The organism is Amphritea sp. GJ51-11 (assembly GCF_055808735.1).
On record NZ_CM147881.1, the window covers coordinates 3,254,956 to 3,312,626 of the forward strand.

The window sequence follows — 57,671 nt, forward strand, 5'->3', positions numbered from 1 at the left end:
TCCAATCGGTGATCTGGGAGATTAATCCCTTCGACCAATGGGGTGTAGAATTGGGTAAACAGGTCGCAACATCCTTGCTGGATCAGCTCGCTGACACCTCATCGACTAACACCGATAGCTCTACCCAAGGCTTGATCCGCTTTGTCCAGCAACAGCGTCAGGAGGCTAATTCATGAATGTAAAAGTGTATGGAGCTGATCTAACGGCTTGGGTAGCCGCCGCCTGTTTAGCGAGAGCGGGCAACCATGTACGCATCGAAGGGCCAGATACGCAACTGCATAAAGCCCTACACGATATCTCCGCCCTACGTGATGAACCCGGGTTGCTTGATCAGATTGAGCTACAAATGCAAGCCGGTCGACTCCAACGGACAAGTTCAAGCGATGATAAAATTAATATTCACTGGTTAGCACTCGAGCACAATGAGTTTGCAACCGCCGAACAAATTATTCAAAACCTAGCCAGCGCTGTCCCCGAAAATCTGCTGATCATAAACCAGTGTAATTTTGGTGTGGGAGCAACGGATAAGCTGCAATGCCATCTCAATGAAAGCGCTAACCAGGTGGTTGTTTATATCCCCAACAACCTCCAGGAAGGTAAGGCACTTCAAGGGTTCAGCCAACCCAAACGTATTACGATTGGCAGTCAGAATGACTGGGCGACAACCATGACCCGGTCACTGATTCGCCCCTTCCTGCAAAATATTAGTCATCTATTGCTCATGACTAGCCGGGAGGCCGAATTCGCCAAGCTAGCGATCACCGGCATGCTAGCCATTCGTATAGGTTATATCAATGAACTGGCCAACCTTGCAGATCAGATGGGCGTGGATATTGATATTATTCGCGAAGGCATGGGAACCGACCCTCGGGTTGGCAGCCACTACTTAGATCCAGGTTGTGGCTTTGGTGGGCAGAACTTCAACCAGAATATCGCCCGCTTTTCCGATATTTTTGAAAAACGCGGACAAAACTCGCTGTTAAAGACCGTTATCTCTGAGAATGAAATCCAAAAAGAGCTACTCTTTAAAAAGCTCTGGCAACATTACCAATGCGATCTTGCCGATAAAACCGTTGCCATATGGGGCGCCTCATTCAAACCGGGGACTGCCAATATTGATAATGCCCCTAGCCTAAAAATCATTGATGCATTATTAGCACAGGGTGTACATGTTAAAGTGCATGATCCTGAAGCATTAGGCAATCTACAGAAACACTATGCCGCAGAACCCCTCATCAGCGTCTGTGAGGATGCCTATGAGGCGACTCAAGCAGTGGATGCCCTACTGCTCGTCACTGAATGGCCCGAATACTGGTCACCAGATTATGAGCAACTGCTTCAATCTATGCGTCAACCACTCATCATAGATGGACGTAATATCTTTGATAAAGCCGCCCTAGAACTATACGGTTTCACCTATATTGGTATAGGCCGATAATGCTTAGAAAAACTATTTTCTGCCTATGCGCCGCCGCATTGCTGTATGGCTTATTTCGCCAAACACCGCCTCCATCGCTATTTAATCAATCGGATAAATTTGGTCATCTCGCAGGGTTTGCCGCAATGACCCTAGTCGGTCTCTGGGCCGTTTCGCGCCGCTTTGTGGGGATGTTTATTATCTGCCTACTTACTCTTGCTTGCAGCGCCGAATTTATTCAGCAATGGCTGCTAGCGCATCGACATTTTTCACTGTATGACATGTATGCCAATCTAACAGGTATCGCCATTATCTTTATGCCCTGGCTTGCTTGGCGCATCGGACAATATTTTTATTCAAATTCCTCACATTTATAGCCTTCAGGGAAACGCCATGAGCAAACTAGCCTGTTTTAAAGCCTACGATATCCGCGGTCAGCTTGGCACTCAGCTGGATGAAGACCTTACTTACCGTATTGGCCGTGCCTATGCTGAGTTTTTAAAGCCCAAAACCGTCGTGGTAGGCGGTGATATGCGCCTGTCCACCGAGTCACTCAAACAGGCGTTAACTAATGGCCTGAGAGATTCCGGTGTCGATGTTCTGGATATTGGTCTATGCGGCACTGAAGAGATCTATTTCGCTACGTCTCATCTTGATACCGACGGAGGTATCGTTGTCACAGCCAGTCATAATCCAGAAGATTACAATGGCATGAAACTGGTTCGTAAAGGCTCACGCCCCATCAGTGGTGACACCGGACTCAATGATATCGAACAGATGGCCCGCGAAAACAACTTCAAAGCACCTAATGAAGCCAATCGCGGCAGCTATGCACAGGTCGATACGTTGGCAGCCTATGTTGAACACTTAGAGGGATATATTGACCTGCAAGACCTTAAGCCGCTGAAACTCGTCGTCAATGCGGGTAACGGGGTCGCAGGACATGTCATCGATGCGTTAGAAACCCAATTTAAAGCGACTTCAGTACCGGTCGAGTTTATCAAAATACACCACCAGCCTGATGGTACTTTCCCCAATGGCATCCCGAATCCCATTCTGGAAGAGAATCGTGCCGATACCATCGCCGCCGTATTAGAACACAAAGCAGATATGGGCATTGCTTGGGATGGCGACTTCGATCGCTGCTTCCTGTTTGATGAAAATGGCCGCTTTATTGAAGGCTACTACATCGTTGGATTGCTAGCAGAAGCGTTCTTGGCCAAAAACCCCGGTGCTGCGATCATCCACGATCCTCGCCTAACCTGGAATACCCTGGATATTGTCGAAGCAAGCCAAGGCCGAGCGATTCAAAGCAAAACCGGACATGCCTTTATTAAAGAACGTATGCGTGAAGAAGATGCGGTTTATGGCGGCGAAATGAGCGCCCACCACTACTTCCGTGATTTCTTCTATTGCGATAGCGGAATGGTACCTTGGTTACTGGTTGCAGAACTGATTAGCAAAAAATGCCAGACGCTGTCTCAACTCGTTGACGACCGTATTACTAAATATCCATCCCCTGGTGAGATCAATAGTAAGTTAGACGACCCTAAAGCGGCTATTGAACGGGTGCTAGCGAGCTATAAAGACAACGCTGTCGCCATCGATTATACCGACGGGATCAGCCTTGATATGGGTAACTGGCGTTTCAACCTGCGCTCATCCAATACTGAGCCGGTCGTCCGTTTGAATGTCGAAACCCGCGGTGACGAAGCCCTGATGAAAGCGAAAACAGACGAGTTACTTAGTTTGCTCAGAGCATAAAGATACCCATAGAGAACAATGCCCTCATCACGAACAATCGCCGTGAGGGCACGGCTCCTACAAAAACGTCATATCCCGTGCGCTCAAAATAATCGCCGGATTGCACAATAATCCGCTAATGCACCATACCTGTAGCGAGCGACGCCCTCGTCCCGATTAAATTACAATAACCAAACACCTTCGCCGTGAGGGCACGGCTCCTACAAAAACGTCATATCCCGTGCGCTCAAAATAATCGCCGGATAACACAATAATCTGCTAATACATCATACCCTGTAGCGAGCGACGCCCTTGTCGCGATTTAACCAACATAATCGCCGTGAGGGCACGGCTCCTACAAATATACCCACCCGTCATGATCAAACCACAACCTAAGCAATCGGCTTAATTATATCCACACGGCATCCCACAAAGCATATTCCCTAATATTCCTGACTAGCCCCGCCCTAACTGGATTCATTACTATATAACGGGCAATACCTATTAAATCGTCTTCCCGCCTCACTGCATGATCATGAAACCCTTTCTGCCAAATAATACCTGACACTCCTAACGATCGTTTAATCTCTCTCGAAGACAACGATTTAACCGTTTTCAACGTATCGCTCAAAGATTTTGTTTTAAGCTGAAGCAACCAATGAACATGATCAGGCATTACAACAAAAGCTAATGTATCGGTAAATTCTGATTCGTTACGAAAAACGTCTACGACCTGACGACCTAAAGCAAAATCATTGAAAATAGGTTTTCTTGCGAAGGTTACGAACGTAACCAAATATATACGACCGTACTCTGAATAACGCCCCTTACGCAGCCCTGATGAATTCCCTTTCATCTTTTCACCTTACAACAAAACGCTATAACAAACACATCGCCGTGAGGGCATGGCTCCTACAAAAATGTTATATCCCGTGCGATCAAAATAATCGCCGGATAACACAATAATCTGATAATACACCATACCCTGTAGCGAGCGACGCCCTCGTCGCGATAATCCCCACGAACCAAACACATCGCCGTGAGGGCACGGCTCCTACAAAAGCATCATACCCAGTTCGATCAAAATAATCGGCGGATAGCACAATAATCTGATAATACACCATACCCTGTAGCGAGCGACGCCCCCGTCGCGATAATCCCCACGAACCAAACAATCGTCGTGGGGGGCACGGCTTCTACAAAAGCACCATCACCGTCTCGATTAAAGCAAAAAAATCAGCACCTCTACAAAGTCACGTAGAAACCCGTACAAATAATTATGATCTATCTATATCCATCCGGGTTTTTTGATTGCCAACGCCAGTGATCTTCCACCATACGCTGTAAATCATATTTAGCCTTCCAACCGAGCGCCTTTTCACTAAACTCAGGATCCGCATAACACTCAGCAATATCCCCAGACCTACGCTCAACGATTTGATACGGTATATCCCTAGCAGAAGCGTCTGCAAATGCATTCACCACTTGTAAAACGGAATAACCGTTACCCGTGCCAAGATTATAAGCCTTACAACCATGCTCACTCGTCAAAGCATTAAGCGCGCACAAATGGCCCGCAGCAAGGTCTTCTACGTGGATATAGTCACGCACCCCGGTGCCATCGATAGTCGGATAGTCTCCGCCAAACACACTAAGTTTTTCCCGTTTTTTAACGGCTACTTGAGCAACAAATGGCATTAAATTATTAGGAATACCCTGTGGATCTTCACCAATCAGACCACTTTCATGGGCACCTACAGGATTGAAATAGCGCAACAACGAAATTTGCCACTGCGCATCAGACGTCGCTAAATCATTGAGAACGGTCTCAATCATTAATTTTGATTGGCCATAGGGGTTCGTCGCTGAGGTCGGAAAATTCTCACGAATAGGAACACTAGCGGGATCACCATACACCGTAGCCGATGAGCTAAAGACAATACGCTTACAACCATGATCAGCCATAACGTCGAACAGCGTAAGCGATCCCTCAACATTGTTCTTATAATAAAGCAGCGGTTTTTCTACCGACTCACCCACCGCTTTCAAACCCGCAAAATGAATAACCGATTCAATCGTATAATCAGCAAATAACGCATCAAGCGTTGCACGATCACGGATATCTCCTTCAACAAACGCTGGACGCCTACCGGTTATGGTTTCAATCCGGTTAAACACTTCCGGGTGGCTATTACATAGGTTGTCATAAACGACGACTTCATAGCCAGCATTAAGCAGCATAACCACCGTATGAGAGCCAATATATCCTGCCCCACCTGTTACCAGAATTGCCATATCAATATCCTATCAATTTCATTTAAGGGGAAAAAACATCGCGATCAAACCACAACAAAACAATCGCCGTGGGGGCACGGCTCCTACAAAAATATCATATCCCGCGCGATCAAAATAATCGACGGATAGCACAATAATCCGCTAATGCACCATATCCCGTGCGATCAAAATAATCGACGGATGGCACAATAATCCGCTAATGCTCCATACCTGTAGCGAGCGACGCCCTCGTCGCGATTCAATTACAATAACCAAACATCTTCGCCGTGAGGGCACGGCTCCTACAAAAATACCATACCCCGTGCGATCAAAATGATCGGCGGATGGCGCAATAATCCGCTAATGCACCATACCTGTAGCGAGCGACGCCCTCGTCGCGATTAAATTACAATAACCAAACATCTTCGCCGTGAGGGCACGGCTCCTACAAAAATACCATACCCCGTGCGATCAACATGATCGGCGGATTGCACAATAATCTGGTAATACATCATACCCTGTAGCGAGCGACGCCCTCGTCGCGATTTAACCAACATAATCGCCGTGAGGGCACGGCTCCTACAAAAATGTCATATCCCGTGCGATCAAAATGATCGGCGGATTGCACAATAATCTGGTAATACATCATACCCTGTAGCGAGCGACGCCCTCGTCGCGATTTAACCAACATAATCGCCGTGAGGGCACAGCTCCTACCAAAATACCATACCCCGTGCGATCAAAATGATCGGCGGATAGCACAATAATCCGCTAATGCACCATACCTGTAGCGAGCGACGCCCTCGTCGCGATTAAATTACAATAACCAAACACCTTCGCCGTGAGGGCACGGCTCCTACAAAAACGTCATATCCCGTGCGCTCAAAATAATCGGCGGATGGCACAATAATCCGCTAATACATCATACCCTGTAGCGAGCGACGCCCTCGTCGCGATAATCCCCACGAACCAAACAATCGCCGTGAGGGCACGGCTCCTACAAAAATACCATATCCCGTGCGATCAAAATGATCGGTGGATTGCACAATAATCCGCTAATACACCATATCCCGCGCGATCAAAATAATCGACGGATGGCACAATAATCCGCTAACGCACCATACCCCGTGCGATCAAAATAATCGACGGATAGCACAATAATCCGCTAATGCACCATATCCCGTGCGATCAAAATAATCGACGGATGGCACAATAATCCGCTAATGCTCCCTACCCTGTAGCGAGCGACGCCCTCGTCGCGATTAAATTACAATAACCAAACATCTTCGCCGTGAGGGCACGGTTCCTACAAAAATACCATACCCCGTGCGATCAAAATGACCGGCGGATTGCACAATAATCCGCTAATGCACCATACCCTGTAGCGAGCGACGCCCTCGTCGCGATTTAACCAACATAATCGCCGTGAGGGCACGGCTCCTACAAAAATACCATATCCCGTGCGATCAAAATAATCGACGGATTGCACAATAATCCGATAATGCACCATATCCCGTGCGATCAAAATGATCGGCGGATGGCGCAATAATCCGCTAATGCACCATACCTGTAGCGAGCGACGCCCTCGTCGCGATTAAATTACAATAACCAAACATCTTCGCCGTGAGGGTACGGCTTCTACACAGAGGGAAGGAAACCTATGCCCACTTATCAGAACGATCTGCGCAGACAATAAAAAAGGGATTCAACAGGGTTTCTGGTCGGGTATTGTATAACAACGGTGTCAATTCAGGATATTGCAGTACCTTACCTCCCGCGGCAGTCACAACCGCATGGGCTGCGGCGGTATCCCACTCACTGGTCAGCCCCAAACGCGGATACAGGTCAGCAGCACCCTCAGCCACTAAACACAGCTTCAACGAACTGCCCATCGATACCACTTCGGTCTCTGGCAGCCCTTTAACAAAGGCTTTAAATTCATCACTCTGATGCGAACGGCTACCCACAACACGCCAAACGCTTCCCTCGTTAGGAAGGCTAGAGACGGTAATCGGCGCTACTTGGCCGCTCTCCTCTTTAAATGCCCCCTCGGCATCACCCCAATAGGTAACACCGAGTGCAGGCGCATAAACCACGCCAAAAACAGCCACACCTTTATCAATCAAAGCAATATTGACCGTGAACTCACCATTTTTCTTAATAAACTCTTTGGTGCCATCCAGCGGATCGATCAACCAATACGTCTGCCACGACATACGATCCTGATGCTCATCAGCACCCGACTCCTCAGATAAAACGGGGATCTCAGGGGTCAGTTGTTTCAAACCATCAACAATACAATGATGAGAGGCTAGATCAGCTTCAGTCAGCGGGCTAGCATCAGTCTTTTCAGAGATTTCAAAATCCCGTTGATAGATTTCCATAATCGCAGTGCCGGCTTGTTTAGCCAAGGCGATAATATCCTGATTGTTAAACATGGCGTCCATCTCTCTTTAAAATTGTTAAGCTTTCAAATAATCAGTTGAAACGAGGCTTTTGACTAAAACGGCCAGACTAGCGGAATCAATGTCAATGACACCACCGCCGCCGTGATACTCAACGGTATACCCAAGCGCGCGTAATCGGTAAATTGGTATCCTCCTGGGCCGTATACCATCAGGTTAGTTTGATAACCCAGCGGGGTTATAAAACTGGCAGACGCGGCAAACATCACCGCTACCACAAAGGGCATATAACTTACCCCCAGTTGATTGGCTAGTGCCATGGCCACCGGAAACATCAATACCGCCGCCGCATTATTAGTAATCAACTCAGTGAACAAAACTGTAATCAAGTACATCAATATCAGTGCTTGCCAAGGCGTAATCCCATCAAAAAACAACAACCCCTCTGCTATCATACGAGCATTACCGGTTTTTACCATGGCCGCGCCGAGAGCAAATGATGAAGCGATAACAATCAATACCGAAAGGTCAACGTTGCGGCGTGCTCGCGATACCGACACACAGCGACTTGCCAGCATGACGCCTGCGGCTAAAATAGATGCTTCTAAAATTGAGAGTAAGCCCACCGCGCTAACCAACACCATCATCAACAATGTGCCGATAGCAAAGGGAGCCTTAGCAAAATCGGGCGGCGTCGATTCGTTCAAAGCACTGACTAACAGAAAATCTCTACGCGAGCGATACTGACTCACGAAGTCATCGCTAGCCTCCATCAACAGAGTATCACCCACCTGTAAACGAACGTCACCAATCTTACCGTCTAGCCGCTGCCCTTGGCGACACACCGATAAAATAGCCGCCCGAAAACGCCCCCTAAAACGTGATTCTCTAATCGTTTGTCCAAGGCCAAAAAACTCGGGCCCTATAACCGCTTCAACCAGACACCGCTCTTGAATGGCGATATCCAACTTTTCAAAATCATCATGGCGCGGAACAAGCCCTCGCACCCCACGTAACTCATGAGCGCTCTCAGGGGCGCCGATAAACACCAAAACATCATCGGCCTCTAGCACCACATCGGGGGAAACAGCCGTCAACAGAAGTCCCCGCCGTTTGATATCAACAAGATAGCCGTAGGTCAGCTGTCTTAAACCCGCCTGAGCAACGGTTTTTCCAACAATAGGCCCACTAGGGCTAACAACCAACTCAACAACATACTCTCGGGCGGTTTCAAGTTGTTCAACCACACCTTTACGATCCGGCAATAACAGCGGAGCTAACAAGACAATCAACCCGCCAGCTAAAATAAGCACTGGAACGCCAACCCAAGCGAGATCAAACATTCCCAGCGCCACACCTGTCTCAGCCTGCAATAAACCATCGACAACGAGGTTCGTACTGGTGCCGATAAGCGTACAGGTGCCACCAAGAATAGCCGCATAACTCAGTGGCAGCAAAAGCTTAGAAACGGGAATTTTGATTCGTCGCGCCCAATCCTGTACAGCAGGAATAAACATAGCAACGACCGCGGTGTTATTCATAAAGGCACTTAACAAGGAGGACGGTAAAATTACTCGCAACAACGATTGTTTTTCACTTTCCGGCAAGCCGAGTAATAACTGACCGATCCAGCGGACAGCGCCCGTCTCTTTAAGACCTGCGGCAATAACATAGAAAGCAGCAATAGTGATCACACCAGGGTTAGAGAAACCGACCAAGGCTTCAGCAGGGGTCAGCACCTTGGCGATAATCAAAGTCCCCATAGCGGCCATTAAAACCATATCCGCCGCTATACGGCTAAATACCAATAACAAAAGCACCGATCCAAGAAGAACCAGTGTTAATACGGCTGAAAAATCCATATTCCGACTTTTAAGTTGGTGTCATGCTGGTTATTCAACGTATTTGGCTGACTAAGGTCATGCATACGGACCAACAACCAGACTAGGACACATTATGTTTAACAAAGAATGATTGTCAGCATACCGCCAATTTTGTATGATCTCAATTCTAACTCAGGAATATTCATCATGAATGGCAAGAAACTTTCTCCAATAGCGCTAAACAAGCTTAGAAAAGAAGCCGTACAGCTGCGTCTTAGCGGAGAAACACTTGCCTCTATTAAACAGAAAACGGGCCTGTCAAACCCCACCATTATATCTGCCTATAAATGTTTTACAGAAGGTGGATGGGAAGCAGTGAATACCGGTAAGCGAGGACGACGTAAGGTTATTTTACCGTCTGGACCGGGCTCTCCCGATGAATGTCTGAAATTCATGCTAACCAACTCACCAGAGAATAATCATCTCTGGGATAGTCAGGCCGTTCAAGCTTGGTTCAGTCATCAGCAACAATCGATTTCAGCCAAAACGGTCAGCCGTCACCTAAAAGCTTGGGGAATATCCGCACCGCCGACCGATAAAATCGATTCGGCGCAAGCTTGGCTCAGCTTATACCATCCTGAATTCAACAACGGTGAACATCAGCCCTATAGTGATGCCATTGATACTCGCCGTTTGAACACTGAACACTGCGCAGATGCCGCTAATCAACAAAGCATTCAAAGTAAAACCCAAAAAGCTAAAGCAAGACCCCGCAAAGTATTAAAGGGCGGCATTGGCACACTATCTCTATCTCCGGAACAAAAAGAAGCGGGATTGAGCGGCTATTTTATCTACGCGCAAGATTTTAGAGGCAAGCTATACTGGCTAATGACCGATAGCAAACCGGACAGCGAAACAATTGTTTGTTTTCTAAAACGCCTCAGTGCTCAGGTCACATCAGATCTAATACTGTCGTTCCATAGCGTTCCACTAGACAACTTTACCGATATTCAACAATGGCTAAGCAGTCAGTCACAAATCACACTAATAACCTACACAACATCAAAAAAGCGCAGCACGCTGTCGGGCTCTAAGTCTTCAGTTGCTGAAAATGAAACTACTCAGTCATATGTGAGGACCACGATGGCATTAACACACCTACAGAGACTGGAAGCGGAAAGCATTCAAATAATGCGCGAAGTCGTTTCCAAAGCAGATAACCCGGTCATGCTTTACTCCATCGGTAAAGACAGTGCCGTGATGCTTCATCTGGCGATGAAAGCGTTTCACCCGTCTAAACCACCATTTCCGCTGTTACATGTTGATACTGGCTGGAAATTCCGCGAGATGTATACCTTCAGAGATGAACTGGTAAAAAATCTCGGTGTCGAGCTGATCACCTATATGAACCCAGAAGGGGTCGAGAAAGGCATCAACCCATTCACCCATGGGTCAGCGCTACATACCGATATCATGAAGACAGAAGGCCTAAAACAGGCGCTGAATAAATTCAAATTTGATGTTGCCTTCGGTGGCGCACGCCGTGACGAAGAGAAATCTCGCGCTAAGGAACGAATCTTCTCTTTCCGCACCGCCGATCACCGCTGGGACCCAAAAAACCAACGTCCTGAACTGTGGAAAAACTACAACGCCAATAAACGCCCTGGCGAATCCATTCGGGTATTTCCACTGTCTAACTGGACAGAATTGGATATCTGGCAGTATATCTACCTAGAGCAAATCCCCATTGTGCCACTCTATCTGTCAGCTGAACGCCCAGTGGTTGAGCGTGACGGTACACTTATTATGGTTGATGATGAGCGTATGCCATTACAACCAAACGAAGTACCGATGATGAAGAGTGTGCGTTTCAGAACGCTCGGCTGCTACCCACTCACTGGCGCAGTAGAATCTGAAGCCGACACCCTACCAGCGATCATCCAAGAGATGCTGCTGACCAAAACATCTGAACGTCAGGGACGCATGATCGATCACGATAGCGCTGCATCCATGGAGAAGAAAAAACAGGAGGGTTACTTCTAATGGCACATTCATCAGACATGATATCCGACGATATCGTCCAATACCTGAAAGATCACGAACAAAAAAGCCTACTGCGTTTTATCACCTGCGGTAGCGTTGACGACGGTAAAAGCACATTAATCGGGCGTCTATTATTTGAATCAAAGCTATTATTTGAAGATCAATTAGCGGCGGTTGAAGCGGAATCAAAAAAATTCGGTACCCAAGGCGACAATATTGACTTCGCTCTACTGGTTGATGGCTTAGCCGCTGAACGTGAACAGGGCATCACCATCGATGTCGCTTACCGCTTCTTCTCTACGGATAAACGTAAATTTATCGTGGCCGATACACCGGGGCATGAGCAATACACCCGCAACATGGTTACAGGTGCATCCACCGCCGATGTTGCTATTCTGATGGTTGATGCGCGCCGCGGTATCCTAACCCAGACACGCCGTCATAGTTATCTCGCCTCTCTGATCGGCATCCCACATGTTGTCGTTGCGATCAACAAGATGGATCTGGTCGATTATTCCGAGAAAACTTACAACCAGATTAAAGAAGACTATCTTGAATTTGCTGAGCAGATCGGCATCAAACAGATTACCTTCATCCCAATGTCTGCATTGGCTGGTGACAACATTACCGAACCAAGCAGCAACATGACTTGGTATCACGGCACAACACTGATGGGCTACTTGGAAACCGTACAGGTTGACGACGAGCTAATGCAAAAAGAACCATTCCGCATGGCCGTTCAATGGGTTAACCGGCCCAACCTTGATTTCCGAGGTTTTGCCGGTCAACTAGCGAGCGGTGTAGTCAAGCCAGGCGATCGAATTCGCGCGCTACCTTCAGGTAAAGAGAGCACCATCGCCACTATCTCAACCTATGATGGCGACCTACCTCAAGCCGTAGCTGGACAGTCGGTCACACTGACACTGAACGATGAGATCGATATCTCCCGTGGAGACATGATCACCTCAGCGTCAGAGCCCGCGTCTATTGGTAAGCAGTTCGAGACCACAGTTATTTGGATGCACGAAGAACCTCTGATGCCTGGCCGGACTTATCTGATGCAGATTGGTACCAAAACCGTTACAGCCTCTATCACTGACATCAAGCATCAAGTTAACGTCAATACGATGGAACACCTAGCCGCTAAAAAGCTCGAGCTGAACGGCATCGGTGAATGTAACATCAGTCTCGATCAGGATATCGCTTTTGATTCATACAAAGCGAACCGGGATACGGGCAGCTTCATCTTGATTGATCGGATGACCAACAACACCGTTGGTGCGGGTCTGATCAACTTTGCACTGCGTCGCAGCACCAATATCACTGTGCAGCACACTGAAGTGAATAAAGAGGTCCGCGCTGCCTTGAAAACCCAAAAACCTGGGGTTATCTGGCTGACCGGTCTATCGGGTTCTGGTAAATCAACCATCGCTGATTTAGTCGAGCAAAAATTATTGGCTTCTGGACATCATACCTACCTGTTGGATGGCGACAATGTCCGTCATGGCCTCAACAACGACCTTGGCTTTACCGATCAAGATCGGGTTGAAAACATCCGCCGAATTGCCGAAGTTGCTAAACTGATGGTCGATGCTGGCCTTATCGTACTGACCTCCTTTATCTCCCCTTTCCAGGCGGAAAGAAAGATGGCCAGAGATATGTTGGCTGAGGGTGAGTTCTTAGAGATCTATATCAACACCCCGCTAGAAGTTGCTGAAGATCGTGATGTTAAAGGCCTTTATAAGAAAGCACGTCGTGGAGAGCTGAAAAACTTCACCGGCATTGACTCACCTTATGAAGCCCCAGAGCAGCCTGATCTTAACTTGAAAACAATAGAGATGACGCCTGAAGAAGCGGCGGACAAAGTCATCGAATTGCTTAAACAGAAACAGATGATTTAAAAACAGGGGTCCGAGATCCGATCACTTCGTTTGTCCAAAAGGGGCGGTTTAACAGACCGCTTCGGTTGCCCGATGAGAGCCGAACACTACGTTTGTCCGAGGCCCGAAAAACATACCTTTCTGGCTTCGGACCTCGACCTTCACCCCCTAGCCTTCTTAATCAATCCCGTCAGCATTTTTTGAATATCACTAAGCTCATCACGCCAGTGATTACCATCTTCAGAGGAGATATAACCTATTTTTTGGCCTATATAGACCTGCGTTTTTAACTCGCCGGCAGAGCCTCTCGCATAGTAATAAAATTGCTGTTTCTCCTTAACAGAGCCTCGCTCAAAACCTTCAGCTATATTACTAGGAATCGATAAACCACTTCGCGTGATCTGATCTTTAAAACCATAATCACGACAATTTTCCATCGCCTTATAAACATCACAACTTAAGCGACACGAACGTTTCCATACATCTAAATTTTCAAAGCCCATCACAACCTCCATGTTGAAGAGCCGATCACTTCGTTTGTCCGAACGCTTCGCTAGCCCGAATGCTTCACTAGCCCGAATGCTTCGCTAGTCCGAGCAAAGCCGATTACGCTCTTTCGGACCTCAGACATCGGATGACTGACCTCAGCCCTTATATACCCATAACCGGTTTCAGGTTGAGTAGGCACAATACCAAAGGTAACCAGCGCACCTTCTTTCGCTAAAGGCTCGGCCTTGGCGATCGCATCACGAAAAGCCACTTCTTTCTCAATCACATGATCCGCCGCCAACACTAACAGACACTCACCTCCCTGCCCTTTGCTGACCGCTTGCAACGCTGCCAATGCAATAGCCGGAGCCGTATTACGACCAACAGGTTCAAGGAAGATAGAACAAGATTGATTCAGAACACGCATCTGCTCTGCCGCCAAAAACCGATGCTCTTCATTACAGATCAAGTTAACTTGTTCGACAGAGCCTAAGCGGCTAACCGTCTCTTGCAACATAGACAGATCACTGTGAAGGGGTAAGAACTGTTTAGGATACTGGGTACGGGAAAGGGGCCAAAGACGGGTACCGGAACCGCCAGCCATAATGACAGGGATCATACAGAATATCCTGCTTAATTATAATAAATAAAGGTAATATAGAAACACTAGAAGCAATAAACATCAACAATTTCGAAATAAAAGATAACAACCTAAATATTTCTATTGCTTTTTTTCAAGAAACTTAAAATTCTTTTTTTTGCATCAGGGTCAGAAAAAAACCTAAATAAATTATACACAGAAAAAACAATACTTGTTTTTATAAAAAACAAAAAACCAAAAATAGAACATCGCCCTCTTCTAAAAGGGTATTTCAAAAAACACAAATTACTGTGTGTAAATTTATTTATGATCAACACTTCTAAATCATCTAAATACATTTTAGAACTTGATATACTGCTTGAGTTATTTCTTTTAAAATCAATATTTTTTACATCAACGGAAAAACCAAATGATAGTAATTTCAAGGCAACTTTGGAATTATTTTCCCCACATAGCTCTTCATACTTGATCAATAAAAAATTATCTTTATATGAATTTCTTTTATAACATTCGACAGCCTTATTCCAATACTGAGAATAGATAAGGACATGATACCTTCGTTTATCATGCCCTTTAAAATCAGCAAATTTGAAAGACCTTATTGTATCAAAAGGATTTCTAATCAAATAAATAAACTTAGTTTCAATATTTAGATGTTCTAAAACATCCTGATGCAAAAAATTTTGCGGAGTTTTATCAACTAAAACCTTACAAGCCAATGCATTATATACAGATGAATAATAAAAGGAAACATAATCAGAAAAATTCAAACCGGAAGGTGGTATATTCCCTCTAAACAAAAAGCTAATTCTTGCCAAAAAAACCAAATCAAAATCAAGCTGCCCCTCAAATTCATTATTAACAAAAGCTCTCTCATTGAAGAAAAAATCAAGATAATCCGCTAAAAAAACATGTGATTGATCTATATTCATTTTATAAATATCATACGCAACGAACAACTTTTGCATAAAATAAAAATCATTGAGTGAAACAACATCAGTATCTGTATTCAAAAAACTAGATAATAGTGTAGAACCACTTCGAGGTAAGCCAACAACAAATACTATCATTTTCTCAACCAATCAATAACAAAGAACAATTTAAAAAGAGTAATAAAACACTGGAGATAGCGTTTAGTAAGACGCTTTGGCTCAGAAGCCCATCTGTAAAGCCACTCCAGCTTACATTTCCTCATCAGAAGTGGGGCTCTTTTTTTGTTCCTGCATAAAATTCCAAAGTAGCACCTAAACAAAGAAAGCTAATTTCTGGAAACTTCTCATGAAGGTTGAATGCGACAGCCTCCTGTTTAGGTGCACCTAAACATAAAAAGACAATATTTATATTATTTTCTGTAATCATATCATAGAAACTTTCTGTGTTATTTTTTTTATCAACCACACCAGTAAAGCTAGATGCCAGCTTTATATTAGGAGACTCTAATGCCAACCGTTCTTTAGTTTTCCCAATTGTATACTCATCAGTACCAATAACCATTAGATTGCAATGTTTAAAAGCAGGTAAAAAATCAGATATAGCTGCCAGAACTTGAGGGCCAAGTTCACTACCAGGTATTACCTCCTTAATTGGTTTATCAAGTTTAAAATAACTTGCTAACTTAATGGGAAAGCCGTCGGCAACAGTTAAATTTGATTTCTGATAATAACCAAGAAGAGAGTCACCACGAATCAACTGCGAAATGTGATCTAAATTAGGAGTAACAACAAAAAAACCATTTTTCTTCTTTCCTAAAATATTAGATATAACAGACTCAGCAATAATATTAACCGCATAACTCGAAGTAACATCATCTAGTAACAAAGGACCAATTTTAACCTTATCTCGACTCATAATAACTTATCACATTTTTGAGCATTGATTGACTTGAAAAATTATTTTTTTGCGATTCAGAGCTTTCGAGGGACAATTTTTTCATGAGCATATGATCAGAAATCAGCATATCTAATTTCAAAGCTAAGTCTTCATAATTCCCTGATTGGAAAAGGATACCATTAACACCATCATTAATTACTTCAGGGACACCATCAGTATTACTTGCAATTATTGCTAGTCCAGCAGACATTGCCTCAAGCAGTACCATTGGCAACCCTTCACCATACAAGGACGGTAGACAAAAAACAGAACAACCGGTAAAACTTTTAATAATATCACGTTGAAAACCATGGAATATCACATTTTCCACTAAATCTAAATCGCGAATATAGCTTTGAATTATATTCGAATATGTAACATCGAAAAATACTCCAAAAACATGCAACCTAATTTTGTCTTTATTAGATGAAATACTTATGGCTTTAAGTAAAACCTCCAACCCCTTTCTTTCTCTAATCAAACCAGCAAACGCAATATTACAATATGGATCGCAACTTAAATCAGACTTTATTCGACTTATACAAACACCATTATGAACAACCTTAACATTTTTAAACTTCATCAAATAAGGTGTTTTATTTTTTACTGAAGAAGAAACACAAATAACCTTATCTTTATTTTTATTCAAAAAAATTTTTCTAAAAGATATTTCACAAAATTTTTTAATTTATTTGGCGTATCCTCTAGAACAGGACTATGGACATGATATACAACATCTCCATTAAAACCATTTAAAAAAACTGAAAACTTTGTCATTAACAATGTCATTGGTGTATGACAATGCATTATATCAGGCTTGATTTCTTTAACGAAAGACCGCAATCTATTTAACTTTACAAAGCCCAACTGAAAAGATTTTACACTTTGAGCAAACTCACTTTTCTCAATGAAAACACCTTTTTTGTAACATATAATGTAAACATCATAGTCTAATGAAGATAAGCCTCCAACTAAATAATCTTGAACTCTTTCTGCGCCCGCATAGACCTCTCCATTAACAACTTGAAAAACAACTTTTTTCTCATAACTAATCATAACCAAAATAGGAAGTATTAACAGAAACATATTCCCACTAAAAACAGGATTGGTAAACCCTTCCAAAAGCAAGAACAAAAAAACAAGAACAATGTATTTACTAGGATTTACAACATAAACCATAGAAAAAAACTTAACAATACTAATAACGTAAAATAAAAGTCCGAAATATCCAGATTCTGCTAGTATCATCGCCCAAAAAGTATCAGTAATATAACCTTTATCAGTTACTAACCACCAAATATTAGACATACCTAAATCATAGTATGCTTCAGAATTAAAAGAGTTATTTGAACCATACGTAGCAAGTCCGGATCCAAAAGGAAAATGTAAATCAGCTAAAACTAGTGCTCCCTTATACAAAACAGCTCTAACGACTGAGGCCCCATCGAAGTGAGTATTACTTGACACTACAATAACAACTATAATTAGAGCCGCAGATACCAAAGCAGAAAACAAAATATTATATTTAAAAATATTCAATCTAAAATGCCATATAAATAAAGCAAATAAAAATGAAAAAAACAAGAAAACAAGTTCACCTCGCTGTCCTGATAGAAACAACAGAACAACACTTAAAATTGCAAATAACAAAGAAAATTTCAATTGCTTCCTGTACCTAATAAAAAACACAAAAGAAATAGATGAAAAAAGACCGAGAGGGGTTGGATGAAAAAAAACACCCGTTAGTCTTTTATAATCAGTACCAGCTATAACGGTATTTAAAGAGACATTACTCATCATTATCGATATAACTTGAGGAATGAAAAATTGAAATAAACATAATATCAAGCTCACAACCAAGAGAAACTTTATCATCAACTCAAGAAATCGCACCATGTGTTTCATATCAACTTTAAATACCAGCGTATATACCACTCCTACAAGCAACGGTACTTTAAGGTGTACAATAAACTGTCTAAAAATATCAAGCAGACCTACTTCATAATAAAAACTTTTCATTGATGAAATAATAGCGAAACAAATAAAAACAAAATAGTAAAAATAAAAACCATACAAATTCTTTAGTTGATATGCTTTACCAGAAACAAAAAGAAACAATATGATAAAAAATTCAATAGCACCAACCCCAAATCCCAAGAAGGATTTAGAAATTAAAAGAGCCAAAAGAACCAAAACTGAAACTTTGAATAATGATAACCATTTTAAGTAAAAATTATTATCATTATTCACTTTCATTTACCTTTATAACTTTAGCTGGAATTCCAACTACAACTGAATTTTTCGGTACATTACTCAGAACCACAGAGTTAGCTCCGATTATAACATTATCACCAATAATAACCCCCCTAATATTTTAGCTCCCGTTGATATGTAAACATTGTTTCCTACGACTGGAGCCCCAGGTAAAGCATTTCCTTTGCCACCTAGAGTTACACATGTGCCTATAACACAATTTTCTCCAATAATGGCATCTGGATGGACCACAACCGACATCCCTCTATGACTACAATATGTCCCTTTTCCTATACTACAAGAGCCCGGCAAATAACAGCCAAAGAAAATATACGTAACCATGTCGACTAACTTTGATAGAAGTTTAAAACCGACTGAATAAGTTTTATTAGACAGTCGATAAAAAGTAACAGCATTTATATACATATACATTTACCCAAACTAAAAAAACATATAAAAATAAATTAGAAAAACCAGCATAAAACACTAACTACACAATTTTGAAAAAAATAAAATCACTATTCCCTAACATTAATCTATAGACATACAATAAAATCAATATCTTCGAAATATTATTTTTAAAAAAACCTTTAAAAACACAAGAATATCCCTTAACTGTCCATAATCACAATAAACACGCTTTATTTCCTTAATGAAAAAACCAAAATTACGCTCTTCATAAACAAACCTCAAAAGATCAAGATCTTGTTTTAATCGCAAATATCTATAATCATTTTTACTTAAAAAACTTGCAAATAGAATTTCTTTTTTATGTTTCATCTTAAAGCCAACTTTGGACTTAGATGAACTAGATATTCTCTCACCACCATGTAAATTACACTTATATAGAGACTCATATATTTCACCACAAAATTCATATTCAGATAGTAATTTTAGCATTAAAATATGATCTTGAAATCTGGGAGTGTCATCAAAACCTTTAACAGCGTGCAGGCATTCCTTTTTAACCATTATCATTGGAGTAAGAGCATTTCCTTTTAGTAAAAAAGTTTTAAGATCCCTTGCAATTGGAACTTCTCTTCTAGCTAATTTTCTACCATTGAAATCAAAACAATCAGCGGCGCATGCTGATATAAAAAGTGAATTAGAAAACATAAATTCTATTTGCGTTAAAATTTTATTTGGATAATACTCATCATCATCATCCAGAAAAGTCACATAATCACCACCTGCCTCTTCTATACCTGTATTTCGTGCAATACTTCCTCCCCCATTAAAGGACCTTTGGATATACCTAACACGTTTATCTTTAATATAATTACTTATAATTTTTGCTGTTTTTAATCTATCAGCAGAATCTGGCTCATTATCGTCCACTACGATAATCTCATAATGATTATAGGTTTGATTTAAAACACTATCTATTGCTCTACCCAATTTATCAGGCCTACCGTAAGTCGGCATTATAACACTTACAAAAGGATCATTTTTCATAATCATCAATATTATATTTTCATGTAAATACTATTTAAAGAAATAGTTAATCTATTTAGTATAGAAAACTACGATTAAGAGGTCACAAAATACTCAGCCCCTCTCTTTAGAATAAAAAAGCACAAGATGACACCTTTTTTGATAATTTTAACCACTAAACAAGCTTATTTATTGGATTTTTGAAGGATTAATCCCTTACTGTTCGTATCATTTGATAAATTTTAAACACGTTGGTTAAGGCAAACAACATCGCCAGTTTATTGTCGTTTTTGCCAGTCCTCTATAGATTACTTTCCTAAAACCAAACTGACGCTTTATGATCCGAAACGGGTGCTCTACTTTTGCTCGGATACTGGCTTTGAGGTATTCCGTTCGGATGGGTTGCTTGTTTATTCTCGGGTGTTTCTTGAGAAGACGTACTTTACTTGGCATTTCTGCAATCAACCAATCTGCTTTGATATCTCTGAGCTCTTCTCGTTTTTGTGCGCCTCGATAACCAGAATCCGCTGAGATAAAGGTTTCCTCACCATGAAGCAAATTTTCTGTTTCTGTGATGTCATGTACGTTGGCGGCTGTTGTGCTTAGGCTATGCGTCAGTCCGGTTCTCGCGTCCACGCCAATATGAGCTTTTAGACCAAAAAACCATTGCTTTCCTTTTTGGGTTTGGTGCATCTCGGGATCGCGTGCTTTCGCTTTATTCTTGGTTGAGCTGGCGGCTTCAATGATGGTGGCGTCGACAATCGTGCCTTCTTTTAAGTAAATCCCTGCGCTGGACAACCATTTATTGACCTCTTTAAACAGCTGACGGGAGAGCTTATGTTTTTCCAGCAAGTGCCTAAAATTCATAATAGTAGTGTGGTCAGGGATAGCGATGTCCAGCGACAATCCAGCAAAAAGGCGCATCGACGTGATTTCATAAAGCGCATCCTCCATGGCAGGGTCGCTCATGTTGTACCAATGTTGCATGCAGTGAATGCGAAACATGGTGGACAATGGATACGGTCTTCTTCCTTTTCCGGCTTTTGGGTAGAAAGGTTCAATCACCGATTCAAGCTGGTCCCACGGCATCAGTTCGTCCATTCGAGTCAAGAAAATTTCTTTGCGTGTTTTACGACGCTTATTGTTGAATTCACTGTCGGCAAAAGTAAGTTGATGTGACATGGTCAAGCTCGAAGGTTAAAAATTAATTGTCTCATGAGAAGGACTTATTCGCATATTCCTTAACCATCTCTTACCATTCAACTATGAGTGTTGCATTTATTATATGTATCCTCGATACACCTTATTTATTTTTTCGAATAACCTAGCTTTTCCAAATAAAAATCACATTGATCATTAATCACCTTAATATTATTGCCAAAATAATCATTATAATTAGTTATTTTCTTACCCTTAGATTGGTATTGAATATTAACTTTTTCTGAAATATCTGAAACCACATCAAAACATAATTTAGCAGATAATAAATCAATGGTCTCTTTTTTAGCAGAGACGAAATCTTCATATTTAATTAATATAAAATCTTCAGAATTATTAAAATAAATTTCGGCTGACAACTTCCAACGAAACGCAAGTGAATCAACATATGATTTTGGCCAATGCCCTAACCAAGAAGAGTCTAAGTTTATTTGCCACGCAGGTGATTTTTTCAACTCAGGCCAGTTTTTTACATCTAGTAATTGAAGATCTCCTGGAATTTTAAGCCTATTTAGAATGCTTCTTATATTATCCTTTGGTTCTCGTATAATCATAACAAAACGCGCTTTTGGAAAATACTTTTTAAGCTTTTTATAGTCAAACGTAAGCGCTGGTTCCTTAATTATTTTATTTGAGAACTCTCTTCGATAGCGATATATAAAATCATCAAAACCTTCTCGGCCATACTTACGAAGAATGACTGTTTCTGGTCGGCGAATCGCTCTAGTAATATCCAGAGTAGCAGGTAGTCCCGTGCTTTGTGCTAGTAACGCTGCTATTGCCGTTGTACCTGATTTTTGCACACCTAAAATAAATACTGGTTCAGAACGACTTAGTTTTCTTAATACATATAATTTATGATACTCTGTTATATCACAACCAACATTTTTCATTACATTTCTTACACTACGTAAAAATTTTCTAAACAATCGACAGCCCTCCACTAAAAAATATAACTCGAAAACACCACTTATGATATACAATTTATCAAATATCAACCAAGCCATGCACATAAAAAAACTTTAACTTCTCCAATCTCTTTTTTAAATACAACAATACAACTCAATAATACGCATAACCAATAAATATAGCTTAGCCAACCAATTCTTTCGCCAAATAAAGTACTCATAATTGCGCCAACAACTAACAATAAAGCATAACTATAAAGAGTTATTCGCGGCATAGGCTTCCATACATGAATAGAAAATTCAGTTCTTAAAACGAAAAAAACAAAAAAAGCAGCGCAAGTGCTTATTGCAGCACCAGCCGCACCGTACGTTGAAATTAACAACCAATTACCTATAAGGTTCAGGCTAAAGGCAATTATTGATGCTAACATTACAAGTGATGTACGTCGGGCAATGCTAATACCTACTACTGTTGTCTCAGATAGAGTGAAAAGCAATGGATAGCCTAAACAAGAGATAACAATCCACTGAACGTCGGCATAATTATCAGGTAATAAATAGGTCACAATCCACGATAACAGACCAACTAGACAATACAATACAACCACGCAAAGCAATACATACCGAGTTACCTGATGAACTTTATCAAGCCCTTCTCCTTTACTCGCCCACTTATATACAATAGGTGCCCATACAGTTGTAAATACACTTTGTAATATTGAAGCTGCTGCAGCAAAACTGACGGACACTGAATAAAGGCCCAATTCTTCATAATTTGAGAGTGATCTCAACAACACCCTGTCTGTTGCTGTCAGCCCCCAAAAGGCGAGTCCGCCAAATATAAGGGGTAAACCGAACTTCAGCATTTCTTTAAGTCGCTCGACAACGATCTTTTCACAGATGCTTGCCCGCCATTCCTGACGAGTATTCCAAGAAAAAGCGAGACACACTAAAGTAATTGCTGCGGTATTTGCTATCACAAGATTCATCAAATTCTTTTCAGATCCCGCAACAACATAAGTGGCTATGATGACCAGTAGTAAAAGCTTTGGCAGAATTTGACTCATGGAAAATGCCAAACCACGCTCATTCATACGCAGAATCAACGACAGAAAACGAGAAATAAAATTAGTAATTAAAGCAAGAACAACCAATAGGCTCAAATACCAAGCAGATATATCAAATAATAGCTTTGAGAAGAAAGTACTATCGAATAAAAAACCTGAAAATGTTAACAGCAACAATAATACTAAGCCCGGCAACAGCGTCATCTTAAATAACGCTGGTTTATTATTCGTTTCATGAAATTCACGTACATAGGCACGATCTAGCCCTAGGCTAAAAAGCAGTGTACTGAAGCTAAGCGTTACCTGCATCATTGAGATCCGCCCAATATCTTCCTGACTAAAAAACCAGGTAATCACAGGGAGGGTAATAAAACCCAGTAGGGCACTACCCAAAGGGCCAATGGCGAAAAGTGCTATTTTTCGTGGAGTCAAACTATTTTCCTTTTTTGATCGCCACTATACTTATCTTTTAACGTGAACGCCTTTTCTACTAGATTTTTTGTTTGAATTATAGCTTTTTCCCGCCCCCAATATTCACTAACTAACTGTTTATTAATTTCCTTATCTTCGATTGATAGTGGTTCCTGTAATAAAGAAATATCTTTTTCTAGCTCTTGCACTGATGATAGTGAAATGCCTTGTTCTTTCAAGAATTGGTATGTTGGATTCTCTTCACGAAGAAAAACTCGCGCGCCGAGGTACAACATTATAACGATGTTGCCAACGGCCTGCTGCCGTTTATGATTCATGATCACATAACCACATTTTCTTATGGTAGCTACATAGCTTTTTACTGGCATAAACTCTTTTAGTGGACTAAATTTATTGCCAAATAACTCATATCCAATTAAAGAAATTTTTTCACCATAATTTTTATCACCATAGCTTAATGGAGCAATAATGCAACGATTATTAACTCCAGCCTTATGGAGAAAATCTAACGTTTCTTTATGATTACAAGCAAACGAGGCACTATTGCCAATCAATATGGCATCACCATCAACTTGCTCGCCCTCAAACCCTTTAATTAGATGATCCTCCATCGTGCCATAGTTCCATCTAGCGCTCTCTGGAAAGTTATGCCAATTACGTGACTTTTTCACCAACTCATATTCGTTTGGAAGCACTGGCGCAAAGATCCAAAGCTTTTCGATAGCCTTTTTTTTGATTTTAAGACACCAAAAATCTCTAACACTTGACGAAGAAATAGCTTTATAAGCTTGCGTATTTTTAGCTGAAAATTCAAAGCAGTAAGTTTCTTAGTTTCAGGCAGAAGAAGTTCGACTGGATTAACGATTAAATCATAATACTCATATCCCCACCCCAACCATATGGTTGGTATTTTTTTTGGGACATTATATATTTCAGGGTAAAGAATAGAAGTAAACGAATGAAAAACAATCAAATCATATTTATCATACTCTATCTCCGGTAGCCTAGCCCTCTTTATACTTGGAATACTTATGTTAATTATTTTTTTCGGCTGTAATTTAACAAATTTTAGATCACAATTTTTTTCTAAAACAAAAACGAAAACATCATTTTGATTCGGATATGCTTTTTCAAATACAAAGAAAGCATGGTCTACAAACTTATCATCAGTGGCTAAATGCAAAATTCTCATTGTGTCTTAATAAACTCCAGCTCAACAGCCTTTAGATCTTTTTTCCTAGCTTTGATCGGTTTTGCCGGCACTCCTGAATATATTTTAAACTCTTCACAGTCTTTCGAGACTAAACTTAATGCTCCGATCGCCACACCTTCATGTAACGTTACTCCTGGCAAAATTACACTACCAGACCCCACGATCACATGCTTCTTCAACTCTACATCTGCCGATTGAACATTTTTAAACTCATCAGAAACCATTGGGTTAGTCAAAGCTATACCAGAATAATCATCACTACTACTATAGATTGAAACTCGAGACGAAAGCCCTACAAAGTCTGAAAGGATAATCCTTCCCTCACCAACTAAAGAACTAAAAACGGCAATATGAATATAATCACCAATTTCAATTCCACCTATACCGGCTGAAATAACGCAGAAATCATCGATACGAACATGACTACCGATGGATATTTTCTCTGGATTATATAAAGATGCCTTATCAGAGATAAGGACATTTGTGCCGAGTGCGGCAAAGCCTGCACTTTCTAATTGTTCTCTGGATAGAAATGCCATTAGTCTTTTACCCTTAACCCAAATATTGGCCGAATCACGTCTACGACTTTTTTTTGTTCAAAACTGTTCAAGGTTGCATAGATTGGAAGACAGAGAATCCGTACCGCTAAGTCTTGTGAAATGGGCTGATCAGCGCTTTCATCTAAACACTCAACGGTTTCAAGTGAAGGAAAAAAATACCGGCGAGCCTGTATTCCGTTTTCGTTAAGAAGTTCCGCTATATCCACTGCCTCCTGCTGAGTATTAAAAACCACAGGAAAATACGATGAATTATAAGAAAGGTCTTCACTTCGTTTCTGCATCTGTACTACGCCTGCCAACTCACGTTCATAGTTAGCCCAAACCTTTGCGCGTGCGGCTAGATTTTGTTCCATCTCATCCAGCACGCAAAGCCCCATCGCCGCCTGTATCTCATTCATCTTGGCATTAATGCCAAGTTCCTCGATAGTGTCCGGCCCAGTAATACCGAAATTGATCATCTTCTTAGCGCGTTCAAGGTCTTCTTTACGCTTGAAGACGATGGCTCCGCCTTCTACGGTATGAAATAGTTTAGTTGCATGGAAGCTTAGGGTAGTGGCATCGCCATGTTTGAGCAGACTTTCACCCTTGTAGGTCACCCCAAAGGCGTGAGAGGCATCATAGATCACTTTCAACTGATGCTTTTGAGCAACTGCATCGATTGCTTCAACATCACAGCCGTTGCCAAATACATGCACCGGTACAATAGCACGGGTATTAGTCGTTATGGCGGCTTCAATGTTTTTCGGATCGAGGCACCAAGTGTCTGGGTCTATATCCGCAAATACCGGCGTGACACCCTCCCATTTTAGGGAGCTTGCCGTGGCAATGAAGGTGAAAGGTGTTGTTATGGCTTGAGCCGGTTGAGGATTAATCGGTTCGTTAATGCCCAACGCGTGATAGGCTATTTGCAACGCGAGTGTGCCATTAGACACCAACAGTAGGTTTTCTATGCCTAAATATTCCTCCAACCTACAGGTCAACTCCTGCACTAATGGGCCATTATTCGTTAGCCAGTTGCGCTCGTAGATTCCATCGATATATTGATTCAGCTTTTCTCGGCTGGGAAGGTATGGCTTAGTCACGGGGATCATTCAATATTTTCCACTAGGTCCATGAGGTATTGGCCGTAGCCATTTTTCTTAAGTGCGTCGGCTTCTTGCAACAATTGTTCTTTAGTGAGCCAACCGTTATTAAAGCCGACCTCTTCGAGGCAGGCGATTTTATAGCCTTGACGTCGCTCAATGGTTTCCACAAATTGAGAAGCTTCTAACAGGCTCTCATGTGTGCCGGTATCTAACCAAGCAAAACCACGACCTAGCACCTCTACGCTTAGATCGCCACGCTCCATATACGCCTGATTAATGCTGGTAATTTCTAACTCGCCTCGGTGGGAGGGTTGCACTTTTTTGGCGATCTCGACCACGTCATTGTCATAAAAGTAGAGGCCGGTCACCGCGTAATTAGATTTAGGGTGCTCTGGCTTCTCTTCAATCGAGATAGCTGTTTTATTTTCATCAAAGGCAACCACACCGAATCGTTCAGGGTCTTTAACCTGATAACCAAATACAGTGGCACCCGATGACTGTGCAGCGGCTTGTTTTAGCTTGGGTGAGAAGCCTTGACCGTAGAAGATATTATCCCCCAGCACCAAACATACATTATCATCGCCGATAAATTGCTCACCGATGATAAACGCTTGCGCTAAACCATCGGGGCTTGGCTGTTCGGCATAACTCAGCTGAATGCCGAAGCTGCTGCCATCACCCAATAACTTTTCAAAGTTTGGCAGGTCTTCGGGGGTTGAGATGATCAAAATATCGCGAATGCCCGCCAACATCAGCACCGACAACGGATAATAGATCATCGGTTTGTCATAGATTGGCAACAACTGCTTAGAGACACCCTTGGTGATTGGGTACAACCGTGTACCAGAACCCCCTGCGAGAATAATGCCTTTCATAATTGATCCTTGGTTAAATTAGATTTGACCTAAACGTTCACGCTGATAACTGCCATCTTGTACACGGCGACACCATTCGAGATTATCCAGATACCACTGCACCGTTTTACGAATGCCGGATTCGAAGGTCTCTTCCGGCGTCCAGCCCAGCTCTCGCTGAACCTTACTGGCATCGATGGCGTAACGTAGATCGTGGCCTGGGCGATCCTGTACATGGGTAATCAGGTCTCGATATTGATGAACGCTAAAATCATCGGCAGGCGGCACTAATTGCTGCAAAATATCACAAATGGTATGTACCACCTCGATGTTTTGTTTTTCGTTATGACCACCGATATTGTAGGTTTCACCCACCTTACCCTCGGTTGCCACCTTATAAAGTGCACGGGCATGATCTTCAACATAGAGCCAATCGCGAATCTGATCCCCTTGGCCATAAATAGGTAACGCTTTACCGTCTAAAGCGTTGAGAATCACGAGCGGAATCAGTTTTTCAGGAAAATGATACGGTCCATAGTTGTTCGAGCAGTTCGTCATTAATGTGGGAAAACCGTAAGTCCGTCGCCAAGCTCGTACTAAATGATCGGAACTCGCTTTACTCGCTGAGTAGGGCGAACTCGGTGCGTAAGGGGTTGCTTCGGTAAATAGATCTTCGGGGCCTTCTAAATCGCCATAGACCTCATCAGTTGAGATATGGTGAAAGCGAAAAGCTGTCTTGCGCGGCTCATCTAAACCTTGCCAATAGTGACGCGCCGCTTCTAACAACGTATAGGTGCCAACAATATTGGTCTCAATAAACGCCGCGGGGCCATCAATGGAACGATCGACATGGGATTCAGCCGCTAAGTGCATCACGACATCAGGTTGATGTTGCTTAAATACACGATCAACTTCAGCCCGATCACAGATATCAACCTGTTCAAATACATAGCGCGAGTTATTGCTAACATCAGCAAGGGATTCAAGGTTGCCAGCATAGGTGAGCTTATCGAGGTTTACCACGCACTCATCTGTATTGCTGATAATGTGACGAATTACGGCCGAACCAATAAAACCCGCACCACCAGTCACTAACACTTTCATATTTAACATCCAACCGAATCGTTATTAATATCATTGCCTACGGCACTTTTTATCGTTTCTCGCCTCAGCCAGTTTTGCCTCAGCCGCTCATCAAGGCCGCATCTCTCGCGGCCCGTTGCGGAAACATTTACGGAGCCAAGCCCTACCCTTCAGACACGCTACCGCCCGAAGGTTATCAATAGGACTTTCCTCAACGCCCGTTTTCATCTTATTGTTTAACCCTGATCACAACGGGTTAGTCGGCCTTTAACGCCTTGACCGGTATACTTAATTTGTGTTGCTTTTGCATGACATCAAGCAACACAAACACTCGCTCTTCACCATTAAACGAGTGAAAAACGGCTTCTAACGCTTTAAATGGCCCTTCGGTAATACGAAGCTTGTCACCGAGTTTGAATACAGATTTGACTGTGGTATCCCGCTGTTCTGCCTCAATCAATTGTTCGATCACCTTGCTGGGCACCGGCACCGGCACGCCTGCAAAGGCAACGATACGCTGCACTCCACGGGTCGAACGGATCGGCGCCCAGTTATCATCGATACTGTTAAGGGCGATAAACAGATAGCCGGGAAACAGTGGCTCGATAACGTCGACATATTTACCCTTGCGTATCTTTTCCACTGAATACAGCGGTAAAAAGCAGTGATAGCCCTGGCGCTGTAGATGTTCTTGCGCACGCAATTCTTGCTTGGCTTTGCACTGAACAAGATACCACTGGGTATTTTCATCTCTCTTCACAGAAAGCGCCCATTAAAACTCGTATAAATAATCAACATCTCTTGACTATTTTTTATTGCAGCTGTCAATAACAAGGCCACTGTTAATAAATATCCTTCGACACCAAACTAAGCGGCGTCTTGAGTAATATTTTAATATCTAAGCCCAATGACCAATTATTGATGTAGGCTAAGTCATACTCAACACGCTTGGCCATCTTATCCAAGGTTTCCGTTTCACCTCGGCAGCCGCTGATCTGAGCCAAGCCGGTAATCCCTGGCTTAATCCGATGGCGGGCCAGATAGGCGTTCACTTTATTGGAGTAATAATCATTGTGGGCTACCGCGTGGGGGCGAGGACCCACCAACGACATGGTGCCTTGTAGCACATTAATAAACTGGGGCAACTCATCAATTGAGGTACGACGGATAAAAGCACCGATTTTCGTTACACGGGAATCGTTTTTCGTTGCCTGCTTAACCTCGGTATCTTCATGCAAGCGCATACTGCGAAACTTCCAGACTTTTATGATTTTGCCATCTAAACCATGGCGGTCTTGCTTAAAGAAAACAGGCCCCTCAGATTCTCGCTTAATCATGATGGCAATAACACACATTAACGGGCTAAAAGCAATTAGTGCTAATGTCGCCAGTACCTTATCCATCAGAGACTTAAGTATAATATGTATGCGTCGTGAAGTTATTGGGCTTTCATTCAATGTAATAAGCGGCATACCGGCCACTTCACGCACAGAGTGGTTTAGTAAACTCAAGCCAAAGATATCAGGCACCCAGATAACATCAACGTTTGTATCAAGCAGATCGATATGCAATGCCTCAATAACATCAGAGTCCGCCACAGGCAGCGCTAAATAGATTCGTTTGACCTTTAGCTCTTTGATCAATGATCTTAAATTTGCGGCACTGCCATACAGCGGCAGAGTTAACCTTTGGATATCAACATCGGCTAGCGGCTTATCATCAGGATTTACAAAACCAAGCACTCGGTCTGGCAGCCAACTATTGTTATTAAGGTTGTCGACCAATTTGGTTGCCAAGTCACCGGTACCAATCACCAATGAGGGAATTTCACGGGAGAACATGACTTTGTATCGTTTATACAAACAGCGTAAGACGTTCATACTGATTAATTGAAGAATATAACCAACAACGGCCCACTCGATTAGAACCTCGCGCGAGAAACCCTCCCCCGTTTTCGTTACAAAACCAATTAAGGCCAACAACAATAGAACATGAAACCAGGCATTCAGCAGACGAAAAGCACTGCCATAAAGCCCTATAGCCCGACTATAAACGCCACGACGACGATAGATAATCCAAACCCCTAAAAGCGCCAAGATAGCTAGCAAGCGGTAGTTAGATGGAATTTCGCCTAACTTAAGATATGCAAAAAAGAACAGAGAACCACAGACAATCAACAGGTCGGCAAAATGCTGTACTAAGAAAGAAACGGATTCATAGTTATTCAGCAGCTGCCGCTTATTTGCTGACAGCCTATATGACTTCAATCGGTTACTCATACCTTTGTATAACCCTGCATATCCATACACTAAAAATTGGTCAATTTTCCGTATCACTCGTCTTATACAAGAGCACGTTCAATCACAGAAATGTTGTTGCTATTATATCGACTTGTTTGGTATTTCCTATGCTTAATTACGCCAGCTAGCGAACCTCGATTGTGCAGCGCAATATAAATTGCGCACTAATGTTACTATTTTCCAACATACTTCTGCAAATTTTGTTTACTTATACTAGCGGTGGTTGTTAGAATCTAATCATTACTTTCTGAATGAAATCTGGTCTCTCGACCAACTCAAGGAGAACGCTATATGCGCAAGTTACTTATTGGTGTTGTAGCAGGGATGTTGTTGCCACTCGCCCCTGTTTATGCAGCTGCCCCAGACCCAGCTGTTGTTAGTCAAATTCAAGCGGCGACGGATGCAGACGCTACCCCAGAACAGATCTCTGCAGCCATTGAAGCAATGCTTAACGCTGCTGAAACTGATGCTCAGAAAGAAGCGATTTTGACTGCCGCGATGAGTGTTTATTCAGCTAATCCAGCAGCGCTATCAGCTATTGGTACTGCGGCAGCCAATGCTAATGTTCCTGCTAGTGTTGTATCCAGTGCTGCATCATCGGCTAATGTAAGCGTTGCTTCTGTTACACCTGCATCTACACCAAGCAGCACACCAGGTAGCACCGGCCCAGCAGCTTCAGCTCCTGCTATTGGTAGCAGCAGCGGCGGTTCCGGCGGCGGTTCTGCTAGCGCCGACTCTTAAGTTTTACTGTTCGATAAAAAAGCGCTTAAATGCGCTTTTTTTATATCTATTTTTTAGATATATTTTAAATTTTTCGCTCTGTAAACACGTTCAAGTAACTTCTTACTCTCTAACACAGCCCCTTTGCAAGGACACTACCGTTGAGCAGCTTATCGGTATCACCTAAATCAGATACCCCTCTTTTTTATTCTTACCTAGCTCTTTTAGCTTGGATCCCTCTACCGCTAGGCAGCAACAAAGCTTGGGCGATTAGCCTATTGTCCTGCTCAGTGTTCATGCTATCGGCTTGGTGGATGGTGCTTTACAGTCAAAAGAAACTAACGCTCGGAAAGACTTTTGCTCGCAGCTTAGTGGTATTAGGGCTATTACTCACTGCCCCACTATGGTCTTTATTACAGATTCAGCTCAACATAACGATTGATCCAGCCAATACACTGCAAGACGCCTTATTGGGTTTCGCTTTCACTGGCTTATTTTCACTGACAACACTACTGGTTAAAAGTAAGCGTCGCATCAAGCTACTCTGCTTCACCTTAATTGGTAGCGGCCTGTTTCAGGCGGTCTATGGCAGCATGATGACTCTAACCGGAATCGAATACCTCTTTTTTGTACCCAAAGAGCATTACCTAAACCTAGCCACTGGCACTTTTGTGAACCGCAATCATTTAGCTGGATATCTAGAACTGACCCTAGCAGTGGGCATTGGCCTCATGATTTCAACGCTAGATGGTAGTCGCGCGGCTAACTTACGAGATTTTTTCCGGCGATTACTGACCACACTACTCGGTAATAAAGCACGCCTGCGTATCATCCTAGTAATGATGGTTGCGGGACTGGTGATGACCCATTCAAGAATGGGCAACACTGCCTTTTTCGCCAGCTTGGCGATTGCTGGCGTTATAGCACTATTACTGAGCAAACAATCGACTAAAGCAACCATTATTCTGATCGGTAGCCTAATCGTTATCGATATGTTTGTCGTCGGTACTTTTTTTGGCGTTGAAAAAGTCGTACAGCGGCTAGAAAATACTGTTGATACATCAGAGACTCGAGACGAAGTGAATGTTTATACCCTTGAAGCCATTCAGGATAATCTGCTAACAGGTAGTGGAGCTGCCACCTATTACACTAACTTTCCTGCTTATCGTGAATATGATGCCGGCAGAGGGTTTTACGAACACGCTCATAACGATTACTTTGAATTTGCCAGTGATTACGGTGTGATTGTGACTGGCTGCCTAATGCTTGCTGTGTTACTAGTGTTTATCTCGGCCATACGAGCGCAGCGAAAACGCAAAGATCCACTAATACGCGGTATAGCCTTTAGCGCAACCATGGCGATTATTGCCCTAGCCATCCATTCGACGGTTGATTTTAACCTGCAAATACCGGCAAATGCGGCGACTTTTGTGGTTATTCTCGCGCTGGGGCAGATGTCGTTACATCATAAAAACCGAAGCTGATCATTCATTTATGGAGCCCGCTAGGTAGCGGAAGGCTCGGGGCAATAGATTTCAACCTAAGCTATCGCCGCCAGAGGCAGCTCCTACACCGGGATAACCTCCGGGCTGTGGGAGCCCCGTCTCGGGGCGATGAATTTCAATCTAAATCATCGCCGCTGGGGGCAGCTCCTACAACCGGAATAACCTCCGGACTGTGGGAGCCCCGTCTCGGGGCGATGATTTCAATCTAAATCATCGCCGCCAAAGGCAGCTACTACACCGGAATAACCACCGGACTGTGGGGGCCCCGCCTCGGGGCGATGAATTTCAATCTAAATCACCGCCGCTGGGGGCAGCTACTACACAGGAATAACCACCGGACTGTGGGAGCCCCGTCTCGGGGCGATGAATTTCAAGCTAAATCATCGCTGCCAGAGGCAGCTCCTACACCAGGATAACCCCTTGGACTGTGGGAGCCCCGTCTCGGGGCGATGAATTTCAAGCTAAATCATCGCTGCCAGAGGCAGCTCCTACACCGGAATAATCTCCGGGCTGTGGGAGCCCCGTCTCGGGGCGAAGCATTTCAACCTAAACCATCGCTGCCAGAGGCAGCTCCTACACCGGAATAACCACCGGACTGTGGGGGCCCCGTCTCGGGGCGATGAATTTCAAGCTAAATCATCGCTGCCAGAGGCAGCTCCTACACCGGGATAACCACCGGACTGTGGGAGCCCCGTCTCGGGGCGATGAATTTCAAGCTAAACCATCGCCGCTGGGGGCAGCTCCTACACCGGGATAACCTCCGGGCTGTGGGAGCCCCGTCTCGGGGCGATGAATTTCAATCTAAACCATCGCTGCCAGAGGCAGCTCCTACACCGGGATAACCTCCGGGCTGTGGGAGCCCCTTCTAGGGGCGATGAATTTCAACCTAAAGCATCGCTGCCAGAGGCAGCTACTACACCGGAATAACCCCTTGGACTGTGGGAGCCCCGTCTCGGGGCGATGAATTTCAATCTAAATCATCGCCGCCGGAGACAGCTACACCGGAATAACCACCGGACTGTGGGAGCCCCCACTCGGGGCGATGAATTTCAAGCTAAACCATCGCCGCCAGAGGCAGCTCCTACACCCAAACAGCATCCCATAATGCATACTCTCTAACGCTTTTCACCAATCCAGCCCTAACAGGGTTCATCACAATATAACGGGCGATTTCAACTAAATCTTCTTCTCGCCTCACCGCATGATCATGAAAACCTTTTTGCCAAACTTGCCCTTGCCTCGACAAACGCTTATTCACTTGCAACGCCGAATAGGTTTTAACGGAATGAATCAACATATCCAACGTGCCCTCTTTTAATTGGATTAGCCAATGAACATGATCAGGCATAACCACATAAGCCAGCGTATCTGCACGATTTCCAAAGAAATTTAACGACGAAACTACAACCCGTCCGGATTTTAAATCTGAAAATAAACGTTGTCGGTTAAACGTCACAAACGTAACCAGATATATCCTCCCAGATTCCGAATAACGCCCTTTACGAAGCGCCGATGAATTCCCTTTCATCACATAACCCTCGTTTAATAAATGAATGACTTTTCTAAAAAAATCTAGCATCATCGCCGCCAGAGGCGGCTCCTACAATGACAAACCAGCCCCTGTAGGAGCCCCTTCTAGGGGCGATAAATTCTAATTAAAAACCATCGCCGCCAGAGGCAGCTCCTACAATGACAAACCAGCCCTCTGTAGGAGCCCCTTCTAGGGGCGATAAATCCAATTAGAAACCATCGCTGCCAGAGGCGGCTCCTACAATGACAAACCAGCCCCCTGTAGGAGCCCCTTCTAGAGGCGATAAATCCAATTAAAAACCATCGCCGCCAGAGGCAGCTCCTACAATGACAAACCAGCCCTCTGTAGGAGCCCCTTCTAGGGGCGATAAATCCAATTAGAAACCATCGCCGCCAGAGGCGGCTCCTACAATGATAAACCAGCCCCCTGTAGGAGCCCCTTCTAGGGGCGATAAATCCAATTTGAAACCATCGCTGCTCAGATTTACCCCTTAGGAATCAGAATATTGGCTGTCGGGCAGATCTCTGTTAGCTTTCCTTTCAATAGCCGTTTTGCTTGCCAATCACCGTGAACGATTCGTATCTCTTTCGGTTTATGCCGCATCCGTTTAACAAAATTAATGAGGTTTTTCTGATCGGCGTGGGCAGAATAACCACTCAGGGTATATATCCCTGCTTTGATATCGATTTTTTCATCATCAAGATAGACATAACCACCAGCAGGACCATAACGTTGAATATCGCTCCCTGGCGTTCCTTGCGCCTGATAACCCACGAACAACACATCCGTGCGGGTATCGCCCAGCAATGCTTTAAGATAGTTCACAATACGGCCACCCGCGCACATGCCACTAGCGGCAATAACAATCGCAGGCCTGCCACTGCTTTTAAGATAGTTAACCAGTTTTTGATGCTGCCTATGGGAATCTACTGTGATTAATTGATCAAAGCCGAGTGGATGGCGACCACGCCCCTTACGCGCTTTTGCCTCAGCATCCCATAACTGATTTAAGGCTCGGTAATGTTGAGTAAACTTAGCCGCCAGCGGCGAGTCGACAATCACATCGATATTATCCCAGGTGGTGCCTTTGTGCCGATGGATAATATCCTCTAGCTCGTATAGCAGCTCCTGCGTTCTGCCAATGCTAAACGCGGGAATAAGCACGGTGCCTGCATCTTTAAGGCAATGTCTAATAATCGTTTCTAGTTGCTTGCGGCGGTTACGACGGTTTTCATGCTCCTTATCACCATAGGTGCTTTCAATCACCAGCCGATCCGCTCGCCACGGCGATTTTGGTGCAGGCAGGAGCGGAGCATAGGGTGCGCCAAGATCACCTGAAAAAACAACTATCTCGTTGTTATATTTAAACTCGATATAAGCGGATCCAAGAATATGCCCCGCCGGCTGATACCTAAACCGCAGCCCTTCAATAGCATCGACCGAATACCACTGTTTATATTCCACCGGTTGTAACCACTGTTCTAATAGCTGCAAAAACTGGGCGATTAACGCCTCATTACGGGTGACACCAATTTTTAGTGCGTCTTCCAAGACTAAAGGCAGTAACGTAGCGGTCGCTTTTGATGCGAATACCGGCCCATCAAATCCAGCGGCAATCAGAGAAGGAATACGGCCCACATGATCGATATGGCAGTGAGTGACAAATAGCGCCTTGATGGTATTGACTGGAAAATCGAGCTGCAGGTTAGCGGATTCTGAGCCGCTATTTTCAGCTCCTTGAAACATACCGCAATCAATCAGCACACTGGTTTTGTTATCCAAAATCAGCTCATGACAGGAACCTGTCACCCCCGTTACCGCGCCGTGATGTTTGATATCCATCTAAACCTCCATGTTTAACAGGCAGGGGCCTAAAAAATCAAAAAAAGCTTAACAGGTATAATAGTTTAAAATAATGATTGGGGTAATTTGAACAAAGTGGTTCATGCGTATGAACGGCCTCAGACGGAGATGATTTTGGCTATAATTCATCGCCCCGAGACGGTGCTCCCACAGGGGTATTACGATTGTAGGAGCTGCCTCCGGCGGCGATAGTTTTGATGAGAATTCATCGCCCCGAGACGGGGCTCCCACAGGGGCATTGCCATTGTAGGAGCTGCCTCCGGCGGCGATAGTTTTGGTTAGAATTCATCGCCCCGAGACAAGGTTCCCACAGGGGTATTACGATTGTAGGAGCTGCCTCCGGCGGCGATAGTTTTGGTTAGAATTCATCGCCCCGAGACGGGGCTCCCACAACCCAAGGGTTATCCCCGGTGTAGGAGCTGCCTCCGGCGGCGATGAACCCTCTACAAGGGACATTAAACCCGGTAATACGCTTTATACCATTCAACAAACTTTTGCATACCGTCTTCGATGGTGGTGCTGGGTTTAAAGCCTGTTGCTTGCTGCAAACTATCAATATCCGCATAGGTTGCTGGAACATCCCCAGGCTGCATTGGCAGGTATTCTTTGATCGCTTTTTTGCCTGCGGCCGACTCGATCGCTTCGATAAAACGACTCAGCTCGATCGGCTCGTTATTACCAATGTTATAGATTCGATAAGGGGCGCTACTGCTATCAGGGCTCGTCCTTAGATTGCTTTCATCCGCTTGAGGAATAACATCCTGAATACGGATAACCCCCTCAACAATATCATCGATATAGGTGAAATCACGCAGCATTTTACCGTGGTTAAACACCTTAATCGGTCGGTCTTCTAGTATCGCGCTGGTAAAGAGGAACGGCGCCATATCGGGACGCCCCCAAGGGCCATAAACAGTAAAGAAGCGCAGCCCCGTTGTTGGAATGCCGTATAGATGGGAATAGCTATGCGCCATCAGCTCATTGGATTTTTTGGTAGCCGCATAGAGCGACACCGGATGGTTAACGCCATCTTCAACAGAAAATGGCATTTTGGTATTCATACCATACACCGATGAAGAAGAGGCATAGACGAGGTGTTTTATATTGTTCTGCCGACACCCTTCCAAAATCGTCATCATTCCCGTGAGATTGGAATCGACATAAGCAAAGGGGTTTTCCAACGAATAACGCACCCCAGCCTGTGCGGCAAGATGTATTACCCGATCAAAACCGCTTTCAGCGAATAACTGCGCCATCCCTTCTCGGTCAGCGAGATCCAGCTTTTTGAAAGTGAATTGTGGATAATTCGCCAAGCGTTCTAGGCGCGACAATTTTAGTGCGGGGTCGTAATAATCGTTCAGGTTATCCAAGCCAATAACCGTATGACCCGCCTGACACAGACGTTCTGAGACAAAGTTGCCGATAAAGCCGGCGGCACCGGTGACGAGGTAGGTTAACTGCATAATATTAGCCCAGTGAATTTATAGGTGTTATGGAAATGTTAATCAGTTACTGCATTAGGTTTTTCTAGATACGTGCTTTTATGAGCGTTTGATTCAGATCCAACATCATCGCTGCCAGAGGCAGCTCCTACAAACATAATGACAAACCATCCCACTGTAGAAGCCCCTTCTAGGGGCGATCAATTCTAATTAAAAACCATCGCCGCCAGAGGCAGCTCCTACAAACATAATGACAAACCATCCCTCTGTAGGAGCCCCTTCTAGGGGCGATCAATTCTAATCAAAACCATCGCTGCCAGAGGCAGCTCCTACAAACATAATGACAAACCATCCTTCTGTAGGAGCCCCTTCTAGGGGCGATCAATTCTAATTAAAAACCATCGCCGCCAGAGGCGGCTCCTACAGTCAAACAATCAACCCTGCTTAATCGACAAACCACGACCAATGGCATAATAACTAAAACCACGATCCGCCATACGCTGAGGATCGTAAAGGTTACGACCATCAAAGATCACTGGCTCGGCTAGCTGCTGTTTAATGGTATCAAAATCCGGCGCACGGAAACTTTGCCACTCGGTGCAGACCACTAGCATATCAGCCCCATTGAGCGCCGCTTCTTTGGTGCCCATCAAACGCAAGTCATCACGGGAACCATAAATACGTTGAGTCTCTTCCATCGCTTCTGGATCGAAAGCCTGTACTTTAGCACCCGCAGCCCATAACAGTTCCATCAACACCCGGCTAGAAGACTCCCGCATATCATCGGTTTTAGGCTTGAAGGACAAGCCCCACAACGCAACCGTTTTACCAGCAACATCACCATTGAAATGACGGTTAATCAATTCAAACAGTTTAGTTTTCTGTTTCGCATTAACCGCTTCAACCGCTTTTAATATCTGCGAGTCATAACCGATCTGCTCTGAGGTTTTGACCAATGCCTGCACATCTTTCGGGAAACATGAACCGCCGTAACCACAGCCAGGATAGATAAAGTGATAACCGATACGCTCATCTGAACCGATACCGTTACGCACATTCTCAATATCCGCGCCAACCATCTCCGCAATATTGGCCATCTCATTCATAAAGCTAATTTTGGTGGCTAACATGCAGTTAGCGGCATATTTTGTCAGTTCAGCACTGCGTACATCCATAAAGATAATACGGTCATGATTACGGTTAAACGGCGCGTAGAGTTCGGTCATCACATCTTTAACATGATCACTTTCGGTGCCAATAACAATGCGATCTGGACGCATACAGTCACTGACAGCCGCCCCTTCTTTAAGAAACTCAGGGTTAGACACCACATGGAACTCATGGGCTGCACCGCGGGCTGCTAAAGTTTCGGCAATGGTGGCTTTAACTTTATCGCCGGTACCGACAGGTACTGTAGACTTATCGATGACAATTTTTGCGCTCTGCATGTAAGTGGCGATGGTTTTAGCAACCGCCTGCACATACTGTAGATCGGCAGAACCATCTTCATCAGGAGGTGTACCCACCGCAATAAACTGAATTTCACCAAACTCAACAGCCGCTTTAGCATCCGTTGTAAACAGCAGGCGGCCCGCTTCATAATTCGACTGCACCAGCGGCGTCAGGCCAGGCTCGTAGATTGGAATAATGCCATTTTTCAGGTTTTCAACCTTTTGGGCATCAACATCGACACAGCAAACATCGTGTCCGACTTCCGCCAATACGGCTGCTTGCACCAACCCAACATAACCTATACCAAAGACAGTAACTTTCATTTGCTGTTTATCCTTCTGCAGCCTGTAAATTTGCAGCGAATTATATCAGCCTAAATGCCGCGCGTGCGAAAATAATACACTCAACAGCAAGCCTTATACATGACAGGAATATCGATTTGTCTCTGTTATCGCCATAGCGCCTGTGACTTAGACCTATCGCTGCCAGAGGCAGCTCCTACACCAGAATAACAAACCATCTCCCTGTAGGAGCCCCTTCTAGGGGCGATAAATTCTAATTAAAAACCATCGCCGCCAGAGGCAGTTCCTACACCAAAATAACGAACTATCTCCCCGTAGGAGCCCCTTCTAGGGGCGATAAACTCTAATTAAAAACCATCGCGGCCAGAGGCAGCTCCTACACCAGAATAACAAACCATCTCCCTGTAGGAGCCTCTTCTAGGGGCGATAAACTCTAATTAAAAACCATCGCGGCCAGAGGCAGCTCCTACACCAGAATAACAAACCATCTCCCTGTAGGAGCCTCTTCTAGGGGGATAAATTCTAATTAAAAACCATCGCCGCCAGAGGCAGCTCCTACACCAAAAGCCCCCCCTATAGGAGCCCCTTCTAGAGGCGATAAATTCTAATTAAAAAACCATCGCCGCCAGAGGCCGCTCCAACATCAACAATGACAAGCCCCCTCTGCTTCTAGGGGCGATCAATTCTAATTAAAAACCATCGCTGCCAGAGGCAGCTCCTACTCCAGAATAACAAACAATCCCCTGTAGGAGCCTCTTCTAGGGGCGATAAATTCTAATTAAAAACCATCGCTGCCAGAGGCAGCTCCAACATCAGCAATGACAAACCATCTCCCTGTAGGATGCCCCTTCCATAACCGATAAAAATAAAACAAAAAAAAGCCCCTTTTCAATGATGAAAAGGGGCTTGAGTCATGGGTACAAGAATAACCATGGAAAAGTTCGCCAATTTTAATGCGATAATCTACTCATTATCCCATCAAGCCCACGTCTAAACATGGGACTGGCGGTAGCCAATGCTGCTAAAGCAAAGGCCACCAGCGGATGTAATTAACCGTTTTTAATTACATCACCATGCGACGTACATCGCTTAGCAGTTGGTTCAGGTAGGTTAGGAAACGACCCGCATCACTGCCGTTAATGGCGCGGTGATCGTAAGACAGGCACAGTGGCAACATCTTACGAGGTTCAAACTCTTTACCATTCCAACGCGGTTCGATATCCGCTTTGGAAACACCCAAAATAGCCACTTCAGGGGCATTAACCACTGGCGTAAAGCCGGTTCCGCCAATACCACCCAAGCTTGAGATCGTAAAGCAAGCGCCCTGCATCTCTGCTGGTTTCAGCTTGCGATCTTTCGCTTTACCCGCCAGCTCTACTGCAGCCTGAGACAGCTCATAGATACTCAGCTTATCGGCATCTTTGATCACCGGTACCATCAAGCCGTTTGGCGTATCTACCGCCATACCGATATTGACATACTTTTTGTAGACGATGTGTTCACCATCGGCATGCAAGGAAGCATTGAATTTCGGATGGGCTTTAAGGGCGATCGCAATAGCTTTCAGCATAAATGGCAGCGGTGTTAACTTAACACCGTTGCGAGCCGCTTCATCTTTCATCTCGGCACGGAACGCTTCCAGATCGGTGATATCCGCTTTATCAAACTGAGTCACATGGGGAATGTTCAACCAGCAGCGTGACATGTTGGCAGCGGTCAGCTTATGGATCTTGGACATTTTCACCATTTCGATCTCACCGAACTGGCTGAAATCGACTTCTGGAATCGCTGGAATACCCGAGCCACCGGTTACTGCCGCCGCAGGCTTTTCAGCCAGTTGCTTCAGTGCACCTTTAACATAGGCTTGCACATCCTCTTTGAGGATACGACCCCGTGGACCCGTCCCCGTTACGAGAGAAAGATCAACACCGTACTCACGTGCTGTTGCCCGTACCGCAGGCCCAGCATGTACTTGTTTGTTTTTCTGCTCTAATGCTTCACGATCAACCTTACCCGCAGCGGGTGCAGGTGCAGCAGCTTTAGCCGGCGCAGCCGGTGCTGGAGCAGAAGCGGGTGCCGCAGCAGCAGGTGCTGCCGTTGCTGCAGAACCAACGACTTCCAGTTGCATCAACAACTGACCTTCGTTGACCTGATCACCCTCTTTGATCTTCATGGATTTAACCACACCGGCTTTCGGTGCAGGTACTTCCATTGAAGCCTTATCGGTCTCGAGGACGATCAACGAATCACCTTCAGCAACCGTATCGCCATCTTTAACCAGTACTTCAACCACATCCACGTCGCTCGCGCCACTTAGATCTGGAATCAGAATATCTTCGATACCACCTGCAACAGGGGCTGGGGCTGGGGCTGGGGCCGCAACTGGCGCGGCTTCAGCCACTGGGGCATCGGCAACCGGGGCGGCTGCTGGTGCTGCTGCACCAGCTATTTGAATATCACCGAGATGATCGCCTTCGTTGACGGTATCACCCTCTTTAATATTAATCGAAACGATAACACCCGCCTTCTCGGCAGGCACTTCCATGGAAGCTTTATCGGTTTCTAACGCAATCAAGGAATCGCCTTCAGCCACGGTATCGCCGGCTTTAACTAAAACCTCGACCACATCGACATCCGTTGCGCCACTCAGATCAGGCACCAGAATTTTTTCGACCGCACTAGCGGCTGCTGGAGCCGCAGGTGCTGGGGCCGCTTCAGCGACGGGAGCAGCTGCAGCCGGCGCTGCCGTAGCAACCGGTGCCACCTCTTCAACCACCAGCCCAGTCTCTAATACAACAATCGCTTGGCCTTCGTTACAGGTGCTGTCGACTTCGACTAACACTTCTTTCACTGTGCCCGCATGGGTAGAAGGAACCTCCATAGAGGCCTTATCGGTTTCCAGTACGATCAAAGAATCGCCTTCCACCACTGTGTCACCCACCGCAACACAAACTTCAACAATATCGACGTCTGTTGCGCCACCAATATCAGGAACCGTAATGTTTACAGTACTCACGTTATCATCCTCTCTTAAAAGTTTAGCGTCGGGTTACACAGTCCAAGGAGCTGGTTTTTCCGGATTAATGCCAAACTTCTGCATCGCTTTAGCTACAACAGAACGCTCAACCTTACCCTCTTCTGCCAAAGCAGTCAGAGCGGCAACGACGACGTAGTAACGGCTAACTTCGAAGAAATCACGCAGTTTAGCGCGTGTATCGGAGCGACCGAAACCATCGGTACCCAGCACTTTATAAGTGCCCGGGATATATTCACGCAGCTGATCAGCATAGTTACGCATATAGTCGGTCGAAGCGATAACCGGTCCTTGGCGATCTTTCAAGCAATCTTGTAAGTATGAAGTACGCGGCTCATCTTCTGGATGCAGCATATTCCAACGGGCAACACCCTGCGCATCGCGACGCAGTTCATTGATAGAGGTGGTGCTCCAGACATCGGCTTCAACACCGTAGTCCTCATGGAGGATATCGGCCGCCGCAATCACTTCACGTAAAATCGTACCACAACCCATCAGCTGAACTTTCTTGTCGGAATCTTTACCTTCCTGCAAGACATACATCCCTTTTACGATGCCTTCTTCAGCACCGACAGGCATCGCTTTATGAGCATAGTTTTCGTTCATGGTGGTGATGTAGTAGAACTTGTTCTCTTTGTCCTGGAACATCCGTTTCAAACCGTCCTGCACAATCACCGTCAGCTCGTAACCGAACGTTGGATCATATGAAACACAGTTAGGAATCATCTGCGCCATCAGATGAGAATGACCATCCTGGTGTTGTAAACCTTCACCGTTCAGCGTGGTACGACCAGATGTCGCACCAATCAGGAAACCACGGGCCTGCATATCACCAGCAGCCCAAGCAAGGTCCATAATCCGCTGGAAACCAAACATAGAGTAATAGATATAGAACGGTACCAGTGTGCAGTTGTTGTTACTGTATGAGGTGGCACAGGCCATCCATGCAGACATTGCACCCGCTTCGTTAATACCTTCTTCAAGAATCTGACCGGTTTTAGACTCTTTGTAGAACATGATCTGGTCAGAGTCGTGTGGCACATAGTTCTGTCCAGCCGAGGTGTAAATGCCTAACTGACGGAACATACCTTCCATACCAAAGGTACGGGCTTCGTCCGGCACGATTGGCACAACACGATCGCCAATGTTTTTATCTTTAACCAATGTGCTCATGACACGGTTAAGCACCATCTGGGTCGACATTTCGCGCTTACCGCTGTCTTTCAGCTGAGCCGCGAAGGTTTCCAGTGGTGGAATATCTAGCGCATCAAAATCACTACGACGGGTTGGGTATACACCGCCAAGTTTGTTACGCCGATCCATCATGTACTTCATCTCTGCAGAATCAGGTGATGGACGATAGTAAGGCACTTCTTTCAACTGCTCATCGGTCAGCGGAATGTTGTGATGGTTACGGAAGTCTTTCAGATCATCCATAGCCACTTTTTTCATGGAATGGGTGTCGTTCTTCGCCTGACCTGATTTACCGGTGCCGTAACCTTTAACGGTTTGCGCCAGAATAACGGTTGGCTGACCTTTATGATTCATCGCCTCATAATAAGCCGCATAGACTTTATAAGGGTCGTGACCACCACGGTTGAGGTTCATGATGTCGTCGTCGGACAGATCCTTAACCATCTCTAGCAGTTCTGGGTATTTACCGAAGAAATGCTCACGGGTATAGGCGCCACCGTTGGCTTTATAGTTTTGCAGCTCACCGTCACAGACTTCGTCCATGCGCTTTTGCAGCAAACCTTTAGTGTCGTTTTCAAACAGAGGATCCCAGTGACGGCCCCATAGACACTTGATAACGTTCCAGCCTGCGCCACGGAATACACCTTCGAGTTCCTGAACGATCTTACCGTTACCACGTACCGGTCCATCGAGACGCTGCAGGTTACAGTTAACCACGAACACTAGGTTTTCTAGATTTTCACGCCCAGCCAGTGAGATTGCACCCAGAGATTCTGGCTCATCACACTCACCATCACCGAGGAACGCCCAAACTTTACGCTCACCACGGTTAATCATCGAACGCGCTGACAGATAACGCATCACGTGCGCTTGATAGATCGCTTGAATTGGGCCAAGACCCATCGAAACAGTTGGGAACTGCCAGAAGTCAGGCATCAACCAAGGGTGTGGATAAGAAGGCAAACCAACGCCGTCAACTTCACGACGGAAGTTATCCATCTGCTCTTCAGTCAGACGACCTTCAAGATATGCACGGGAATAGATACCCGGAGAAATATGGCCTTGGAAGAACACCAGATCGCCTTCACGATCGCCTTCAGAACCATGGAAGAAGTAGTTAAAACCGATATCGTACAGCGTAGCAGAAGAGGAGAAACTTGAGATATGACCGCCGAGTCCATCAGCATTGTCATTGGCGCGCATGACCATCGCCATCGCATTCCAGCGGATAAAAGAACGAATACGTCGTTCCATAAATAGATCGCCCGGCATGCGGACTTCATCTTTCGAGGCGATTGTATTGCGGTATGGGGTCGTCAGGGAGGCGCCTGAATCAACGCCAAGCTCAGACGCTTTTTGGCCCAGCTTTTGTAAAATGTAGTGAGCACGATCGCTGCCTTCATTATTGGCAACAGACTCCAGCGCATCTACCCATTCACTGGTTTCAATTGGATCAATATCGTCGATATATTCTTGCACTTTGCCTTTCTCCACTATTCTTGTCTTGCACTCAAAACCAGGCGTTCCAATCATCCCGGTAGTCGGTAAACTCTGTTAAGAATAGAAGTTATCAGTAAAAAAGCAGACAAAAAACAGCCGAAATATGCTGAACCCCATGGTTTTATGGATTTTTACGCTTTGCCTTGCTCACTAATACGTTTCACTAACACTTCTGTGAATGCCTTAAAGAGCTAAAAACAGGTGTCATGCTGCGCTGCAGCAAGCCCGCTACTTTTTTATTGTCTTTGTAATTTTGTAGTAATACTACAAAATTACAGGATTAAAGTCTAGTTATGCTACATAACATGCAGCGATTGTAGTTTTTATACAGACGTTCAATTACAACGGCGTTACATCTGCACGGCGTAATGCCCGCTTGATTCGCGTATTTTCTTTACCCTGCTCAAGCAGTGCATCTTCAACATAAGCGAGATGGTCATGCGCAGCCTTGCGGGCCTTTTCTGGCTCACCGGCAATAATCGCATTCATCAGCACCGAATGCTGTTGATGTATTTTGCTCCGCATATCCTTTTTTGGATAGACATCTTGTAAATTTTCCCAGATATGTTGACGTAGCAGGCTAAACAGCGCGCGCATCATATGCAGCAACACCATATTATGGGTCGATTCAGCGATGGCTAGATGGAAATCCACATCCGCGAATACCTCCTTATCAAACTCTTTGCGATCATGAAACATCTGCAAGGCATCATAGCGGGCACGAATATGCTCTTTATCGGCGGGGGTACTGCGCAGTGCCGCATAGTAGGCAGAGACTCCTTCGAGGGCATGACGAAACTCTAGTAGATCATATTGAGCTTCCGGGTGAGTTTTGAATAATTCCAATAGCGGATCAGAAAAGGCTCGCCCGAGTTCTTCAGAAACATAGGTACCCCCACCCTGACGACTGACTAAAACCCCCTTCGCCGCCAGCTTTTGGATCGCCTCCCGCAGTGATGGCCGTGAAACTTCAAACTGCTTCGCCAGTTCACGCTCCGCCGGAAGCTTTTGACCCGGCTTCAAACTGCCCTCCAACACCATCTCTTCAAGCTGCCCCATAATCACATCTGAAATTTTGGGTTGCTTCACTCGCTGATACACCATCTAACTCTCTCCACCCATAACCGACTGGTACCCAATACAGGCTATTAATGTTTCAACCCGGACCAATGCGTAGGCCCTAAGGTAAGGCACGGTCACCAAATAGACTGAACCTGTTTACCACATAAGTATTTCTGTCTTTTAACCTAACGGCTTTTCTCGCCCCGGACTCAATCGCTTACCTAGCCCTTAACCCTGGCAACTTTAACCTGACAACTTAGCTTAAAGGCTTAGCTCAAAACCTCAGTAGTCGTGCTACATTGAATATCGACTTGGCTCGAACCTTGTCGTTTGTTATTGATTTACTTAAAAAAACGAGCTTTATAAGAAAAACAGGCTAACTTTATTATTTATAAAAGCATTGACAAGAGTGTGGTCAAAATTCTAAGGTAGCGACTCATTGCATGGTAAATTGGTATTACCAATTATTCAAGAACATTTTTAAACGGCTCCGAACGGCCTGTTCCCAACCCTGCAAGAACTGATAAAAACAACAAACATCATGAGGGAAGAGCATGAATACATTCGCAAAGACCCTGGTCTCTGCAGCTGTACTCACTACAGCTATGACAGCAACAACGGCAACCGTAAACGCCGCTGACAAAGTACTGCTAAAAACACCGATTGCCTTTGGCTCTCACCTGCCAGCGCTAGGTACACCGATTAAGTGGGTATCTGAACAGCTACCGATTATGAGTGAAGGCTCCATCAAGATGAAAATCTATGAGCCTGGCAAACTAGTCGGTGCGAAAGAGATTCTCGGCGCGGTCTCTTCCGGTAAGGTGAACTCAGGTTACGCAACAGCCGGTTACTGGCAGGGTAAAATCCCGGCCGCCGCACTGTTCTCTGCCGTACCTTTCGGCCCAGAAGCGGGCGAATATATGGCCTGGCTGTATTACGGTAACGGCCTGAAACTATATCAAGAGATGTACGACACTAACGGCTATAACGTTAAAGTCTTCCCTTGTGCCATTATCTCTCCTGAAACCTCCGGTTGGTTTAAGAAAGAGATCAACACCCCTGAAGACCTGAAAGGCCTAAACATGCGTTTCTTCGGTCTGGGCGCCTCCGTAATGGAGAAAATGGGCGTTTCTACCTCTCAGTTGCCGGGCGGTGAAATCTTCGGCGCACTAGAGAAAGGTGCGATTGATGCGACTGAGTTCTCTCAGCCAGCCATCGATCAACGTCTCGGTCTATACAAAATTGCTAAGTACAACTACTTCCCAGGCTGGCATCAGCAAGCCACTATCTTTGAATTGCTAATCAACAAAGATACTTGGAACGGCATGAGCAAGTCACAACAGGCGATTGTAGATAACACCTGTAAAGCGTCTGTCACCAACGCGATTGCAGAAGGTGAAGCGATGCAGTTTGATGTAATGGCGAACGCGAAAGACAATGGCGTTCATATCCGTTACTGGAATGACACCATGCTGACGGCCTTTGAAGATAAGTGGAACGAAGTTGTGGTTGAGAAAACCGCTCAAGATCCGTTCTTTAAGAAAGTTTGGGATGATCTGAGCACCTTCCGTAAGGGTTACGACCTTTGGGAATCTAACGCATTCTTGCCACGTGCGAAAAACAACTAAGCTTAATGTTGTTACGGAGGGGCCACAGGCCCTTCCGTTTATGTTATCTAAGGTGCTGCTAAGGCAGCCCGACAAGAACATATTAAACCTATCGAACAACTTATCTGAAAACGCAGCGAAACCTAAGAAAACTCTGTCAAAAAGAGGCGATAACGCGGCTGTTTTGCAGAGTTTTTTTCAATACGTCTTCAAATGTTGACCCTAACTATAATAACCGCTGCTAAAGGTGCATTATCGTGAACCAGCCTAATAGCCTGCCCTCTGTTCCGCTGGCGGACAGCATTGACCGGGCAATCCAGAAGATCGGTCACCTGATCGCCTGGGCCTATGTCCTCCTTGTCTTTGTGATCATTACCCAAGTAATTTTACGTAAAGGCTTTTCCAGTGGACTCATTATCTTTGAAGAGTTGGAATGGCACCTCTATGCCGTGGGCGTGATGTTTGGTCTGTCATTTGCTCAGACCACTAACTCCCATATCCGTGTCGATCTGTTTTATTCATCCTTTAGGGCAAACACCAAATACGTGATCGAAATTTTAGGCATCCTGCTGCTCGTGATGCCATTTATCTTGGTTATTTTTATCCACAGCCTCGACTTTGTCGCTGACTCCTTCCGTATTAATGAACACTCAGAATCCCCATCCGGCCTGCCCTATCGCTGGCTGGTTAAGAGTGTTATCCCCGCCAGTATGGCGTTATTAGGCTTAGCGGTGCTTTCGCGCCTGTATCGCGACACTGTATTACTGTTTAGAGGGGATAAAGCATAATGGAAATTAATGAAATTCTGGTTATCGCCATGTTTCTGTCGTTCATCGTCCTGCTATTTACCGGTATTCCGGTCGCATGGGTGCTGGGCGGCGTAGGTGTTATTTTTGCCCTGATCGGCTATCTTGCGGATACCTATTTCGATACGATTACTGGTTTAGATTTTCTTACCCTCGGTTTGGTGGTCAACCGGCTATGGAAGATCATGGACAACTGGATATTGGTTGCCCTACCGATGTTTATCTTTATGGGCATCATGCTGGATAAATCCGGTGTCGCAGAGCGACTGATGAAGTCGATGCAGGAGCTGTTTGGCCAGGTGCGAGGCGGTTTGGCAATTACCGTTACCGCCATCGGCATCATTCTGGCGGCCTCGACCGGTATTATTGGCGCGTCCGTGGTGTTACTGGCGGTAATGTCATTACCCTCCATGACCAAGCAAGGCTACTCCATGCCATTGGCGCTAGGCACCATAGCCAGTGCAGGCACCCTCGGTATTCTCATTCCCCCCAGTATTATGCTGGTGATTATGGCGGATCAACTGGGACTTTCGGTTGGCGATTTATTTATGGGGGCAGTATTCCCAGGTTTGATGCTCGGCGGCATGTATATTCTCTACATTCTGATCGTTGGTAAACTCAAGCCAGACGCGGCGCCGATTCCAAAAGATACCAAGCCGGTGACCATTGCCACCTGGATCTCCGTATTAAAAGCGGTGCTACCAACCCTGTTATTGATTTTTGTGGTGTTGGGCTCGATCTTCGGTGGTTTCGCAACCCCGACGGAAGCCTCCGGTGTCGGCGCCTTTGGTGCAACCCTGTTGGCGATCTACAACCGCAAATTCAACTTTAAAGTACTGAAAGAGGTCATGCAGGGCACCTACAACACCACCGCCTATATTTTCGCGATCTTTATTGGCGCCACCTGTTTTGCCTTGGTATTGCGTGAACTCGGCGGCGATGAGTTGATTGAGTCGTTCTTGACAGGGTTACCTTTTGGTCCTTACGGCATCATCTTCTTTATTCTTGGGGTGATCTTCCTACTCGGTTTCTTCCTTGATTGGATCGAGATTACCCTGATTATTCTACCGCTACTGGCTCCGGTTATATCGGCGCTAGGGCTGGATATTGATGGCTACGGCGTGGTGGATAACCCAGAACTTGTTTGGTTTGTCATGTTGGTGGCGATGGCCTTACAGACCTCCTTCCTCACCCCCCGGTCGGCTTCGCACTGTTCTATCTCAAGGGTGTGTGTCCGCCAAGCGTTAAACTGAGTGATATTTATAAAGGTGTTATTCCCTTTATTATCCTTCAGTTAATCGGTCTGCTGATTCTGGTGTTCTGGCCACAATTGGTGCTCTGGTTGCCAGCGATGGCCTACGGCTAAACGCACCCACAGAAGGAGCCTCGCTCCTTCTGCTTTTTTAGAGACCCCGGCCAATCCCTTGGCCCAATGATAACCGGGCAGATCCTGAACCAGCGACTGCCTGAGGCGAGGCATTTCGATGAAACAGGCATATCAACAATTTAAGCAACAACTGCTGGCGTTTCTACCGGAGCGTCAAATCATATCCGACCCGCTACGCACGCTCGCTTACGGCACCGATGCCAGCTTTTACCGCCTGATTCCTCAGCTGGTGCTACGGCCCGAATCAGAAGCCGATGTTGCTCGTATCGTTCAATTGGCCAACCAACAGCAGATCCCCGTCACCTTCCGCGCAGCAGGCACTAGCCTATCGGGACAGGCGATTACCGACTCAGTATTAATTCAACTCCGCGATGGCTGGAAAGGCCTTGCCATCAATGCGGATGCCAGCCAAATATCCCTTCAACCGGGAGTGATTGGCGGCCATGCGAATCAGCATCTCGCTCCGTTTAATAAAAAAATTGGCCCTGACCCAGCCTCAATCAATAGTGCCATGATTGGCGGAATTGCCGCGAACAATGCCAGTGGTATGTGCTGTGGCACCGCGCAAAACAGTTATCGCACCCTTAGCAGTATGAAACTCGTGTTAGCCGATGGCACCACCGTGGATACCGGCAACCCCGCCTCCGTTGAGCGTTTTCGCAGCAGTCATAGTAGCTTGCTGACAGCACTGGAAGCCTTGGCCTGCCAGACCCAAAGTAACGAGACACTACGCCAACGCATCGAGCATAAATATCGGCTAAAAAACACCACTGGTTATGCACTCAACGCCCTAGTCGATTACCAAGACCCTATCGACATCATGCAGCACCTGATGATCGGCTCGGAAGGCACTCTAGGTTTTATCAGCGAGATCACCTACAACACCGTTGATGAACATCCTAACAAAGCCTCCTCACTGATTTTTTTCCCCACGGTTCGCATCACCTGCGAAGCGGTTGCCCTGCTGAAAAAAACACCCGTCTCAGCCGTTGAAATGATCGACCGGGCTGGCCTACGCTCGATTGAAAATAAGCCAGGGATGCCTGAGTTTATTAAAACCTTACCTGCTGATGCCGCCGCCCTATTGGTGGAAACCCGCTCAGGCTGCAAGGATCACCTACAGCAACAGGTTGAGACTCTCAAAACGGCCATTGCTGATTTAGAAACCATACAACCGGTCAAATTCACCACTGATCCAGCGGAATATTCACAATACTGGGCCATCCGTAAAGGCTTGTTCCCCGCCGTTGGCGCCATTCGCAAAACTGGCACCACGGTGATTATTGAAGATGTTGCTTTTCCTGTGCCTCAGTTGGCAGATGCGGTGCATGATTTACATGAGATCTTTGATAAATGGCACTATGATGAAGCCCTTATCTTCGGCCACGCCTTGGAGGGTAATCTACACTTTGTGTTCACCCAGTCCTTCGATGATAAAACCGAGCTCACCCGTTATGAAGGTCTGATGGATGATGTCGCTTCGTTGGTAGTGGATAAGTACGATGGCTCGCTCAAAGCAGAACACGGCACCGGCCGCAATATGGCCCCCTACGTTGAAAAAGAGTGGGGCTCAGATGCCTACACCTTAATGTGGGAGATCAAAGAGCTATTCGATCCGAATAATATCCTCAACCCCGGTGTACTGCTCAACCGCAATGCGCAGGTCCACCTTGAGAACTTAAAGCCCCTGCCAGCCGCCGAGCCTCTGATCGACAAATGTATCGAGTGTGGGTTTTGTGAATCCACCTGTCCGTCGCGGGACCTCACCCTGACCCCGCGCCAACGTATTGTTATCTGGCGAGAGATCGCCCGACTCGAAGCTAGCCAAGATGATCCCGAACGACTTAGCGCGTTACGTAAAGAGTACCTTTATCAGGGGATAGATACCTGTGCTGCCTGCGGGTTATGCTCCACTACCTGTCCAGTGGAGATTAACACCGGTGATCTGACGCGCTTACTGCGCAGTCGTAATAACGAAAATCAGACCAAATTGGCACAATGGTTAGCGGAACATTATGGCGGTGTGATGACCGCTAGTAAGGTGGCCTTTAAAGGCGCCGATCTCGCCCACGCCCTGTTAGGCAGTAAAGCGATGAGCGCGGTCTGTAACACTACCCGTAAACTGTCCGGTGGACGTGTACAGCAGTGGACGCCATCGATGCCAAGCGCGGCACCGAAGATCAATACCACCCGCGCGATCAGCAATCCCAACGCGCCTAAAGTGGTTTACCTACCGAGCTGTGCTAGTCGGGCAATGGGACCTGCCCGGGGCGATGAGGAACAAACATCACTGGCTGATAAAACCGAACAACTGCTGCGCAAGGCGGGATTTGAAGTAATTTATCCCGATAATCTGGATCAGCTGTGCTGTGGGATGCCGTTCCAATCCAAAGGGATGTTTGATGCGGCGGACTATAAAGCCAGCGAAACCAGCCAGCAACTGCTTAGAGCAACTGACAATGGCGCGATTCCGGTCTATTCCGACACCAGTCCGTGCAGTCTTAGACTTAAGGATAATATAGATCAACGAATTAAACTCTATGACAGTGTAGAGTTTATCCATAAGTTTCTACTCGACCGGCTGATCATTACCCCCGTTGATGAAACGGTGGCGCTGCATATCACCTGCAGTAGCACGCGCATGGGGGTTACGGATAAATTGAAAACCATCGTCGAGAAATGTGTCACCCGTCTGGTGATTCCAGAACAGATCACCTGCTGTGGTTTCGCTGGCGATAAAGGGTTTTCAACCCCAGAGTTAAACGCATCGGCGTTGCGCTCACTAAAAACAGACGTAGAGGGGTGTAGCACGGGGTATTCAACCAGCCGGACCTGTGAAATTGGACTGTCGCATCATAGCGGTATAGATTACAAATCGATCATTTATCTTCTGGACCGTGTTAGCCAGCCAAAACTGAGCGCACAAAACACAACCCCAGAAAACCGACTGATTCAGCACAACGCTGCGAATCAGTAACTAACGAGGATATTGGCATGGCACTTCCTGAAATCAAAACCATTCTGTACACAACATCATTGGGCAAACACACCCGCCCGGTCTTCAGACAGGCGGTCAACCTTGCTCAGAATCTGAATGCACGGATTATTATGTTGCACGTCATCGAGCCTATCGGCGAACTCGGACATGCTCTGATTCAAAACTACCTACCGGAAGATGTCGTCAAAAAAATGCACGATGAAGGTATCGACCAGGTAATGCAGCAGATGAAATCCCGCATCGAAAAGTTCTGTGAAGAGGAGTTAGGCTCACTGGATAAAGTTGTGGATCTCGATATTGAGCATATGATCGTAGAAGGTAACTACACCGATTCTATTCTCAAAGCGGCTGCTGAAAATAAAGCCGATATGATCATCATGGGTTCAGAAAATACCTTTGGTCATCACAGCCAGACCACCCGCCAAGTGATCAAAGGTGCGAAGGTACCCGTGGTTGCGGTGCCGACCGGTAAAAAATACGTGTAAAGACTCCACTGATCTAAGCCCGTCGCCCGACGGGCTTTTTTTTATGTCACGCCCCGTTCAAACACTATTTTCATCGTTATTTCAGTTTAGGCAGTAATAATAGCGATATCGTTTTTGCATTCAATCAGGATAGCTCATGGAAATAACACTCATTATTGCGGTCGCGACCGTCGCTATATTCTCAGTGTTTATCACCCCAAAAGCGAACAGTAATGGCGCCTTCTTTAAGGGCCTGTCGCCCGAGGGCAAAGCCCCTAGCCTATTGATGCTAACCTTCTCTCAAGTGACCACCTGGATCTTTGCTCGCTCGCTCCTAAACGCCGCTATCTTAGGTTTTTATTACGGTATCTGGGGCACCTTAGCCTATGCCGCCTACTACCTCTCGTTTCTGACCGGGGCCAAGATTATTGACTCGGTTCGCTTTCAACACGGCTTTGATAGCATCCAAGCCTTTCTAACCGACCGTTTCGGCCACTGGGGCACCCGCTGTTATAACATCGTTATCGGCGTGCGTTTAGTTAGTGAAGTGTTTGCCAATATTCTGGTCATCGGCATCTTATTCGGTGTTGCGGGTGGTACGGCCTACACCACCGCCGTGGCATTATTTGCCATTGTCACACTCGTTTATGCAATGTTGGGTGGCTTACATGCCTCTTTGCGCACCGACCTGTTTCAGATGGTTCTGTTTCTGGTATTACTGGCGGTGCTGACCATTTTAGTCCTAGCAACAGGTCAACTAACCAGCGCTACCCTGCTGTTTAAAAGCTTTGCCATCAATGATCCCGGCCCCATTCTGATCCTCGTCGCACTGCTACAGATCTGGAGCTATCCAATGCACGATCCCGTGATGATGGACCGAGGCTTTCTGGCCGATCGGGAGACGACTCGGAAGAGTTTCTATCATGCGGCGTGGATCAGCTTTATCTGTATAACCCTGTTCGGCAGCTTCGGTATTATGGCCGGTGCTCAGGCGATCAGTGGTGAAGCGATGAATGATGCCCTGATGCGCATTCTGGGGGAAACCCCGATGTTACTGTTTAATATCACCTTGGTTATCTCAGCCATGTCGACGCTGGACAGTACGCTCTCGAGCGCCTCGAAACTGGTAGCGGTTGATATGCAGTGGGTCGAACCCTCGGTGGTGAATGGACGGATCACCATGGCGGTGTTTGTATTGCTCGGTTTACTTTTGGTGTTCTCAGGTAATAAAGATCTGTTCAGTGCTGTGGCCGTCAGTGGTACCGCATCAATGTATCTCGCACCGGTTATCTTCTTTTCACTCTGGGGAGGCCGCACCGATATTCCCCTATGGAGCTACCTCAGCAGCTTTGCTTTGGCATTGGCTGGCGCGGCATTGTATTTTAGCGAATCCGCCGGACACACCCAGTGGTTAGGTGATAGCCATAAATACACCAAATTATTGTCAATATCCCTAACCATTCTTATCAGTGGCTGTGCGCTCTTCTGGGCGGGTATAGCAAGCCAAAAACAACCATCCTTAGGAAATACCGCCGTATGACCGTCTTTACTCCAGATCAATCGGCCCCCTTATTAGTGTTTGGTGGCCCCTATAGTAATCTTCAGGCGACGCAAGCCATTCAACAACTCGCCGCCGAACAGCAAATACCGCATCAGAACATTATCTGCACCGGCGATCTCGTCGCCTACTGCGCCCAACCCGATGCAACCGTTGACCTGATCAGGGAGTGGGGAATTAACGTGATCGCCGGTAACTGTGAAGAATCGATTGGTCAAGGAGCACTCGATTGTGGCTGCGGTTTTACCGATGGTAGCGCCTGTGATCTACTTTCGGCGCAGTGGTACAACTTTACTCTTGCACGAGTAAGTGAGCACAATAAAGCCTGGATGCGCCAACTGCCAGAGCAGCTGGGCTTCGCTTATGGAGGGCAGCGTTTTACCGTGATACATGGCGGTCTTGATTCCAATAATCAGTTTCTCTTTGCTTCCGACTCCGCTGTACAGAAAGAGCAACAATTACACCAATCATCCAGCCAAGTGATTATCTCTGGGCACAGTGGCCTCCCCTTCGGTCAGCAAACCGACGCTGGCTACTGGCTCAATGCCGGGGTCATCGGTATGCCCGCCAATGATGCTACGGCACAGACTTGGTATATGCTGATTAACAGGGTTAATGAGCAGTTAGTCTGCACTTGGCACCGGCTAGACTATGATCATCAGCAAGCCGCACAGCAGATGGCTGCTGCCGGTTTAGATAATGGCTATATGACAGCGCTATCCACAGGACTATGGCCTAGCTTAGATGTTTTACCCGCCCCGGAAAGAGCACTCACCGGCCACCCGCTATCACTCGCCCCACTGATGATGCCTTTCGCTTAAGCACTCATCTAAGGCCTTCACCTTCGCTACACCTTCACAACGGCTTGCGGTTTAACACGCAACTTAAAAGCGTTGCTGCCAGCCGCTATTTAAGGCGGCCTAAATCGCTTATACTGCGCGCATGCGAATACTCTGGATAATCACTTTTACAGCAACCCTGCTGTGGTCGGCTATCAACCCATACGACCCGTTCACCTGGTTTCTAGAAGTGATTCCGGCGCTGCTTGGGGCTGTTATTTTGGCGCTCACTTGGCAAAAATATCGCCTCACACCGTTACTCTATGGTTTGATTCTTATCCACTGCATCATTTTGATGGTCGGCGGTCATTATACCTACGCCGAAGTACCGCTGTTTGACCAACTCTCGACACTTTTTGACTGGCAACGTAATAACTACGATAAACTCGGTCATTTCGCCCAGGGCTTTATACCCGCCATCATTGCCCGTGAGATACTGCTGCGCGCCCATGTGATCAATGGCCGTGGCTGGCTTAACCTGCTGATTGTCTGTTTCTGTCTTGCATTCAGTGCACTCTATGAATTAATTGAGTGGTGGGTGGCCGTACTGACAGGTGAGTCGGCGGAAGCCTTTCTCGGCACTCAGGGCTATCTATGGGATACACAATCCGATATGTTTCTCGCCCTGATAGGCGCCAGTGCAGCACTGCTATGCTTAAGCCGCTGGCATGACCGACAGCTGCAACAGATGAATATCCAAACCTTATAACAATCAGATGACCACCATGCGCCTAGACACCGATAATTACCGCCAGTTGTTTCTTAATGATACGCCGATGATTGATCTGCGGGCGCCAATTGAATTTACCCAAGGGGCGTTTCCAAACTCAATCAGTCTACCCTTGATGACCGATGATGAACGCGCCTTAGTAGGCACCTGTTACAAACAGAAAGGCCAGCAAGCCGCTATCAAACTCGGCCATGAACTGGTTAACGGTGAGATAAAAGATGCTCGAATGGAGCGCTGGCTAGCCTTTTGTCGCAACAACCCAGAAGGCTATATCTACTGCTTTCGCGGCGGGCTGCGTTCACGTACCACCCAGCAATGGCTTAAAGATGCCGGAGTCGATTACCCCTTGGTGCTCGGTGGCTACAAAGCCCTGCGGAACACCCTGTTAGAAGTATTGAGTGAAGTCACCACGCAACTTCCGTTCTATATCGTCGGAGGAAAAACCGGTTCGGCCAAAACATTGATGGTTAATACACTCCCTAACGCGGTAGATCTCGAAGGGGCGGCGCACCATCGCGGTTCCAGCTTCGGCAGTTTCGTCAACGCCCAAAACACCCAGATCAATTTTGAGAATATCACCGCGATTCAGATGCTAAAAAACCAACATGCGGGTTATTCACACTTGGTGTTTGAAGATGAAAGCCGCAATATCGGTAGCGTTGATCTTCCCAAAGCACTCTATCAAAAGATGCTGATATCCCCTGTCGCGGTGATTGAAGACCCCTT

Annotated in this window: 44 protein-coding genes and 2 pseudogenes (2 of these 46 only partly in view); 17 read left to right on the plus strand and 29 right to left on the minus strand. The window is 45.5% G+C overall.

Annotated features, from left to right (window positions below; genetic code table 11):
* The 4 genes in view from pgi to AC0L4K_RS14595 are tightly spaced (at most 16 nt apart) and all read left to right on the plus strand, a layout consistent with a single transcriptional unit that may run on beyond the window.
* Window positions 1-176: the 3' end of a glucose-6-phosphate isomerase gene (pgi, locus tag AC0L4K_RS14580; RefSeq protein ID WP_473266864.1), read on the plus strand. The gene continues 1,462 nt to the left of window position 1, outside the view; 176 of the gene's 1,638 nt are visible here — the last part of the coding sequence; its start codon lies beyond the left edge, outside the window; it ends in the stop codon at window positions 174-176.
* Window positions 173-1,438 carry a nucleotide sugar dehydrogenase gene (locus AC0L4K_RS14585; RefSeq protein WP_473266866.1) on the plus strand — a complete coding sequence of 422 codons (1,266 nt, stop codon included), beginning with the start codon at window positions 173-175 and terminating at the stop codon, window positions 1,436-1,438. Before pgi ends, AC0L4K_RS14585 begins: the two co-directional genes overlap by 4 nt.
* On the plus strand, window positions 1,438-1,794 hold the full coding sequence (locus AC0L4K_RS14590; protein ID WP_473266868.1) for a hypothetical protein: 357 nt from the start codon (window positions 1,438-1,440) through the stop codon (window positions 1,792-1,794). The genes AC0L4K_RS14585 and AC0L4K_RS14590 overlap by 1 nt, the downstream gene beginning before the upstream one ends.
* A 16-nt stretch (window positions 1,795-1,810) precedes the next feature.
* Window positions 1,811-3,181 (plus strand): phosphohexomutase domain-containing protein, encoded by a 1,371-nt coding sequence (locus AC0L4K_RS14595; protein WP_473266870.1) that lies wholly within the window; start codon window positions 1,811-1,813, stop codon window positions 3,179-3,181.
* A 388-nt stretch (window positions 3,182-3,569) separates the two neighbouring features.
* Here the strand turns inward: AC0L4K_RS14595 and AC0L4K_RS14600 are convergent, their stop codons facing one another.
* The 4 genes from AC0L4K_RS14600 to AC0L4K_RS14615 all read right to left on the minus strand — a co-directional run bounded on the left by AC0L4K_RS14600 (window position 3,570) and on the right by AC0L4K_RS14615 (window position 9,701).
* Window positions 3,570-4,016, minus strand: a complete 447-nt coding sequence (locus AC0L4K_RS14600) for an REP-associated tyrosine transposase (RefSeq protein WP_473266872.1) — start codon at window positions 4,014-4,016, stop codon at window positions 3,570-3,572.
* A gap of 428 nt (window positions 4,017-4,444) precedes the next feature.
* Window positions 4,445-5,455, minus strand: coding sequence for a UDP-glucose 4-epimerase GalE (galE, locus tag AC0L4K_RS14605; protein ID WP_473266873.1), 1,011 nt, complete (start codon window positions 5,453-5,455; stop codon window positions 4,445-4,447).
* Between the two features lie 1,637 nt (window positions 5,456-7,092).
* Window positions 7,093-7,872, minus strand: coding sequence for a 3'(2'),5'-bisphosphate nucleotidase CysQ (gene cysQ, locus AC0L4K_RS14610; protein ID WP_473266875.1), 780 nt, complete (start codon window positions 7,870-7,872; stop codon window positions 7,093-7,095).
* A 62-nt stretch (window positions 7,873-7,934) separates the two neighbouring features.
* On the minus strand, window positions 7,935-9,701 hold the full coding sequence (locus AC0L4K_RS14615; RefSeq protein ID WP_473266877.1) for an SLC13 family permease: 1,767 nt from the start codon (window positions 9,699-9,701) through the stop codon (window positions 7,935-7,937).
* A 1,041-nt stretch (window positions 9,702-10,742) separates the two neighbouring features.
* On the opposite strand from AC0L4K_RS14615, the gene cysD reads away from it, so the two are divergent.
* Together cysD and cysN are read left to right on the plus strand one after the other, a co-directional pair.
* Window positions 10,743-11,705, plus strand: a complete 963-nt coding sequence (gene cysD, locus AC0L4K_RS14620; RefSeq protein WP_473269230.1) for a sulfate adenylyltransferase subunit CysD — start codon at window positions 10,743-10,745, stop codon at window positions 11,703-11,705.
* On the plus strand, window positions 11,705-13,606 hold the full coding sequence (gene cysN / locus AC0L4K_RS14625) for a sulfate adenylyltransferase subunit CysN (RefSeq protein WP_473266879.1): 1,902 nt from the start codon (window positions 11,705-11,707) through the stop codon (window positions 13,604-13,606). The genes cysD and cysN overlap by 1 nt, the downstream gene beginning before the upstream one ends.
* Before the next feature lie 140 nt (window positions 13,607-13,746).
* Here cysN and AC0L4K_RS14630 read toward each other — a convergent pair whose 3' ends face one another.
* The 18 genes and pseudogenes from AC0L4K_RS14630 to AC0L4K_RS14715 form a co-directional block, all read right to left on the minus strand.
* Complete coding sequence (locus tag AC0L4K_RS14630) at window positions 13,747-14,088, minus strand: four helix bundle protein (RefSeq protein ID WP_473266880.1); 342 nt, start codon at window positions 14,086-14,088, stop codon at window positions 13,747-13,749.
* A 50-nt stretch (window positions 14,089-14,138) separates the two neighbouring features.
* Window positions 14,139-14,693: a sugar phosphate nucleotidyltransferase gene (locus AC0L4K_RS14635; RefSeq protein WP_473266882.1), complete on the minus strand. Its 555-nt coding sequence runs from the start codon at window positions 14,691-14,693 to the stop codon at window positions 14,139-14,141.
* 92 nt (window positions 14,694-14,785) lie between these two features.
* On the minus strand, window positions 14,786-15,745 hold the full coding sequence (locus tag AC0L4K_RS14640) for a sulfotransferase family protein (protein ID WP_473266883.1): 960 nt from the start codon (window positions 15,743-15,745) through the stop codon (window positions 14,786-14,788).
* Window positions 15,742-16,523: pseudogene (locus AC0L4K_RS14645) on the minus strand (WecB/TagA/CpsF family glycosyltransferase). Before AC0L4K_RS14645 ends, AC0L4K_RS14640 begins: the two are co-directional and overlap by 4 nt.
* Window positions 16,510-17,193, minus strand: a complete 684-nt coding sequence (locus AC0L4K_RS14650; RefSeq protein ID WP_473266885.1) for a glycosyltransferase — start codon at window positions 17,191-17,193, stop codon at window positions 16,510-16,512. The pseudogene AC0L4K_RS14645 and the gene AC0L4K_RS14650 overlap by 14 nt, the downstream one beginning before the upstream one ends.
* Window positions 17,190-18,794, minus strand: coding sequence for a glycosyltransferase family 4 protein (locus AC0L4K_RS14655; RefSeq protein WP_473266886.1), 1,605 nt, complete (start codon window positions 18,792-18,794; stop codon window positions 17,190-17,192). The genes AC0L4K_RS14650 and AC0L4K_RS14655 overlap by 4 nt, the downstream gene beginning before the upstream one ends.
* Window positions 18,795-19,352: 558 nt before the next feature.
* Entirely contained in the window at window positions 19,353-20,252 is a 900-nt protein-coding gene (locus tag AC0L4K_RS14660) for a glycosyltransferase family 2 protein (RefSeq protein WP_473266888.1), read from the minus strand.
* A gap of 187 nt (window positions 20,253-20,439) precedes the next feature.
* Window positions 20,440-21,413 (minus strand): IS5 family transposase gene (locus AC0L4K_RS14665; RefSeq protein WP_473266890.1). Its coding sequence is split into 2 segments (ribosomal slippage): window positions 20,440-20,513 and window positions 20,513-21,413, totalling 975 coding nucleotides; the frame shifts between segments, so codons are not numbered across the junction.
* A gap of 125 nt (window positions 21,414-21,538) precedes the next feature.
* Window positions 21,539-22,342 (minus strand): sulfotransferase family protein, encoded by an 804-nt coding sequence (locus tag AC0L4K_RS14670; RefSeq protein WP_473266891.1) that lies wholly within the window; start codon window positions 22,340-22,342, stop codon window positions 21,539-21,541.
* Between the two features lie 101 nt (window positions 22,343-22,443).
* Entirely contained in the window at window positions 22,444-23,856 is a 1,413-nt protein-coding gene (locus AC0L4K_RS14675) for an oligosaccharide flippase family protein (RefSeq protein WP_473266893.1), read from the minus strand.
* Window positions 23,853-24,467 (minus strand): TDP-N-acetylfucosamine:lipid II N-acetylfucosaminyltransferase family protein, encoded by a 615-nt coding sequence (locus AC0L4K_RS14680; protein ID WP_473266894.1) that lies wholly within the window; start codon window positions 24,465-24,467, stop codon window positions 23,853-23,855. Before AC0L4K_RS14680 ends, AC0L4K_RS14675 begins: the two co-directional genes overlap by 4 nt.
* Before the next feature lie 56 nt (window positions 24,468-24,523).
* Entirely contained in the window at window positions 24,524-25,039 is a 516-nt protein-coding gene (locus AC0L4K_RS14685) for a hypothetical protein (RefSeq protein ID WP_473266896.1), read from the minus strand.
* 5 nt (window positions 25,040-25,044) lie between these two features.
* Window positions 25,045-25,608, minus strand: coding sequence for an acyltransferase (locus AC0L4K_RS14690; RefSeq protein ID WP_473266897.1), 564 nt, complete (start codon window positions 25,606-25,608; stop codon window positions 25,045-25,047).
* Window positions 25,608-26,720 carry a DegT/DnrJ/EryC1/StrS family aminotransferase gene (locus tag AC0L4K_RS14695; protein WP_473266898.1) on the minus strand — a complete coding sequence of 371 codons (1,113 nt, stop codon included), beginning with the start codon at window positions 26,718-26,720 and terminating at the stop codon, window positions 25,608-25,610. Before AC0L4K_RS14695 ends, AC0L4K_RS14690 begins: the two co-directional genes overlap by 1 nt.
* On the minus strand, window positions 26,717-27,589 hold the full coding sequence (gene rfbA / locus AC0L4K_RS14700; protein ID WP_473266900.1) for a glucose-1-phosphate thymidylyltransferase RfbA: 873 nt from the start codon (window positions 27,587-27,589) through the stop codon (window positions 26,717-26,719). Before rfbA ends, AC0L4K_RS14695 begins: the two co-directional genes overlap by 4 nt.
* An 18-nt stretch (window positions 27,590-27,607) precedes the next feature.
* Window positions 27,608-28,672 carry a dTDP-glucose 4,6-dehydratase gene (gene rfbB, locus AC0L4K_RS14705; protein WP_473266902.1) on the minus strand — a complete coding sequence of 355 codons (1,065 nt, stop codon included), beginning with the start codon at window positions 28,670-28,672 and terminating at the stop codon, window positions 27,608-27,610.
* Between the two features lie 235 nt (window positions 28,673-28,907).
* The gene (rfaH, locus tag AC0L4K_RS14710; RefSeq protein ID WP_473266903.1) at window positions 28,908-29,411 is read right to left on the minus strand and encodes a transcription/translation regulatory transformer protein RfaH; all 504 of its coding nucleotides are present in this window, start codon (window positions 29,409-29,411) and stop codon (window positions 28,908-28,910) included.
* Between the two features lie 82 nt (window positions 29,412-29,493).
* The gene (locus AC0L4K_RS14715) at window positions 29,494-30,918 is read right to left on the minus strand and encodes an undecaprenyl-phosphate glucose phosphotransferase (RefSeq protein ID WP_473266905.1); all 1,425 of its coding nucleotides are present in this window, start codon (window positions 30,916-30,918) and stop codon (window positions 29,494-29,496) included.
* Between the two features lie 324 nt (window positions 30,919-31,242).
* On the opposite strand from AC0L4K_RS14715, the gene AC0L4K_RS14720 reads away from it, so the two are divergent.
* The gene (locus tag AC0L4K_RS14720) at window positions 31,243-31,692 is read left to right on the plus strand and encodes a hypothetical protein (RefSeq protein WP_473266906.1); all 450 of its coding nucleotides are present in this window, start codon (window positions 31,243-31,245) and stop codon (window positions 31,690-31,692) included.
* A gap of 293 nt (window positions 31,693-31,985) precedes the next feature.
* Entirely contained in the window at window positions 31,986-33,155 is a 1,170-nt protein-coding gene (locus AC0L4K_RS14725; protein WP_473266907.1) for an O-antigen ligase family protein, read from the plus strand.
* A gap of 1,102 nt (window positions 33,156-34,257) precedes the next feature.
* On the opposite strand, the gene AC0L4K_RS14730 is transcribed toward AC0L4K_RS14725, so the two are convergent.
* The 7 genes from AC0L4K_RS14730 to pdhR form a co-directional block, all read right to left on the minus strand.
* Window positions 34,258-34,704, minus strand: a complete 447-nt coding sequence (locus AC0L4K_RS14730) for an REP-associated tyrosine transposase (protein WP_473269231.1) — start codon at window positions 34,702-34,704, stop codon at window positions 34,258-34,260.
* Window positions 34,705-35,190: 486 nt separating this feature from the next.
* Complete coding sequence (locus tag AC0L4K_RS14735; RefSeq protein ID WP_473266909.1) at window positions 35,191-36,549, minus strand: MBL fold metallo-hydrolase; 1,359 nt, start codon at window positions 36,547-36,549, stop codon at window positions 35,191-35,193.
* 476 nt (window positions 36,550-37,025) lie between these two features.
* Window positions 37,026-38,033, minus strand: coding sequence for an NAD-dependent epimerase (locus AC0L4K_RS14740; RefSeq protein ID WP_473266910.1), 1,008 nt, complete (start codon window positions 38,031-38,033; stop codon window positions 37,026-37,028).
* Window positions 38,034-38,446: 413 nt separating this feature from the next.
* Window positions 38,447-39,787, minus strand: coding sequence for a UDP-glucose dehydrogenase family protein (locus tag AC0L4K_RS14745; protein WP_473266912.1), 1,341 nt, complete (start codon window positions 39,785-39,787; stop codon window positions 38,447-38,449).
* Between the two features lie 1,042 nt (window positions 39,788-40,829).
* A complete protein-coding gene (gene aceF, locus AC0L4K_RS14750; protein ID WP_473266913.1) occupies window positions 40,830-42,782 on the minus strand; it encodes a pyruvate dehydrogenase complex dihydrolipoyllysine-residue acetyltransferase in 1,953 nt (650 codons plus the stop codon).
* Between the two features lie 33 nt (window positions 42,783-42,815).
* A complete protein-coding gene (gene aceE, locus AC0L4K_RS14755; RefSeq protein WP_417228362.1) occupies window positions 42,816-45,527 on the minus strand; it encodes a pyruvate dehydrogenase (acetyl-transferring), homodimeric type in 2,712 nt (903 codons plus the stop codon).
* 306 nt (window positions 45,528-45,833) lie between these two features.
* Window positions 45,834-46,598: a pyruvate dehydrogenase complex transcriptional repressor PdhR gene (gene pdhR, locus AC0L4K_RS14760; protein WP_417228361.1), complete on the minus strand. Its 765-nt coding sequence runs from the start codon at window positions 46,596-46,598 to the stop codon at window positions 45,834-45,836.
* 512 nt (window positions 46,599-47,110) lie between these two features.
* Between pdhR and AC0L4K_RS14765 the strand changes: the two genes are divergently transcribed.
* From AC0L4K_RS14765 to mnmH, 9 genes and pseudogenes are all read left to right on the plus strand, one after another.
* Window positions 47,111-48,184 (plus strand): TRAP transporter substrate-binding protein, encoded by a 1,074-nt coding sequence (locus AC0L4K_RS14765; protein ID WP_417228360.1) that lies wholly within the window; start codon window positions 47,111-47,113, stop codon window positions 48,182-48,184.
* Window positions 48,185-48,420: 236 nt separating this feature from the next.
* Window positions 48,421-48,951, plus strand: coding sequence for a TRAP transporter small permease subunit (locus AC0L4K_RS14770; RefSeq protein WP_417228359.1), 531 nt, complete (start codon window positions 48,421-48,423; stop codon window positions 48,949-48,951).
* Window positions 48,951-50,335: pseudogene (locus AC0L4K_RS14775) on the plus strand (TRAP transporter large permease). Before AC0L4K_RS14770 ends, AC0L4K_RS14775 begins: the two are co-directional and overlap by 1 nt.
* A 118-nt stretch (window positions 50,336-50,453) precedes the next feature.
* Window positions 50,454-53,333 (plus strand): FAD-binding and (Fe-S)-binding domain-containing protein, encoded by a 2,880-nt coding sequence (locus tag AC0L4K_RS14780; protein WP_473266915.1) that lies wholly within the window; start codon window positions 50,454-50,456, stop codon window positions 53,331-53,333.
* A 17-nt stretch (window positions 53,334-53,350) separates the two neighbouring features.
* Window positions 53,351-53,839, plus strand: a complete 489-nt coding sequence (locus tag AC0L4K_RS14785) for a universal stress protein (protein WP_417228356.1) — start codon at window positions 53,351-53,353, stop codon at window positions 53,837-53,839.
* Window positions 53,840-53,975: 136 nt separating this feature from the next.
* The gene (locus AC0L4K_RS14790; RefSeq protein WP_473266917.1) at window positions 53,976-55,358 is read left to right on the plus strand and encodes a sodium:proline symporter; all 1,383 of its coding nucleotides are present in this window, start codon (window positions 53,976-53,978) and stop codon (window positions 55,356-55,358) included.
* The gene (locus AC0L4K_RS14795) at window positions 55,355-56,197 is read left to right on the plus strand and encodes a metallophosphoesterase family protein (RefSeq protein WP_473266918.1); all 843 of its coding nucleotides are present in this window, start codon (window positions 55,355-55,357) and stop codon (window positions 56,195-56,197) included. Before AC0L4K_RS14790 ends, AC0L4K_RS14795 begins: the two co-directional genes overlap by 4 nt.
* A gap of 121 nt (window positions 56,198-56,318) precedes the next feature.
* On the plus strand, window positions 56,319-56,924 hold the full coding sequence (locus AC0L4K_RS14800; protein WP_473266919.1) for a DUF2238 domain-containing protein: 606 nt from the start codon (window positions 56,319-56,321) through the stop codon (window positions 56,922-56,924).
* Between the two features lie 16 nt (window positions 56,925-56,940).
* Window positions 56,941-57,671: the 5' portion of a tRNA 2-selenouridine(34) synthase MnmH gene (gene mnmH, locus AC0L4K_RS14805; protein ID WP_473266921.1), read on the plus strand. 379 nt of this gene lie beyond the right edge of the window; the window shows 731 of its 1,110 coding nt (coding positions 1-731); it begins with the start codon at window positions 56,941-56,943; the stop codon falls past the right edge of the window.

Bases quoted from the DNA above. Each gene is read 5' to 3' on its own strand.
- AC0L4K_RS14585 (WP_473266866.1), top strand. From the start codon at position 173: ATGAATGTAAAAGTGTATGGAGCTGATCTAACGGCTTGGGTAGCCGCC.
- AC0L4K_RS14590 (WP_473266868.1), top strand. From the start codon at position 1,438: ATGCTTAGAAAAACTATTTTCTGCCTATGCGCCGCCGCATTGCTGTAT.
- AC0L4K_RS14595 (WP_473266870.1), top strand. From the start codon at position 1,811: ATGAGCAAACTAGCCTGTTTTAAAGCCTACGATATCCGCGGTCAGCTT.
- AC0L4K_RS14600 (WP_473266872.1), bottom strand. From the start codon at position 4,016: ATGAAAGGGAATTCATCAGGGCTGCGTAAGGGGCGTTATTCAGAGTAC.
- galE (WP_473266873.1), bottom strand. From the start codon at position 5,455: ATGGCAATTCTGGTAACAGGTGGGGCAGGATATATTGGCTCTCATACG.
- cysQ (WP_473266875.1), bottom strand. From the start codon at position 7,872: ATGTTTAACAATCAGGATATTATCGCCTTGGCTAAACAAGCCGGCACT.
- AC0L4K_RS14615 (WP_473266877.1), bottom strand. From the start codon at position 9,701: ATGGATTTTTCAGCCGTATTAACACTGGTTCTTCTTGGATCGGTGCTT.
- cysN (WP_473266879.1), top strand. From the start codon at position 11,705: ATGGCACATTCATCAGACATGATATCCGACGATATCGTCCAATACCTG.
- AC0L4K_RS14630 (WP_473266880.1), bottom strand. From the start codon at position 14,088: ATGGGCTTTGAAAATTTAGATGTATGGAAACGTTCGTGTCGCTTAAGT.
- AC0L4K_RS14635 (WP_473266882.1), bottom strand. From the start codon at position 14,693: ATGATCCCTGTCATTATGGCTGGCGGTTCCGGTACCCGTCTTTGGCCC.
- AC0L4K_RS14640 (WP_473266883.1), bottom strand. From the start codon at position 15,745: ATGATAGTATTTGTTGTTGGCTTACCTCGAAGTGGTTCTACACTATTA.
- AC0L4K_RS14660 (WP_473266888.1), bottom strand. From the start codon at position 20,252: ATGAAAAATGATCCTTTTGTAAGTGTTATAATGCCGACTTACGGTAGG.
- AC0L4K_RS14670 (WP_473266891.1), bottom strand. From the start codon at position 22,342: ATGAAAAATGTTGGTTGTGATATAACAGAGTATCATAAATTATATGTA.
- AC0L4K_RS14680 (WP_473266894.1), bottom strand. From the start codon at position 24,467: ATGGAGGATCATCTAATTAAAGGGTTTGAGGGCGAGCAAGTTGATGGT.
- AC0L4K_RS14690 (WP_473266897.1), bottom strand. From the start codon at position 25,608: ATGGCATTTCTATCCAGAGAACAATTAGAAAGTGCAGGCTTTGCCGCA.
- AC0L4K_RS14695 (WP_473266898.1), bottom strand. From the start codon at position 26,720: ATGATCCCCGTGACTAAGCCATACCTTCCCAGCCGAGAAAAGCTGAAT.
- rfbA (WP_473266900.1), bottom strand. From the start codon at position 27,589: ATGAAAGGCATTATTCTCGCAGGGGGTTCTGGTACACGGTTGTACCCA.
- rfbB (WP_473266902.1), bottom strand. From the start codon at position 28,672: ATGAAAGTGTTAGTGACTGGTGGTGCGGGTTTTATTGGTTCGGCCGTA.
- AC0L4K_RS14720 (WP_473266906.1), top strand. From the start codon at position 31,243: ATGCGCAAGTTACTTATTGGTGTTGTAGCAGGGATGTTGTTGCCACTC.
- AC0L4K_RS14725 (WP_473266907.1), top strand. From the start codon at position 31,986: ATGGTGCTTTACAGTCAAAAGAAACTAACGCTCGGAAAGACTTTTGCT.
- AC0L4K_RS14730 (WP_473269231.1), bottom strand. From the start codon at position 34,704: ATGAAAGGGAATTCATCGGCGCTTCGTAAAGGGCGTTATTCGGAATCT.
- AC0L4K_RS14735 (WP_473266909.1), bottom strand. From the start codon at position 36,549: ATGGATATCAAACATCACGGCGCGGTAACGGGGGTGACAGGTTCCTGT.
- AC0L4K_RS14740 (WP_473266910.1), bottom strand. From the start codon at position 38,033: ATGCAGTTAACCTACCTCGTCACCGGTGCCGCCGGCTTTATCGGCAAC.
- AC0L4K_RS14745 (WP_473266912.1), bottom strand. From the start codon at position 39,787: ATGAAAGTTACTGTCTTTGGTATAGGTTATGTTGGGTTGGTGCAAGCA.
- aceE (WP_417228362.1), bottom strand. From the start codon at position 45,527: ATGATTGGAACGCCTGGTTTTGAGTGCAAGACAAGAATAGTGGAGAAA.
- pdhR (WP_417228361.1), bottom strand. From the start codon at position 46,598: ATGGTGTATCAGCGAGTGAAGCAACCCAAAATTTCAGATGTGATTATG.
- AC0L4K_RS14765 (WP_417228360.1), top strand. From the start codon at position 47,111: ATGAATACATTCGCAAAGACCCTGGTCTCTGCAGCTGTACTCACTACA.
- AC0L4K_RS14780 (WP_473266915.1), top strand. From the start codon at position 50,454: ATGAAACAGGCATATCAACAATTTAAGCAACAACTGCTGGCGTTTCTA.
- AC0L4K_RS14785 (WP_417228356.1), top strand. From the start codon at position 53,351: ATGGCACTTCCTGAAATCAAAACCATTCTGTACACAACATCATTGGGC.
- AC0L4K_RS14790 (WP_473266917.1), top strand. From the start codon at position 53,976: ATGGAAATAACACTCATTATTGCGGTCGCGACCGTCGCTATATTCTCA.
- AC0L4K_RS14795 (WP_473266918.1), top strand. From the start codon at position 55,355: ATGACCGTCTTTACTCCAGATCAATCGGCCCCCTTATTAGTGTTTGGT.
- AC0L4K_RS14800 (WP_473266919.1), top strand. From the start codon at position 56,319: ATGCGAATACTCTGGATAATCACTTTTACAGCAACCCTGCTGTGGTCG.